At 67.1% G+C, this 55,976-nt stretch carries 55 protein-coding genes and 1 tRNA gene (1 of these 56 running past the window's edge); 35 read left to right on the top strand and 21 right to left on the bottom strand.

The features are described from left to right. The 4 genes from ACFRAU_RS22180 to ACFRAU_RS22165 all read left to right on the top strand — a co-directional run. On the top strand, positions 1–626 hold the 3' portion of the coding sequence (locus ACFRAU_RS22180) for an exodeoxyribonuclease III (protein ID WP_378001497.1). Its footprint begins 208 nt before the window's first position; only the last 626 of its 834 coding nucleotides appear in the window; its start codon lies off the left edge, out of view; the stop codon is at positions 624–626. Positions 627–644: 18 nt separating this feature from the next. Beyond that, positions 645–1,730 carry a tryptophan--tRNA ligase gene (trpS, locus tag ACFRAU_RS22175; protein ID WP_378001496.1) on the top strand — a complete coding sequence of 362 codons (1,086 nt, stop codon included), beginning with the start codon at positions 645–647 and terminating at the stop codon, positions 1,728–1,730. A gap of 4 nt (positions 1,731–1,734) precedes the next feature. Next, positions 1,735–2,343 carry a 2'-5' RNA ligase family protein gene (locus ACFRAU_RS22170; protein ID WP_377996915.1) on the top strand — a complete coding sequence of 203 codons (609 nt, stop codon included), beginning with the start codon at positions 1,735–1,737 and terminating at the stop codon, positions 2,341–2,343. An 88-nt stretch (positions 2,344–2,431) separates the two neighbouring features. Further along, a complete protein-coding gene (locus tag ACFRAU_RS22165) occupies positions 2,432–3,445 on the top strand; it encodes a YihY/virulence factor BrkB family protein (protein WP_378001503.1) in 1,014 nt (337 codons plus the stop codon). Here ACFRAU_RS22165 and ACFRAU_RS22160 read toward each other — a convergent pair. The 5 genes from ACFRAU_RS22160 to sdhC all read right to left on the bottom strand — a co-directional run bounded on the left by ACFRAU_RS22160 (position 3,402) and on the right by sdhC (position 7,864). Next, positions 3,402–4,172: an alpha/beta hydrolase family protein gene (locus ACFRAU_RS22160; RefSeq protein ID WP_377996916.1), complete on the bottom strand. Its 771-nt coding sequence runs from the start codon at positions 4,170–4,172 to the stop codon at positions 3,402–3,404. The genes ACFRAU_RS22165 and ACFRAU_RS22160 overlap by 44 nt on opposite strands. A 124-nt stretch (positions 4,173–4,296) precedes the next feature. Further along, positions 4,297–5,079 carry a succinate dehydrogenase iron-sulfur subunit gene (locus tag ACFRAU_RS22155; RefSeq protein WP_306921628.1) on the bottom strand — a complete coding sequence of 261 codons (783 nt, stop codon included), beginning with the start codon at positions 5,077–5,079 and terminating at the stop codon, positions 4,297–4,299. A gap of 1 nt (position 5,080) precedes the next feature. Beyond that, positions 5,081–6,883 carry a succinate dehydrogenase flavoprotein subunit gene (sdhA, locus tag ACFRAU_RS22150; protein ID WP_377996917.1) on the bottom strand — a complete coding sequence of 601 codons (1,803 nt, stop codon included), beginning with the start codon at positions 6,881–6,883 and terminating at the stop codon, positions 5,081–5,083. Between the two features lie 105 nt (positions 6,884–6,988). Then, positions 6,989–7,480: a succinate dehydrogenase hydrophobic membrane anchor subunit gene (locus ACFRAU_RS22145; RefSeq protein ID WP_377996918.1), complete on the bottom strand. Its 492-nt coding sequence runs from the start codon at positions 7,478–7,480 to the stop codon at positions 6,989–6,991. 3 nt (positions 7,481–7,483) lie between these two features. Then, positions 7,484–7,864, bottom strand: a complete 381-nt coding sequence (gene sdhC / locus ACFRAU_RS22140; RefSeq protein ID WP_076798412.1) for a succinate dehydrogenase, cytochrome b556 subunit — start codon at positions 7,862–7,864, stop codon at positions 7,484–7,486. A gap of 257 nt (positions 7,865–8,121) precedes the next feature. Between sdhC and ACFRAU_RS22135 the strand changes: the two genes are divergently transcribed. The 20 genes from ACFRAU_RS22135 to ACFRAU_RS22040 all read left to right on the top strand — a co-directional run bounded on the left by ACFRAU_RS22135 (position 8,122) and on the right by ACFRAU_RS22040 (position 27,557). After that, complete coding sequence (locus ACFRAU_RS22135) at positions 8,122–9,255, top strand: mannose-1-phosphate guanylyltransferase (RefSeq protein WP_378001495.1); 1,134 nt, start codon at positions 8,122–8,124, stop codon at positions 9,253–9,255. A 76-nt stretch (positions 9,256–9,331) separates the two neighbouring features. Continuing rightward, entirely contained in the window at positions 9,332–10,531 is a 1,200-nt protein-coding gene (locus ACFRAU_RS22130) for an amidohydrolase (protein ID WP_377996920.1), read from the top strand. 152 nt (positions 10,532–10,683) lie between these two features. After that, positions 10,684–11,118 carry a MarR family winged helix-turn-helix transcriptional regulator gene (locus ACFRAU_RS22125; protein ID WP_377996965.1) on the top strand — a complete coding sequence of 145 codons (435 nt, stop codon included), beginning with the start codon at positions 10,684–10,686 and terminating at the stop codon, positions 11,116–11,118. Positions 11,119–11,179: 61 nt separating this feature from the next. Then, positions 11,180–11,611: an organic hydroperoxide resistance protein gene (locus ACFRAU_RS22120; protein ID WP_378001494.1), complete on the top strand. Its 432-nt coding sequence runs from the start codon at positions 11,180–11,182 to the stop codon at positions 11,609–11,611. Further along, entirely contained in the window at positions 11,608–12,645 is a 1,038-nt protein-coding gene (locus ACFRAU_RS22115) for an NADP-dependent oxidoreductase (RefSeq protein WP_378001493.1), read from the top strand. The genes ACFRAU_RS22120 and ACFRAU_RS22115 overlap by 4 nt, the downstream gene beginning before the upstream one ends. A 222-nt stretch (positions 12,646–12,867) precedes the next feature. Beyond that, complete coding sequence (locus ACFRAU_RS22110; RefSeq protein ID WP_378001502.1) at positions 12,868–13,269, top strand: cytidine deaminase; 402 nt, start codon at positions 12,868–12,870, stop codon at positions 13,267–13,269. Continuing rightward, positions 13,266–14,579: a thymidine phosphorylase gene (locus ACFRAU_RS22105; protein ID WP_378001492.1), complete on the top strand. Its 1,314-nt coding sequence runs from the start codon at positions 13,266–13,268 to the stop codon at positions 14,577–14,579. Before ACFRAU_RS22110 ends, ACFRAU_RS22105 begins: the two co-directional genes overlap by 4 nt. 2 nt (positions 14,580–14,581) lie before the next feature. Beyond that, positions 14,582–15,199 (top strand): DedA family protein, encoded by a 618-nt coding sequence (locus ACFRAU_RS22100; protein WP_378001491.1) that lies wholly within the window; start codon positions 14,582–14,584, stop codon positions 15,197–15,199. 101 nt (positions 15,200–15,300) lie between these two features. Beyond that, entirely contained in the window at positions 15,301–15,987 is a 687-nt protein-coding gene (locus ACFRAU_RS22095; protein ID WP_378001490.1) for a DedA family protein, read from the top strand. An 87-nt stretch (positions 15,988–16,074) separates the two neighbouring features. After that, on the top strand, positions 16,075–17,220 hold the full coding sequence (locus tag ACFRAU_RS22090) for an adenosine deaminase (RefSeq protein ID WP_378001489.1): 1,146 nt from the start codon (positions 16,075–16,077) through the stop codon (positions 17,218–17,220). Positions 17,221–17,302: 82 nt separating this feature from the next. Further along, entirely contained in the window at positions 17,303–17,932 is a 630-nt protein-coding gene (locus tag ACFRAU_RS22085; RefSeq protein WP_378001501.1) for a MazG nucleotide pyrophosphohydrolase domain-containing protein, read from the top strand. A 121-nt stretch (positions 17,933–18,053) separates the two neighbouring features. Beyond that, the gene (gene eno, locus ACFRAU_RS22080; RefSeq protein ID WP_378001488.1) at positions 18,054–19,334 is read left to right on the top strand and encodes a phosphopyruvate hydratase; all 1,281 of its coding nucleotides are present in this window, start codon (positions 18,054–18,056) and stop codon (positions 19,332–19,334) included. A gap of 87 nt (positions 19,335–19,421) precedes the next feature. Further along, positions 19,422–20,213, top strand: coding sequence for a septum formation initiator family protein (locus ACFRAU_RS22075; protein ID WP_378001487.1), 792 nt, complete (start codon positions 19,422–19,424; stop codon positions 20,211–20,213). Positions 20,214–20,288: 75 nt separating this feature from the next. After that, on the top strand, positions 20,289–20,990 hold the full coding sequence (locus tag ACFRAU_RS22070; RefSeq protein WP_378001486.1) for a DUF501 domain-containing protein: 702 nt from the start codon (positions 20,289–20,291) through the stop codon (positions 20,988–20,990). After that, positions 20,987–21,943: an exopolyphosphatase gene (locus ACFRAU_RS22065; RefSeq protein WP_378001485.1), complete on the top strand. Its 957-nt coding sequence runs from the start codon at positions 20,987–20,989 to the stop codon at positions 21,941–21,943. The genes ACFRAU_RS22070 and ACFRAU_RS22065 overlap by 4 nt, the downstream gene beginning before the upstream one ends. An 18-nt stretch (positions 21,944–21,961) precedes the next feature. Further along, positions 21,962–23,359, top strand: coding sequence for a S8 family serine peptidase (locus ACFRAU_RS22060; RefSeq protein ID WP_377996976.1), 1,398 nt, complete (start codon positions 21,962–21,964; stop codon positions 23,357–23,359). 34 nt (positions 23,360–23,393) lie between these two features. After that, positions 23,394–24,863 carry an NAD(P)/FAD-dependent oxidoreductase gene (locus ACFRAU_RS22055; protein ID WP_377996977.1) on the top strand — a complete coding sequence of 490 codons (1,470 nt, stop codon included), beginning with the start codon at positions 23,394–23,396 and terminating at the stop codon, positions 24,861–24,863. 128 nt (positions 24,864–24,991) lie between these two features. Next, complete coding sequence (locus ACFRAU_RS22050) at positions 24,992–25,942, top strand: N-acetyltransferase (RefSeq protein ID WP_378001484.1); 951 nt, start codon at positions 24,992–24,994, stop codon at positions 25,940–25,942. 20 nt (positions 25,943–25,962) lie between these two features. Then, positions 25,963–26,036, top strand: a tRNA-Leu gene (locus ACFRAU_RS22045). Between the two features lie 171 nt (positions 26,037–26,207). Then, positions 26,208–27,557, top strand: coding sequence for an ABC transporter substrate-binding protein (locus ACFRAU_RS22040; protein WP_377996979.1), 1,350 nt, complete (start codon positions 26,208–26,210; stop codon positions 27,555–27,557). Positions 27,558–27,633: 76 nt separating this feature from the next. On the opposite strand, the gene ACFRAU_RS22035 is transcribed toward ACFRAU_RS22040, so the two are convergent. Genes ACFRAU_RS22035 through ACFRAU_RS22020 form a run of 4 tightly spaced genes read right to left on the bottom strand, consistent with a single transcriptional unit; the run spans position 27,634 to position 31,717 of the window. Then, on the bottom strand, positions 27,634–28,404 hold the full coding sequence (locus ACFRAU_RS22035) for an ABC transporter ATP-binding protein (protein ID WP_377996980.1): 771 nt from the start codon (positions 28,402–28,404) through the stop codon (positions 27,634–27,636). After that, positions 28,401–29,447 carry an ABC transporter ATP-binding protein gene (locus tag ACFRAU_RS22030; protein WP_378001483.1) on the bottom strand — a complete coding sequence of 349 codons (1,047 nt, stop codon included), beginning with the start codon at positions 29,445–29,447 and terminating at the stop codon, positions 28,401–28,403. The genes ACFRAU_RS22035 and ACFRAU_RS22030 overlap by 4 nt, the downstream gene beginning before the upstream one ends. Further along, a complete protein-coding gene (locus ACFRAU_RS22025) occupies positions 29,444–30,412 on the bottom strand; it encodes a branched-chain amino acid ABC transporter permease (RefSeq protein WP_377996982.1) in 969 nt (322 codons plus the stop codon). The genes ACFRAU_RS22030 and ACFRAU_RS22025 overlap by 4 nt, the downstream gene beginning before the upstream one ends. 9 nt (positions 30,413–30,421) lie before the next feature. After that, positions 30,422–31,717, bottom strand: a complete 1,296-nt coding sequence (locus ACFRAU_RS22020; RefSeq protein ID WP_377997003.1) for a branched-chain amino acid ABC transporter permease — start codon at positions 31,715–31,717, stop codon at positions 30,422–30,424. 348 nt (positions 31,718–32,065) lie between these two features. Here ACFRAU_RS22020 and ACFRAU_RS22015 point away from each other — a divergent pair, with 348 nt between their 5' ends. Continuing rightward, complete coding sequence (locus tag ACFRAU_RS22015; protein ID WP_377996983.1) at positions 32,066–32,953, top strand: Bax inhibitor-1/YccA family protein; 888 nt, start codon at positions 32,066–32,068, stop codon at positions 32,951–32,953. Between the two features lie 167 nt (positions 32,954–33,120). Here the strand turns inward: ACFRAU_RS22015 and ACFRAU_RS22010 are convergent, their stop codons facing one another. From ACFRAU_RS22010 to ACFRAU_RS21995, 4 genes are read right to left on the bottom strand one after another with little or no spacing between them, the layout of a single operon-like run. Then, positions 33,121–34,359, bottom strand: coding sequence for an acetyl-CoA C-acetyltransferase (locus ACFRAU_RS22010; protein ID WP_378001482.1), 1,239 nt, complete (start codon positions 34,357–34,359; stop codon positions 33,121–33,123). A gap of 37 nt (positions 34,360–34,396) precedes the next feature. Further along, entirely contained in the window at positions 34,397–35,554 is a 1,158-nt protein-coding gene (gene galK / locus ACFRAU_RS22005) for a galactokinase (RefSeq protein ID WP_378001481.1), read from the bottom strand. Further along, positions 35,551–36,729: a galactose-1-phosphate uridylyltransferase gene (gene galT / locus ACFRAU_RS22000; RefSeq protein WP_378001480.1), complete on the bottom strand. Its 1,179-nt coding sequence runs from the start codon at positions 36,727–36,729 to the stop codon at positions 35,551–35,553. Before galT ends, galK begins: the two co-directional genes overlap by 4 nt. Beyond that, complete coding sequence (locus tag ACFRAU_RS21995; protein ID WP_378001479.1) at positions 36,726–37,685, bottom strand: DeoR/GlpR family DNA-binding transcription regulator; 960 nt, start codon at positions 37,683–37,685, stop codon at positions 36,726–36,728. The genes galT and ACFRAU_RS21995 overlap by 4 nt, the downstream gene beginning before the upstream one ends. A gap of 210 nt (positions 37,686–37,895) precedes the next feature. Here ACFRAU_RS21995 and ACFRAU_RS21990 point away from each other — a divergent pair, with 210 nt between their 5' ends. From ACFRAU_RS21990 to ACFRAU_RS21975, 4 genes are all read left to right on the top strand, one after another. Next, positions 37,896–38,855: an aldose 1-epimerase family protein gene (locus tag ACFRAU_RS21990; RefSeq protein WP_378001478.1), complete on the top strand. Its 960-nt coding sequence runs from the start codon at positions 37,896–37,898 to the stop codon at positions 38,853–38,855. An 81-nt stretch (positions 38,856–38,936) separates the two neighbouring features. Beyond that, the gene (locus ACFRAU_RS21985) at positions 38,937–40,331 is read left to right on the top strand and encodes an AI-2E family transporter (RefSeq protein ID WP_378001477.1); all 1,395 of its coding nucleotides are present in this window, start codon (positions 38,937–38,939) and stop codon (positions 40,329–40,331) included. A 3-nt stretch (positions 40,332–40,334) separates the two neighbouring features. Then, positions 40,335–41,573, top strand: coding sequence for a threonine ammonia-lyase (gene ilvA / locus ACFRAU_RS21980; RefSeq protein WP_377996990.1), 1,239 nt, complete (start codon positions 40,335–40,337; stop codon positions 41,571–41,573). Between the two features lie 8 nt (positions 41,574–41,581). Further along, positions 41,582–42,211, top strand: coding sequence for a rhomboid family intramembrane serine protease (locus ACFRAU_RS21975; RefSeq protein ID WP_378001476.1), 630 nt, complete (start codon positions 41,582–41,584; stop codon positions 42,209–42,211). Between the two features lie 89 nt (positions 42,212–42,300). Here ACFRAU_RS21975 and greA read toward each other — a convergent pair whose 3' ends face one another. Further along, complete coding sequence (greA, locus tag ACFRAU_RS21970) at positions 42,301–42,795, bottom strand: transcription elongation factor GreA (protein WP_236807671.1); 495 nt, start codon at positions 42,793–42,795, stop codon at positions 42,301–42,303. A 204-nt stretch (positions 42,796–42,999) separates the two neighbouring features. Then, entirely contained in the window at positions 43,000–43,479 is a 480-nt protein-coding gene (locus ACFRAU_RS21965) for a DUF4307 domain-containing protein (protein ID WP_378001475.1), read from the bottom strand. Positions 43,480–43,563: 84 nt separating this feature from the next. On the opposite strand from ACFRAU_RS21965, the gene mca reads away from it, so the two are divergent. The 3 genes from mca to ACFRAU_RS21950 all read left to right on the top strand — a co-directional run bounded on the left by mca (position 43,564) and on the right by ACFRAU_RS21950 (position 47,110). Next, the gene (gene mca / locus ACFRAU_RS21960; protein WP_378001474.1) at positions 43,564–44,469 is read left to right on the top strand and encodes a mycothiol conjugate amidase Mca; all 906 of its coding nucleotides are present in this window, start codon (positions 43,564–43,566) and stop codon (positions 44,467–44,469) included. Between the two features lie 186 nt (positions 44,470–44,655). Next, complete coding sequence (locus tag ACFRAU_RS21955; protein ID WP_377996994.1) at positions 44,656–44,934, top strand: hypothetical protein; 279 nt, start codon at positions 44,656–44,658, stop codon at positions 44,932–44,934. Beyond that, positions 44,912–47,110 carry a thioredoxin domain-containing protein gene (locus ACFRAU_RS21950; protein WP_378001473.1) on the top strand — a complete coding sequence of 733 codons (2,199 nt, stop codon included), beginning with the start codon at positions 44,912–44,914 and terminating at the stop codon, positions 47,108–47,110. The genes ACFRAU_RS21955 and ACFRAU_RS21950 overlap by 23 nt, the downstream gene beginning before the upstream one ends. Here ACFRAU_RS21950 and ACFRAU_RS21945 read toward each other — a convergent pair. Then, positions 47,091–47,732, bottom strand: a complete 642-nt coding sequence (locus ACFRAU_RS21945) for a hemolysin III family protein (protein ID WP_378001500.1) — start codon at positions 47,730–47,732, stop codon at positions 47,091–47,093. The genes ACFRAU_RS21950 and ACFRAU_RS21945 overlap by 20 nt on opposite strands. Before the next feature lie 255 nt (positions 47,733–47,987). Here ACFRAU_RS21945 and ACFRAU_RS21940 point away from each other — a divergent pair, with 255 nt between their 5' ends. Together ACFRAU_RS21940 and ACFRAU_RS21935 are read left to right on the top strand one after the other, a co-directional pair. After that, on the top strand, positions 47,988–48,749 hold the full coding sequence (locus ACFRAU_RS21940; protein WP_306926727.1) for an isoprenyl transferase: 762 nt from the start codon (positions 47,988–47,990) through the stop codon (positions 48,747–48,749). 270 nt (positions 48,750–49,019) lie between these two features. Next, complete coding sequence (locus tag ACFRAU_RS21935; protein WP_377996996.1) at positions 49,020–50,456, top strand: PhoH family protein; 1,437 nt, start codon at positions 49,020–49,022, stop codon at positions 50,454–50,456. An 89-nt stretch (positions 50,457–50,545) separates the two neighbouring features. On the opposite strand, the gene ACFRAU_RS21930 is transcribed toward ACFRAU_RS21935, so the two are convergent. From ACFRAU_RS21930 to ACFRAU_RS21920, 3 genes are all read right to left on the bottom strand, one after another. Beyond that, complete coding sequence (locus tag ACFRAU_RS21930) at positions 50,546–51,199, bottom strand: GNAT family N-acetyltransferase (protein WP_378001472.1); 654 nt, start codon at positions 51,197–51,199, stop codon at positions 50,546–50,548. A gap of 76 nt (positions 51,200–51,275) precedes the next feature. Beyond that, positions 51,276–51,821, bottom strand: coding sequence for a hypothetical protein (locus tag ACFRAU_RS21925; protein WP_378001471.1), 546 nt, complete (start codon positions 51,819–51,821; stop codon positions 51,276–51,278). Between the two features lie 107 nt (positions 51,822–51,928). Beyond that, positions 51,929–52,726: a hypothetical protein gene (locus tag ACFRAU_RS21920; RefSeq protein WP_378001470.1), complete on the bottom strand. Its 798-nt coding sequence runs from the start codon at positions 52,724–52,726 to the stop codon at positions 51,929–51,931. A 58-nt stretch (positions 52,727–52,784) separates the two neighbouring features. Here ACFRAU_RS21920 and ACFRAU_RS21915 point away from each other — a divergent pair, with 58 nt between their 5' ends. Then, entirely contained in the window at positions 52,785–53,336 is a 552-nt protein-coding gene (locus ACFRAU_RS21915; protein WP_377997000.1) for a prepilin peptidase, read from the top strand. A 71-nt stretch (positions 53,337–53,407) separates the two neighbouring features. On the opposite strand, the gene ACFRAU_RS21910 is transcribed toward ACFRAU_RS21915, so the two are convergent. Further along, complete coding sequence (locus ACFRAU_RS21910; RefSeq protein ID WP_378001469.1) at positions 53,408–55,108, bottom strand: MDR family MFS transporter; 1,701 nt, start codon at positions 55,106–55,108, stop codon at positions 53,408–53,410. Continuing rightward, positions 55,105–55,794, bottom strand: coding sequence for a TetR family transcriptional regulator (locus ACFRAU_RS21905; RefSeq protein ID WP_378001468.1), 690 nt, complete (start codon positions 55,792–55,794; stop codon positions 55,105–55,107). Before ACFRAU_RS21905 ends, ACFRAU_RS21910 begins: the two co-directional genes overlap by 4 nt. Between the last annotated feature and the right edge of the window lie 182 nt (positions 55,795–55,976).

Here is a 55,976-nt window from a genome sequence, read left to right as displayed (position 1 = left end):
AGGGCCGCGCCGGCGTGGCCATCGCCTCCCGCGAGGAGCCCCTCGTCACCCGCGACCACATTGGCGACGACTACTTCGCCACGGCCGGCCGTTGGGTGGAGGCGGATTTCCGGGTCCGCGACGCCGAAGGCAACGCGTCGCAGCTGACCGTCGTGAGCGCCTACGTGCACTCCGGCGAGGCCGGCACCCCCAAGCAGGAGGACAAGTACCGCTTCCTGGATGTCATGAGCACCCGTCTGCCCGAGCTCACCAAACACAGCGATCATGCCCTGGTCACCGGTGACCTGAACGTGGGCCACACCGAGCTGGACATCAAGAACTGGAAGGGCAACGTCAAGCGTGCCGGCTTCCTGCCGGAGGAGCGCGCCTACTTTGACCGCTTCTTCGGTGCGGAGATCGGCTGGAAGGATGTTCACAGGGGCCTGGCGGGCAGCGTCAACGGCCCCTACACCTGGTGGTCTCAGCGCGGCCAGGCCTTCGACAACGACACCGGCTGGCGCATCGACTACCACCTGGCCACCCCCGCCCTCGCGGCCGCCGCAGTGCAGGCCGTCGTGGACCGGGCGCCGTCGTGGGACACCCGCTTCTCTGACCATGCCCCGCTGGTAGTGGACTACCGGCTCTAGTTCCAAAGGCTCCGACGAATGACCTCCACTTCCACCGTGACCGACGCAGCTGCGCAGCCCGAAGCAGCCAACGGAACCCAGCCGGCCGCCGGTATCCGGCACCGCATCCTGTCCGGCATGCAGCCCTCCGCCGATTCCCTGCACCTTGGCAACTATCTCGGCGCCCTCGTGAACTGGGTGCGGATGCAGGATGAGTACGACGCAATCTTCTTTATCCCGGACCTGCACGCCATCACCGTTCCGCAGGACCCGGCCGAGCTGGCCCGGCGGACGCGGGTCACGGCGGCGCAGTACATCGCCGGGGGCGTGGACGTGGACAAGTGCACGCTGTTCGTCCAGTCCCAGGTGCCCGAACACGCCCAGCTGGCCTGGGTGCTGAACTGCATCACGGGCTTCGGCGAAGCGTCCCGCATGACGCAGTTCAAGGACAAGGCCCACAAACAGGGCTCCGAGCACGCCAGCGTGGGCCTGTTCACCTACCCGATCCTGCAGGCCGCGGACATCCTTCTCTACCAGCCGCACGGCGTCCCCGTCGGCGAGGACCAGCGCCAGCACGTCGAGCTCAGCCGCGACCTCGCTGCACGCTTCAACACCCGCTTCGGCGAGACCTTTACCGTGCCCAAGCCCTTCATCCAGAAGGAGTCGGCGAAGATCTATGACCTGCAGAACCCCACCGCCAAGATGTCCAAGTCCGCGGAATCACCCGCCGGCCTGATCAATCTGCTCGACGAGCCCAAGGTCACGGCCAAGCGGATCAAGTCGGCGGTCACGGACACTGAGACGGAGATCCGCTTCGACCGGGAAACCAAGCCCGGCGTGTCCAACCTGCTGACAATCTACTCGGCCATCACCGGGAAGTCTGTGGACGCCCTCGTTGGCGAATACCAGGGCAAGATGTACGGCCACCTCAAGGTGGACCTCGCCGAAGTGGTGACCGAGCGGCTGACGCCGATCCGGGACCGGGCCAACGAACTGCTGGCGGACCCGGCGGAGCTGGACCGGCTGCTGGCCCACGGCGCCGACAAGGCCCGCGCAATCGCCTCCGCCACCCTCCAGGACGTCTACGCCAAGACTGGCTTCCTGCCGTATGCCGGAGCCCGCTAGCGAAATGCCGGCCCCCAAGCCCGCCAACAGCGGAGTCAGCGACGGAATGAGCCTCGGGGTTATTCTGGGCTTTCCGCCTGAAATCGCCGAGGAACTCCAGCGGTGGCGGGCATCTTTCGGGGACCCCATGGCCACCGTCATTCCGGCTCACATCACCCTCGTCACCACCACGCCCACGCATGACTGGGAAGCTGCCCGCGACCACGTGCGCGAGGTGGCCCGGACGCAGGTCCCGTTCATGGTGACCATCTGCGGAACGGGGTCCTTCCGGCCCGTTTCCCCGGTGGTGTTCATCAACGTGGAGGACGGCTTCCAGGAATGCGTCGACCTGCACGAAAAGCTACAGACCGGACCGCTCGAACGTGAGCTGCCGTTTGCCTACCATCCCCATGTGACCATCGCCCACGACGTCGCACCGGAAAGCCTCGATGAGGCCGAAACGGTGCTGAAGGACTACAGGGCAACCTTCCCGGTGGTTAGCATGGGACTCTACGAGCACGACACCGATGGTATTTGGCAGCTACGGGAAGAGCTTGACTTTGGTACCGAACCAGACGATGAACGGGACGCCCTCCGAGCAACAAACGCCGACGGAGCCACCGCTCCCCACTGAGCGTGCGAAGTTGAAGCTTGAGGTCATCCGCAAGCAGGTGGTGTGGGGCAAGGCCCGCCGGTCCGGCCAGGGGGCGTTGCCCCAGGTCATGGCCCTGGTCCAGTGGCTGCAGGCCAGGCTGAACGCCTTCCGCCCGATGCGGGCGTGGCAGCACTACACACGCCAGCACGGCCCGCTGATGAGCGCGGGCACCGGCTTCAACATGTTCTTCTCCATCACCGGCCTGCTGACCACCGGCTTCTCCATCGCGGGGCTGGCGCTCCGCGGCCAGCCTGCACTCCTGGACCGGATCGTTGCCAGCGTGGCCGAAAGTGCCCCGGGCCTGTTAAAGGTCGACGGCGGTGACGGGCTGGTGGATCCGAAGGACCTCCTGAACCCCGACGGTCTCGGCTGGACGGCAGTCATTGCCGCCATCGTCACCGTCATCACGTCCCTGGGCTGGATCGCCGGCCTGCGGGAGGGGCTCCGGGGAGTCATGATGCTCGGCCCGCTCAAGCTCAATCCCGTGATCATGAAACTGCACGACGCCGGAACACTGCTGCTGCTCGGCACCGCCCTGGTCATCAGCTCGGGTGCGTCCCTCGTGTTCGGCACCGCCGCGGGCTGGGCGATGGAGCAGCTCCGCCTGGACCCCGCCGTGGCAGGGCCGCTGGCGGCCCTGATCAAGATCGCCGTGCCGCTGGTACTGAACTGGATCACCGCGCTCATCATGTTCCGCCTGGCCGGCGGGCTCAGGCTCTCCCGGCAGGCGCTGCTGGAAGGAACCATCCTCGCGGGGGTGGGCACCACAGTCCTGCAGGTCTTCAGCACCGAACTGCTGGCGGGCGCCGGACGCAACCCCATCCTGGCGCCCTTCGCCATCATCATCGGGCTGCTGATCTGGTTCAACCTGGTCAGCCAGGTCTATCTTGTTTCCGCGTCCTGGTCGGCCATCCGTGAGGAGGACCTGAAGGCCGCTCCGGCTGCCAAAACCGCCGGCTGGGGGTCACGCCAGGTGCAGCCCGGAAAGACGCCCGTGGAGCGGCACCACCCGGCGGAGCACCCGCGCCCCGTGGGCGTCAGCGTCCGGCGTCGAGGTACTGGTCGGCCCACGCCGCGATAATCTTCGCGGCCCGCGCCGCCTGCCCCTTGCCGGTCAGCAGGTGGTCGCTGCCCTCCAGCGAGACGAAGTTCCGCGGGTGGCGGGCGGTCTGGAAAATCGTGCTGGCGTTCTCGATGCCCACGGTGTTGTCCGTGGGGGAGTGCAGGACCATCAGGGGCTTGTGCAGCCGCCGGATGCAGTCCGTGAGGTCGGCGTTCTCGAGGTCCTCCACGAAGTGCCGGCGGATCTCCACCCGCTTGCCGCCGAGGTCCACCTCGGCGCTGCCCTCGCTCAGGATCTTGTCCAGGGCCGCGTCGAAGACGTGCGCGACATGTTTGGGGGAGAAGGGCGCACCCACCGTGGCGACGGCATCGACCTCAGCGATTTCGGACGCGGCCGCAAGAACGGCGGCGCCGCCGAAGGAATGCCCCACCAGCAGCGAGATGGCACGGCCCTCCGCCCGCATGTACTCCGCCGCCCGGACCGTGTCCGCCACCTTGTGGCTGAAGGAGCCCGCGGACCACTGCCCGGCGGAGCCGCCGAGGCCCACGTTGTCGAAGCGGAGCATGCCGATCCCGTTGTCCGCCAGCGCCTTGCACATCCGGGACGCCGCGGGGCTGTCCTTGCCCAGCGTGAAGCCGTGCGAAAAGACGCCCCAGCCCTTCACCGGGCCTTCCGGCACATCGAGGATGCCGGACAACAGTTCGCCGGTGGTGCCTTCGAACGAAACTTTTTCGGAGCGGTGCATCTGTTCATTCCCTGGTGGTTGATACGAACGGCTTGGTTGGAGAAACAACGACGGCGCCGCTCACCGTACGTTTCCGCATGTGGTGAGCGACGCCGTCGTACTCTTTTGTCCGCTTAGAGCGGGCTCAGATCTTGCGGGCCAGGATGGCCTGCTTGACCTCTGCAATGGCCTGCGTGACCTGGATGCCGCGGGGGCATGCCTCGGAGCAGTTGAAGGTGGTGCGGCAGCGCCACACGCCTTCCTTGTCGTTGAGGATCTCCAGGCGCATGTCGCCGGCGTCGTCACGGGAGTCGAAGATGAAGCGGTGGGCGTTCACGATCGCTGCCGGACCGAAGTACTGGCCGTCGGTCCAGAACACGGGGCAGGACGACGTGCACGCGGCGCACAGGATGCACTTGGTGGTGTCGTCGAAGCGCTCACGGTCCTCGGCGGACTGCAGGCGTTCCTTCGTGGGCTCGTGGCCCTTGTTGATGAGGAACGGCATGACTTCGCGGAAGGACTGGAAGAACGGCTCCATGTCCACGATCAGGTCCTTCTCCACCGGCAGGCCCTTGATGGGCTCAACGGTGATGGGCTTGGACGTGTCCAGGTCCTTCAGCAGGGTCTTGCAGGCGAGGCGGTTGCGGCCGTTGATGCGCATGGCATCGGAACCGCAGACGCCGTGGGCGCAGGAGCGGCGGAAGGAGACGCTGCCGTCCACTTCCCACTTGATCTTGTGCAGGGCGTCCAGCACGCGGTCCGTGCCGTACATGGTCAGCTTGAAGTCGTCCCAGCGGGCTTCGGCGGAAACCTCGGGGTCGTAGCGGCGGACGCGCAGGGTGATGTCGAACGTCGGGATTTCCCCGCCGCCGCCAACACCGGCGGGAAGTTCGATCTTGGAGGCTGGCTCAGCAAGTTCAGCGGACATATTAGTACTTCCTCACCATCGGCTCGTAGCGCGTAAAGACAACCGGCTTGGTGGCAAGCCGGACACCGGCGATTGCCTCCTCCGCGGAACCGTCGGCCGGTGCGTGGTCTTCTTTGTACGCCATGGAGTGCTTCATGAATTTTTCGTCGTCGCGGTCCGGGAAGTCCTCGCGGAAGTGGCCGCCGCGGGATTCCTCACGGTGCAGGGCCGCCACGGTCATGACCCGAGCGAGCTCCAGCAGGAAGCCGAGCTCCACGGCCTCGAGCAGGTCCAGGTTGAAGCGCTTGCCCTTGTCCTGGACGCTGATGCGCTGGTACCGCTCCTCGAAGGACTCGATGTCCTTCAGGACCTGGTTCAGCGTGTCTGCCGTGCGGAACACCTGCATGTTGGCGTCCATGGTGTCCTGCAGTTCCTTGCGGATCGCGGCGACCTTTTCGGTGCCGTTCGCGTTGCGGGCCACATCCAGCAGGCGGATGGTGAAGTCTTCCGGGTTCTCCGGCAGTTCCACGAAGTCAGCCGTCTTGGCGTACTCGGCGGCGGCAATGCCGGCGCGTTTGCCGAACACGTTGATGTCCAGCAGGGAATTGGTGCCCAGACGGTTGGAGCCGTGCACGGACACGCAGGCCACCTCGCCGGCGGCGTAGAGGCCCGGAACCACGGTGTCGTTGTCCTGGAGGACCTCGGTGGTGATGTTCGTCGGGATGCCGCCCATGGCGTAGTGCGCCGTCGGGAAGACCGGGACCGGCTCCGTGTAGGGCTCGACGCCGAGGTAGGTGCGGGCGAACTCGGTGATGTCCGGCAGCTTGGCGTCGATGTGGGCCGGTTCAAGGTGCGTCAGGTCAAGGAGCACGTAATCCTTGTTCGGTCCGCAGCCGCGGCCTTCGCGGACCTCGTTGGCCATGGAGCGGGCCACGATGTCACGCGGGGCGAGGTCCTTAATCGTCGGGGCGTAGCGCTCCATGAAGCGTTCACCCTCGGAGTTACGGAGGATGGCGCCTTCACCGCGGGCGGCCTCGGACAGGAGGATGCCGAGGCCGGCGAGGCCGGTCGGGTGGAACTGGAAGAACTCCATGTCCTCCAGGGGGATGCCGCGCCGGAACGCGATGCCCATGCCGTCACCGGTCAGGGTGTGGGCATTCGAGGTGGTCTTGAAGACCTTGCCGGCGCCGCCGGAGGCGAACACCACGGACTTGGCCTGGAAGACGTGCAGCTCGCCGGAGGCGAGGTCGTAGGACACGACGCCGGCAACGCGCTTCTGCTTGAACGGCGTGCCGTCCTCGCGCACGGCGTCTTCCTCGACCGTCAGGAGGTCCAGGACGTAGTACTCGTTGTAGAACTCAACGTTGTGCTTGACGCAGTTTTGGTACAGGGTCTGGAGGATCATGTGGCCCGTGCGGTCCGCGGCGTAGCAGGCGCGGCGCACCGGAGCCTTGCCGTGGTCACGGGTGTGGCCGCCGAAGCGGCGCTGGTCGATGCGGCCCTCGGGCGTGCGGTTGAACGGCAGGCCCATCTTTTCGAGGTCCAGCACCGCGTCGATGGCCTCCTTGGCCATGACCTCGGCGGCGTCCTGGTCAACCAGGTAGTCGCCGCCCTTGATGGTGTCGAAGGTGTGCCATTCCCAGTTGTCTTCCTCGACATTGGCCAGGGCTGCACACATGCCGCCCTGCGCCGCACCCGTGTGGGAGCGGGTGGGGTACAGCTTGGTCAGTACTGCTGTTCGCGCACGCTGACCGGACTCGATCGCGGCGCGCATCCCGGCGCCACCGGCACCGACGATGACGACGTCGTACTTATGGACCTGCATACCAGACGCTCTTTCTCTCAAAATTCGCAATAAAACAGCGGGCGGCCTGGGCCGTCTCCGCACAAAATTGCGGCCCGCCAATGGATGGCGGGCCGCCACGGGATGCTACGCGGGGCAGAAGCCGCCGGGCAGCTGGACGCCGTTGACAACCGGGCACGGGTTGAAGGTGAAGATCACCAGGGTGCCGAGGATGATGATGACGGCGGAGGCTGCGTAGAGGACCATCTTGAGCCAGAAGCGGGTGGAGTCCTTCTCGGCGTAGTCGTTGATGATGGTGCGGACACCGTTGGTGCCGTGCAGCATGGCGAGCCACAGCATGGCCAGGTCCCAGAACTGCCAGAACGGATCTGCCCACTTGCCGGCAACGAAGCCAAAGTCGATGGCGTGGATGCCTTCGCCCACCAGGAGATTGACGATGAGGTGGCCGAAGATCAGCACAACCAGGACCACGCCGGAGAGGCGCATGAACAGCCAGGCCAGCATTTCGAAGTTGCCGCGAGAGTTGCCGTTGCGGCGGTACTTCGGGGCGATCTTGCCGGACTCGGGCTTGCCGCCGATCTGTCCGCTGCGCGGGGACTGGATCTCAGTTGCAGACATGGCTTAGTGACCTCCGAGCGCGAGGGACAGGTGGCGGATGGCGAAGGCGACCATGGTGACGACCCACAGGCCCAGCACCACCCACAGCATCTGGCGCTGGTACTTGGCGCCCTTCTTCCAGAAGTCGACGGCGATGATCCGCAGGCCGTTGAAGGCGTGGAACACGATCGCTGCGACGAGGCCCGTTTCACCCAGGGCCATCAGCGGGTTCTTGTAGGCACCGATCACGGCGGTGTAGGCCTCAGGCGACACCCTCACCAGTGAGGTGTCCAGCACATGGACCAACAAGAAGAAAAAGATCACTACACCAGTAATGCGGTGTCCAACCCAAGACCACATGCCTTCACGGCCGCGGTACAAGGTGCCAGCTGGTTTCGTCGGCACTGAATAAACCTCCCTGAACACAGCGGCGCTGGCGCGGGATCCACGCCGGGGGGAACGCCTGCTGCGAGAGCACTCGTAGCTCAGGCCTAAATCTAGGCTTCGCTCACAGCTTATTCAATTCAGGCGTTCCTTGCCCGCCACGTACTGTACGGATTTTCGGTTATTTTGAGACAAACACCACATCTGTTGCCACAGTATCCGCATGCGGCCCGCCGGCGAAAGGCCGCCCTGAGGTGCGTCGGCTAAAGTAGGGCCTGATGAGTAACGACAAAGTGACAAGCCAGGATTCACCTCTCAGCCGTTTTATCGCTGTGATTCCTGCGGGCGGTGTGGGGACCCGCCTCTGGCCTCTGTCACGAGCAGCAGCTCCCAAATTCCTTCACGACCTGACCGGTTCGGGCAGCACGCTTCTGCGTGCCACCTACGACCGCCTTGAACCGCTGGCCGGCAACCGCGTCCTTGTTGTCACTGGCGTGGCGCACCGTGCCGCCGTCTGCCGCCAGCTGCCCGAGGTGCAGGACGGCGACCTCGTGCTCGAGAGCGAACCGAAGGACTCCGGCGCCGCGATCGGCCTGGCCGCAGCCATCCTGCACCAGCGCGATCCGGACGTCATCATGGGCTCCTTTGCCGCGGACCAGGTGATCAGCCCCGATGGTCTCTTCCAGGACGCCGTGCGGGAAGCCATCCACACCGCCGCGGCCGGCAAGATCGTGACCATCGGCATCAAGCCGACCCACCCGTCCACCGGTTTCGGCTACATCCGGTCCGGCAACTCGCTGCACATCCCCGGGGCGCCCAGCGCCCAGGCTGTGGTGGAGTTCGTGGAGAAACCGGACGAGGACGTCGCCCAGCAGTACGTGGACAGCGGCGAGTACGTCTGGAACGCCGGCATGTTCGTGGCGCCCGTTTCCCTCATGCTCAAGCACCTGGAAGCGAACCAGCCGGAGCTTTTCAACGGCCTGCAGGAAATCGCCCAGGCGTGGGACACGCCGCAGCGTGACGGAGTCACCGCGCGTGTCTGGCCCACCCTGCCCAAGATCGCTATCGACTATGCAGTCGCCGAGCCCGCAGCGGCAGCCGGGGACGTCGCCGTCGTACCCGGTTCCTTCCGTTGGGACGACGTCGGCGACTTCGCCTCCGTGGGGCGGCTGAACAGCGCCAAGGAAGTGGACGAGGTGACGGTCCTCGGCGAGGGCGCCCGCGTCTTCACCGAAAACGCCAGCGGCGTGGTGGTCTCGGACACCAAGCGTGTCATCGCCCTGATCGGCATCAAGGACGTCGTCATCGTGGATACGCCGGATGCGCTCCTGGTGACCACCAAGCAGCACTCGCAGCGGGTGAAGCAGGCGGTCGACGCCCTGAAGGCCAGCGGCGACACCGACGTCCTCTAGTTCTCGGGAAAGCAAACAGGCCGTAACGCGGAGAAGGCGATGCAGCTAATCTTTCCGGCCTCGCTACAGTTGAGGTGTGCGCAATTACACTACTGAAGCTGAGCCCACCGCCCTGGTGGGGCCGTGGCTGGAGCCCCTGCTGCCGGAACTGATCGATTTTCGCCGTGACCTGCATGCGCACCCCGAACTGTCTTTCAGGGAATTCCGGACGACGGACAAGCTGGCCGAGCGGCTCGAGGCTGCAGGCCTCGAGCCCCGCCGGCTCGAGGGCACCGGCCTGACCGTTGACATCGGCGAGGGCCCGATCGCCACCGCGCTGCGCGGTGACATCGATGCCCTCCCGATCATCGAGGAAACGGGACTCCCGTTCGCCTCGAAGAACCACGGCGTCACGCACGCCTGCGGCCACGACGTGCACACCACCACCATGCTGGGCATCGCCCTGGTGCTGCACCGGATGCATCAGGAATCCCCGCTGGGCGGGACGGTGCGCATCATCTTCCAGCCCGCCGAGGAAACCATGCCCGGCGGAGCGCACTCCTGCATCGAGCAGGGCGTGCTGGAAGGTGTTCCCCGCATCCTGGCGCTGCACTGCGACCCGCGCATCGAAGTGGGCAAGATCGGCACCCGCATCGGCGCCATCACCTCGGCATCAGACACCATCCGGATTGAACTGTCCGGCCGCGGCGGGCACACCTCGCGCCCGCACCTGACCGAGGAGCTTGTTTTCGCGCTGGCGCAGATTGCCGTGAACGTGCCGGCCGTCCTGTCCCGCCGGGTGGACGTCCGCAGCGGCGTCTCGGTGGTGTGGGGGCACATCTCCGCCGGGTCGGCGCCCAACGCGATCCCCGGCACCGGGTACATGGCCGGAACCATGCGCTGCCTGGACCGCGATGCCTGGCACAGCGCCGGCGAACTGCTGGACGAAGTGGTGCACCAGGTGGCTGCGCCCTACGGCGTGGACGTGCGGCTGGAGCATACCCGGGGCGTTCCTCCCGTGGTCAACTCCGAACATGAGACGGCGCTGATCGAGGCTGCTGCGCGTGCCGAGATCGGCGAGGGCGCAGTGGTGCTGACGCCGCAGTCCATGGGCGGGGAGGACTTCGCCTGGTTCCTGGCCGAACTGCCCGGGGCCATGATGCGTCTCGGTACCAAGACCCCCGGCGGCGAGGAGTACGACCTGCACCGCGGCGACTACATCCTGGACGAGCGGGCCCTCGGCCTCGGCATCCAGGTCCTCACCGCCGCAGCGCTCCGCACCATCCGCGACCTCTAGCCCGCACAGCAAGCGCGAACGAACACTTAAGCCCCGCCCCCTCAGCGCGAACGCACACTTAAGCCCCGGACTCCGGGGCTTAAGTGTGCGTTCGCGCTCTCCTTTACGGAAGTAAGTTGTGCACAATTGAATTGCGCGCTACCGTTAAGGTCATGCCCGATGCTCCCCGTCTCGACCGCCAGGTGTGCTTTGCCCTCTACTCCGCCTCGCGGGCTGCCACGGCCGTCTACCGCCCGCTCCTTGAAGAGCTCGGCCTGACCTACCCCCAGTACCTCGTCATGCTGGTGCTCTGGGAGAACGAACCCCGCGGCGTGCGCGAACTGGGGGAGGAACTTGGCCTCGACTCCGGGACGCTCTCGCCCCTCCTGAAGCGCCTCGAAACGCTGGGCTTCGTGGAGCGGCGCCGGTCGGCCGAGGATGAGCGCAGGGTTGCCGTGCACCTGACCGGTGCCGGCAGAGCCTTGAGCAGCAAGGCCTCCGGCGTGCCGCAGCACCTCGCTGCCGCAGCGGGCCTGAGCCCCACGGAACTTGATCAGCTGCGCGCAACCCTCGGCAAGCTCACGGCAGCCCTGCACGGTTCGCTCTAGGCAGCCCCCGGCAAATGCCACCCCCCCAAACCACCTGACCTCCCAACCGGAAGGAAACACATTGAAGACCCTCTACACAGCCGAGGCCCTCGCCTCCGGCGAAGGCCGCGACGGATCTGCGCGGACCAGGGACGGCAAACTCGACGTCGACCTCGCCAGCCCGGTGGAGCTGGGCGGGAACGGCGAGGGCACCAACCCGGAGCAGCTGTTCGCCGCCGGGTATGCGGCGTGCTTCCACTCCGCCCTCCGCATGGTCGGCCGGCAGGCCCGGGCAGACCTCACGGACTCCGCCGTCGCAGCCAAGATCCACTTCGGTGCCCTCGAGGACCGCGAGGGCTACGGCCTGGCCGCCGAGCTGGAAATCGCCCTCCCCGCACTGGACCGCACCACCGCCGAGGCGCTCATGGCCAAGGCGCACAGCATCTGCCCGTACTCCAACGTGACGCGCGGCAACATGGACGTCGCACTGACGCTCGTGGAGTTCGCAGCGTGAGCGCCGGGGCAGCAGGGTCCGAAACGGCGTTGCCGGTGACCAGCCGCGAGATCCAGCTGGCCTCCCGGCCGGACGGGCGGCCCGTCCCGGAAAACTTCAGGCTCGCCGAAACGGCAGTCCCGGCCCTCACAGAGGGCCAGGTCCTGGTCCGGAACCTCTTCATCTCGGTGGACCCCTACATGCGCGGCCGCATGAACGACGCCAAATCCTATTCAGCGCCGTTTGCGCTGGACACAGCGCTCGACGGCGGTGCGGTGGGTGAGGTGATCGCGTCCCGGTCCGATGAGCGCAAGGTGGGGGACGTCGTCGTACATCAGCGCGGCTGGCGGGAGCATGCGGTGGTGGACGCGGAGCGGACAACTCCCGTGGATACAGAGCTCGCGCCGGCCTCGGCGTTCCTTGGTGCGCTGGGCATGACCGGACTCACCGCGTATGCAGGCCTGCTGAAGGTCGCGGAGTTCAAGCCCGGCGACGCCGTGTTCGTCTCGGGTGCCGCCGGAGCAGTGGGCTCGCTCGTGGGGCAGATCGCCAAGGCGATGGGGGCCTCAAAGGTGATTGGCAGCGCGGGCACACCGGAGAAGGTTGCCCGTCTGCTGGACCTGGGCTTCGACTCGGCGTTCAACTACCGCGATGCCCCCGTCCTGGACCAGCTGAAGGCAGCCGCGGGCAGTGAGGGAATCGACGTGTACTTCGACAACGTCGGCGGGGACCACCTCGAAGCCGCGCTGTCAGTCCTCAACGTCGGCGGCCGCGTGGCCATGTGCGGTGCGATCGCCCAGTACAACTCGACGGAGCCGCCGGCCGCGCCGCGCAACCTCGCCGTCGCGATCGGCAAGCAGCTCACGCTGCGCGGATTCCTCGTGGGCGGCCAGCGGCAGCATGCCGTCGAGTTCGCCGGGCGAATGGCCGGCTGGCTAGCCGACGGGACCGTCCGCTACGACGAGACTGTGGTCGACGGCCTGGAGAACGCGCCCCGGGCCTTCATGGACATGCTCGACGGCGGAAACACCGGGAAGATGCTCGTCCGCCTCTAGCCAGCACAACAGTCCCGGTGCCCGAACGGACTCTGCCCCGAGGGCGAACGCGCACTTAAGACCCGACACGCGGGGCTTAAGTGTGCGTTCGCGCCGGGCGTGTTAGCCGGACACGGAGCAGGACACTAAAGTGGCTCATGAGTGCGCTTCAGCGCACCCGGGTGCCGGCCAGCGGCATCCGTACGCCAAGGGGTGACGGCCGTGCAGAACGACGCCAACGCAATGGGCGCCATTATCGACTGGGCGGCCCTTGAAGGTGCCGCGCTCGAAGCCATGAAGAACGCCTACGCGCCCTACTCCAACTTTCCGGTGGGGGCCGCGGCCTTCACGGCGGACGGCCGGATTGTGAGCGGCTGCAATGTGGAGAATGCCAGCTACGGCCTGACGTTGTGCGCCGAGTGCGTCCTCGTGGGGAACCTGCAGATGACCGGCGGCGGCCTCCTGCGGGCCTTCTACTGCGTGGACGGCAGCGGCAACGTGCTCATGCCCTGCGGACGCTGCCGGCAGCTGCTCTACGAGTTCCGCGCACCTGGTATGGAGCTCATGACCACGCAGGGGATCAGGACCATGGACCAGGTGCTGCCCGACGCATTTGGCCCCGAACACCTGGAGGGAACCCGGTGACCCAAAGGACCGAGCCGTTCGACGCCGTCGACATCATCCGGACCAAGCGCGACAAGGGCGCGCTCAGCCCTGGGCAGATCGACTGGACCATCGACGCGTACACCCGCGGTGTCATCGCGGAGGAGCAGATGGCGGCCCTGAACATGGCCATCCTGCTTAACGGCATGGACCGTGCCGAGATCTCCCAATGGACCGCGGCAATGATCGCCTCGGGGGAGCGGATGAACTTCTCCGGCCTGCGGCGGCCCGACGGCGGCGTGAAAGTAACCACGGACAAGCACTCCACTGGCGGGGTGGGGGACAAGATCACCCTGCCGCTGGCGCCCCTCGTCGCGGTGTTCGGAGTGGCGGTGCCGCAGTTGTCCGGGCGCGGACTGGGCTTCACAGGCGGCACGCTGGACAAACTCGAGTCGATTCCGGGCTGGCGCGCGGCCCTGGGCAACGATGAAATCCTGGCCCAGCTCCAGGAGGTGGGCGCGGTGATCTGCGCCGCCGGTGCAGGGCTCGCCCCCGCGGACCGGAAGCTCTACGCGCTGCGCGACGTCACGGGCACCGTCGAGTCCATCCCGCTGCTTGCCTCGTCGATCATGAGCAAGAAGATCGCCGAGGGCACGGGCTCGCTCGTGCTGGACGTCAAGGTGGGCAGCGGGGCGTTCATGAAGGACGAGGCGGGCGCACGCGAACTGGCCGAGACCATGGTGGCCCTCGGCAAGGACGCCGGGGTGGAAACCGTGGCCCTGCTGACCAACATGGGCACCCCGCTGGGGCTCACCGCGGGCAACGCCATCGAGGTCGAGGAATCCGTCGAGGTCCTCGCCGGCGGCGGCCCGGAAGACGTCGTCGAACTGACCGTGAGGCTCGCGGCGGAGATGCTGCAGTGTGCCGGTGTTTCCGACGCCGATCCCGCCGCCGCGCTCCGGGACGGCAGGGCCATGGACATCTGGAACCGGATGATCGAGGCGCAGGGCGGCGACCCGCGCGCGAAGCTGCCGGTGGCCAAGGAGGCGGAAACCATCTACGCGCCCGCCGACGGTGTTCTTGTGGAGCTCGACGCCTTCGCCGTGGGCGTGGCCGCGTGGCGCCTCGGTGCCGGCCGGGCCCGCAAGGAAGACGCTGTCCAGGCAGCTGCGGGAGTCCGCCTGCACGCCAAGCCGGGCGCCGCCGTGCGCGCCGGTGAGCCGCTGATGACCCTGCTGACGGACACCCCGGAGAAGTTTGACCGGGCCAAGGAGGCACTCGAACACGCCGTCACCATCGCGCCGGAAGGCTCAAGGCCCGCCCAGCAGCTCATCATCGACCGCATTGCCTGACCGTGCAGGCCATCAATGACTTCATCCTCGCGGCCGCCGGGCAGCCCTGGGTTCTGTTCGTAGTCCTTGCCTGCTGCATCATCGACGGCTTCTTCCCGCCCATTCCCAGCGAATCGGTGGTGGTGGGACTCGCCGCTGTCGCCGCCACGGCGCACGTTCCCAACCCGTGGCTTCTTGCTGCGGTGGCGGGACTGGGCGCCTTCACGGGTGACAACGCCGCCTACCTCATCGGCCGCGGCGTGGGCACGCAGCGCTGGGGCTGGATGCGCGGGCCGCGGATGCAGCGGGCGTTCCGGTGGGCCGGGCGGGAGCTGCGCAAGCGGCCGGCGTCGCTGATCCTCGTGGCGCGGTTCGTCCCCATCGGCAGGGTGGCCGTCAACCTGACCGCGGGAGCCACCCACTATTCCCACGCGCGCTTCATCGGGCTGACTGTCCTTTCCGCCACCCTGTGGGCCTCGTATTCCGTGGCCATCGGGCTGTTCTTCGGCCAGTGGTTCGAGCAGAACCATCTGCTGGGGGCCGCGATTGCCATCGTTTGCGCCATTGTGCTGGGCATCCTGGTGGATCTCGGCATCAACCGGTTGCGGGGCCGTCTTCCGGACCCGTTCCAGGAAGGTTGACTTTCCAAGCAGGGCGTAGCGGACTATCCTCCCGCCATGCGACACTAAAGAGCGATTTGCGTCACTTCCCGTCTTGTTATAGTCCCTAGGAGCAGCACCGCGTGGAGTTTATTAATGATGCCGTGCTCCATGCAGCGGGTCAGTGGTGGATTTACCCCATCTTGCTCGTGTTTTTCTTCGTGGACGGGTTCGCCATGGTGGTCCCCAGCGAGACGCTTATCGTGGCGCTGGCGGCCTTTTCCCGCCACAGCGGTGAGCCCAACCTGTGGATCCTTGGCCTGACCGCCCTGACCGGCGCGATGGCCGGTGACAACATGGCCTACATGCTGGGCCGAAAGATCGGCCTGGAGCGCTGGAAATGGATGCGCCGGCCCAGGGTGCAGAAGGTATTCGGCTGGGCGCGCTATGAGCTGGAGAAGCGCGGCGCCGTACTGATCTTCACGGCCCGCTACATCCCGTGGGGGCGCGTCGCCGTGAACTACGTCGCCGGCACCACCGGCTATCCGCACCGCAGGTTTTTCCTGCTGGATGCCTTCGCCTGCTTCACCTGGGTGGGCTATTCGATAGGCATCGGCCTCGTGGCCAGCTCATTCCCGTGGCTGCACTCCAACCCGCTGCTGGGCGCCGGCATCGCCGTCGTGTTCGCCATCATCCTGGGCATCATCATCGACCATGCCCTCCGCTGGTGGCACAAACGGCTCGGCCGCAACGACGCCGCCGAAGCTCCAGCGGAGAGCACCGTGCCGGAAAAGGGCAACATCCCGGAAGAGCGCAGTCGCGTGGCTTAGCGGTGCCGCTGGGCAGCCGTCCCCACCGCCCGCCGTTACGCAATGGATGCGTTGGCATTGCCGCCGGTCCAACCCTAGAGTTGGTACGTGACTGAGCCAATCGTTGACGCCGCCCCTGCCCTTGACTTCGACCTGAAGAGCCTGCCCAAGGTATCCCTTCACGACCACCTGGACGGCGGCCTGCGCCCTGCCACCATTATTGAGCTGGCCGGGGCGGTGGGGCACACCCTCCCGTCCACCGACCCCACCGCGCTGGGCGAATGGTTCCGGGAATCCGCCAACTCCGGCTCGCTGGTCCGCTACCTTGAGACCTTCGACCACACTGTTGCCGTCATGCAGACGAAGGAAGGCCTGTTCCGCGTCGCCAAGGAGTTCGTCGAGGATCTGGCGGACGACGGCGTGGTGTACGGCGAAGTGCGCTGGGCGCCTGAGCAGCACCTCCAGAAGGGACTGACGCTGGACGAGGTGGTCGAAGCGGTCCAGGAAGGCCTCGAAGCCGGCGTGGACGCCGTAGCCGAGACCGGCCGCGAGATCCAGGTGGGCCAGCTGATCACGGCCATGCGCCATGCTGACCGCGGCCAGGAGATCGCGGAACTCGCCGTCCGGCACCGCGACAAGGGCGCCGTCGGGTTCGACATCGCCGGCGCCGAAGACGGCTTCCTGCCCTCGCGCTTCCGGGAGGCATTCACCTACCTGGCCGAAAACAACTTCCCTGCAACCGTGCACGCCGGCGAAGCCGCCGGACTGGACAGCATCCAGTCCGCCCTCGTTGACGGCCGCGCGCTTCGCCTGGGCCACGGGGTCCGCATCGCCGAGGACATCATGGTGGAGTTCGACGAGGACGACGCCGACGACGAGGACAGCGACAACATCGGCCTGGTCACCCTGGGCAACCTGTCCAGCTGGGTCCGTGACCGCGGCATCGCCCTGGAAATCTGCCCGTCCTCCAACCTGCAGACCGGCGCCATTGCCGGCTTCGGCGAGGGCATCGAAAGCCACCCGCTGGACATGCTGTACCAGCTGGGCTTCAACGTCACCATCAACACGGACAACCGGCTCATGAGCGGCGTGACGCTCACCGACGAGTTCGAACTGCTGGTGGAGACCTTCGACTACGACCTCGACGACCTGCTGGAGCTGACGCTGAACGCCGCCGAGGCATCCTTCCTGCCCCTGGAGGAAAAAGAAGCCCTCGTGGAGTACATCAACGACGCGTACGGCGACCTTGGCTGAAACTGTCCGGCAGCCTGAATCCGCCGACGAGGTGGGGGAACTGCTGGGGGTCATTGCCGCCCTGCGAGAGCACTGCCCCTGGATGGGCGCCCTCACCCACGAGTCGCTAGTGGAGTACCTGCTGGAGGAGGCCTATGAGGTGGCCGAGTCCATCGAGACCGGTGCGGATGAGGCTGAGCTGAAGGGTGAGCTGGGCGATGTGCTGCTCCAGGTGGTGCTGCACGCCCGGCTCGCCGAGGAGCGCGGCGTGTTCGGTTTCGGCGACGTCGCGCGCGGCCTCACCGGAAAGATGATCCGACGCAACCCGCATGTGTTTCGTCCGGACGGATCCCTCCAGGACTCCTTCCCCGCCACGGTGGAGGAGATCGTGCTCAAGTGGGATGCGGTGAAAAAGGCCGAAAGCCCGCAGCGCAGCACACCGTTCGACGGCATCCCGGCAGCTCTCCCCGCACTGGCCCAGGCCCAGAAAACCCTGGACCGGGCAGAACGGGCCGGGCTGCCGCCGCTGGTTGAGCCTGCCGAAACCCGGACTGTCGAAACCCCGGTGGTTGAGCTCACCGAAACAATGGAAACCGAAGCCGAGCTCGGCGAGCTGCTGCTCGCCGTCGTCCGTTCCGCCCGGAACAGGGGGTTCGACGCCGAGCGCGCCCTCCGCGGGGCCGTGCGGCGGTACCAGAACCGCTACCCGGAGACGACAGAACCCGGATCATGACGTCCGGGTTCTGGATAGGTTTCCGTAACGTGCACCACTCTCGACTACGCTAGTCCCTGACGAGGACGTCGAGATTTTTTCCGCAAGAACCCCCGTAATATCGCCCACAAGGAGCAAATCCATGGCGCTTATCGATGCCATCCACGCCCGCGAGATCCTCGATTCCCGTGGCAACCCCACCGTCGAAGTTGAAGTTCTCCTCTCCGACGGCCAGATCGGCCGCGCTGCCGTTCCGTCCGGCGCGTCCACCGGCGAGCACGAAGCCGTTGAACTGCGCGACGGCGACAAGGGCCGCTACCTCGGCAAGGGTGTCCAGAAGGCCGTTGACGCCGTCATCGACCAGATCGCCCCGGCCCTGACCGGCTTTGACGCCACCGACCAGCGCAGCATCGACCAGGCCATGATCGACCTGGACGGCACCGCCAACAAGGGCAAGCTGGGCGCGAACGCCATCCTGGGCGTTTCCCTGGCCGTCGCCAACGCCGCAGCAGCCTCCGCTGACCTGCCGCTGTACAAGTACCTGGGCGGCCCGAACGCCCACGTCCTGCCCGTTCCGCTGATGAACATCCTCAACGGCGGCTCGCACGCGGATTCCGACGTGGACATCCAGGAATTCATGATCGCCCCCATCGGCGCGGAGACCTTCTCCGAGGGCCTGCGCTGGGGCGTTGAGGTCTACCACAACCTCAAGTCCGTGCTGCAGCAGAAGGGCCTCTCCACCGGCCTTGGCGACGAGGGCGGCTTCGCCCCGAACCTGCCGTCCAACCGCGCCGCCCTGGACCTGATCCAGGAAGCCATCAAGAACGCCGGCTACACCCCGGGCACCGACATTGCCCTGGCCCTGGACGTCGCATCCTCGGAATTCTTCCAGGACGGCGCCTACCAGTTCGAGGGCAAGGCCCTGAGCGCCGCCGAGATGAGCGCCTACTACGCCGAGCTCGTTGCCGACTACCCGCTGGTTTCCATCGAGGACCCGCTGGACGAGAACGACTGGGATGGCTGGAAGATCCTCACCGACACCATCGGTGACAAGGTCCAGCTGGTGGGCGACGACCTGTTCGTCACCAACCCCGAGCGCCTGCAGCAGGGCATCGACGCCGCCACGGCCAACTCCCTGCTGGTCAAGGTCAACCAGATCGGTTCGCTGACCGAAACCCTGGATGCCGTTTCCCTGGCCCAGCGCTCCGGTTACACCACCATCACGTCGCACCGCTCCGGCGAAACCGAAGACACCACGATCGCCGACATCGCCGTTGCCACCAACGCCGGGCAGATCAAGACCGGTGCCCCGGCCCGCTCCGAGCGTGTTGCCAAGTACAACCAGCTGCTGCGCATCGAAGAGGAACTCGACGACGCCGCACGCTACGCCGGCCGCAGCGCGTTCCCGCGTTTCAAGGGCTAGTAGCCAAGCAAACAGCTGACCGGTGGCTATGGTGGAAAGACCATAGCCACCGGTTTTGTTTTTGGCGCCACACGTTACAGGAGTGTCATGGCTACCCGCCGTCCCAAAGTTCCCAGGGTGACCCCACCAGCACAGCAGTCCTCCACCGGATCAGCCGGGGGAGACGTCATCCAGGCGGACTTCGGCGGCCCGCGTTCGGATCCGGCCACCCATGGCGCCGGAACAGGCACCGGACACGGACACGCGGGCACGGGGGCGAAAGCAGCGGGCAGTGGGCCCGGTGCGAAGACTGGCCCTGGCGCCCAGGGCGGCACGGGTAGCAGGACCGGTACTGGCACCACCAACTCCAGGTCCACGGCTGCGGGCACAAAGGCCGGCGCGGGTACGAAGGCCGGTCCGGCCACAAAGACCGGCCCCGGAAAGGCAGGCGGCGGCCGCGGGAAGTCCGGCTCATCCGGCGTTGCGGCCGGGGAAGAGAACCTCGATCCCGTTCCTGCCAAGGCGTTTTCCGGCCGCATGCTGGCCCTGGCCGTGGTGATGGTAGCCATCACCATCATGCTGGCCCCCACTGTGAAGATCTTCATCGACAAGCGGGCTGAAATCGCTGCGCTGGAGTCGGACATCGCGGACAGCAAGACGGACCAGGACAATCTCAAACGGCAGGTCTCGCGCTGGCAGGATCCCAACTATGTCAAGCAGCAGGCGCGGGACCGCATTAACATGGTTATGCCGGGTGAGACGGGCTACTGGGTATTCGGCAGCGATCTGCCGGCCGGCGCAGCAGGCAGCCAGCCCAGTGCAGCAGAAACACAAGACCCTGCCGACGTGGCCTGGGTGGATTCCCTGTGGGAGTCCATCAGGCGCTCGGCAACAGACTAGGAGCGGCGCCCGCCGCGGGACTGTCCACCGGAAATTCGGGACAGCCAGATCCGGGCAGGAAGGACGGCCACGCCAGTGGACCACAACTCGGCAACCGCCCCCGGGGACTCCAGGCAGCCATCACCGGAGGACCTCGACGTGCTCAGCCGCCAGTTGGGAAGGCCGGTGCGCGACGTTGTGGAAATTCCGGCGCGCTGCATTTGCGGGAATCCGCTGGTGGCGGCAACATCACCGCGCCTCAGCAACGGAACCCCTTTCCCCACCACGTTCTACCTGACCCACCCGGTCATCACGTCGGCGGTTTCCCGTCTTGAAGCGGCCGGCCTTATGAACGACATGAATGACCGGCTTGCCGCCGACGAGTCCCTGGCGGCCTCCTACCGGGCAGCCCACGATGCGTATCTGGCAGCCCGCGCGGACATCGGAGCACGCTCCGGGATCGGCGGCGTCCCGGAGATCGACGGTGTCTCCGCCGGCGGCATGCCCACCCGCGTCAAGTGCCTGCACGTCCTGGTGGGACACTCGCTGGCCGCCGGGCCGGGCGTGAACCCGCTGGGCGACGAAGCCATCGCGGCCATCAGCGAATGGTGGACCGCAGACCGCTGCTACTGCGACGGCGCCTGGGACACGGCCGGCGAGGCGCCGTCCCGGGACCTCAGCCGCCACGGCCCGCAGGGCCTGCCGGACATCGTCGGCCGGCCGGCGCCCGTCCGCAAATCAAAGACTGACGGAGCCACAGAGACAGCCGACGTAGCCGCAACGGAGGCAGACGCATGACCCGGGTCGCCGCTATCGACTGCGGAACCAACTCCATCCGCCTGCTCATCGCCGACATTGACCGCGGCAACGGCGCCACGAAGCTCACCGACGTCGTGCGTGAAATGCGTGTGGTGCGGCTCGGCCAGGGCGTTGACGCCACCGGCGAACTGGCGCCCGAGGCGCTGGAACGCACCTTCGCAGCCACAGCCGACTATGCCGCGATGATCCGCCAGTACCAGGTCCGGAAGGTCCGCTTCGTGGCCACCTCGGCCAGCCGCGACGCCCGGAACCGCCAGGTCTTCGTGGACGGCGTCCGGAACCTCATCGGCGTGGAGCCCGAGGTGATCACCGGCCACGAGGAGGCCGCGCTGTCCTTCGACGGCGCCAGCAGCGTGCTGCCCTTTTCGGCAGAGGACAAGGTGCTGGTGGTGGACCTGGGCGGCGGCAGCACCGAGTTCGTGCTCGGCGACGCCAACGGCGTGATCGCCGCGAAGTCCGTGGACATCGGCTGTGTCCGGCTGACCGAACGCCACCTCAGGTCGGATCCGCCCACTGCCGAACAGATCGCCGCCGCGGAGGCCGACGTCGATGCCGCCATGACCGAAGCGGGACTGGACGTTCCGCTGGAACGCAGCACCGCCGTCGTCGGGGTTGCCGGCTCGATCACCACCATCACGGCGCATGCGCTCAAACTGCCCGAATACCTACCGGGATCCATCCACGGCGCCGAACTGTCCATCTCCGCCGTGCAGGCGGCGGCCACCGATCTGCTGCAGATGCCGCGGGCGCAGCGGGCGGAACTGCCCTACATGCACCCGGGCCGGGTGGACGTGATCGGCGCCGGCGCCCTGGTCTGGCGGCGCATCCTTACCCGCATGGGCGAGCTCAGCGGCGGCCGCATAATTACGGCCACGGCCAGCGAGCACGATATTCTGGACGGAATTGCCCTGAGTGCCGAGGCACCAAAGTAACCGAGTATTGGATCCTGAATGACCAGAGCAACAGCCCGGCTTAGCCGGACGGTCTCGGCTCTTCTGTCCGCGGTGCTTGCCGGTGGCATTGCCGCGTCGGCCGTCGCCACCGCCCCGGCCGCGCAGGCCGACTCCTGGCGGGACAAGGAGTACTGGCTCAAGGAAGCCGGCATCACCAAGGCCTGGGAAGTCTCCAAGGGCGCCAACGTGAAGGTCGCTGTTATTGACAGCGGCGTGGACGGCGGCCATCCCGACCTCAAGGGCGTGGTGGCCGGCGGCCATGACGTCTCCGGCGCCGGCGCCGCCGACGGCGAGAAGAGCATCGGCGCCAAGCCCGAGCACGGCACGCTCGTGGCCACCATGCTGGCGGGCCGCGGACACCAGCCGGCGAAGAAGGCCCCGGCCAGCGCCAAGCCTTCCCCGAGCGCCACCGCAACGGCCTCCAAAGCAATGCCGGACGGCATCATGGGCGTGGCACCAGAGGCGCAGATCCTCTCCGTTTCCACCTGGCTGGGATCGGCCAACCCCGGAGGCAAGAGCGACCAGGACCAGATCCCGGAAGCCGTGCGCTGGGCCGTGGACAACGGTGCCAAGGTCATCAACATTTCGCTGGGCAGCACGTCGCCTGAATGGCCGCAAAGCTGGGACGCCGCCTTCCTGTACGCCGAGCAGAAGGACGTGGTCATCGTGGCCGCGGCCGGAAACCGGGTGGGCGGCAACGTCCAGGTGGGGGCACCGGCAACCATCCCCGGCGTTCTGACCGTTGCGGGCCTGGACCGGAGCGGACAGGCGAGCACCGATTCCTCCTCCCAGGGAATCAGCATCGGTGTGGCAGCGCCTGCGGAGAAGCTTGCCGGCGGGCTGCCCGGCGGAAGCTACGCCGAATGGGCCGGCACGTCCGGCGCCACCCCCATCGTCTCCGGCGTTGCGGCGCTGATCCGCTCCAAGTGGCCCGAGATGAGCGCCAGGCAGGTCATCAACAGGATCGTCTCCACCGCCAAGGACGAGGGCGCGCCGGGCAAGGACCCGCTGTACGGCTTCGGCGTCCTCAACGCGGAGGCGGCCCTCAAGGACGATGTGGCGGAAACGAAGGCCAACCCGCTGGGCTCCATCGCCGACTGGATCCGCGTCCACCGACGCGGGAACCTCGCCACCCCCGCTCCCGAGCCGACGGCCCCTGCGCCCACCGCGCAAGCGACGCTGCCCAAGGCGACCGTGCCGGTTGCCGTGCCGCCGTCGCAGCTGGACAGTGCGCTGCCGGCGGCTGTGGTCATCGGGTTTGGCGGGCTTTTCCTAGCCATTATTGCGGCGGGCGCAGTGCAGCTGCGGCGGGCCTACCGGACCTCCGGCGGGGGAGCGGAGGAACCGGAAACCGGTGCCGTGACGAGGGTGGACCAGGCCGACCGGAGCAGTTAGTGAAGATTTTCACAAAGTACGGTACTCTGGAGTCATGGCAACCACCCCACAGCTCCAGGATCGTCCGCGTGTGCTCGTCGTCGGCGGCGGGTACGTCGGCCTCTACGTAGCCCTCAAACTGCAGAAGAAGATCGCGAACGCAGGCGGCATCGTCACCGTCGTTGATCCGCTGCCCTACATGACCTACCAGCCCTTCCTGCCGGAAGTTGCCGGTGGAAACATCGAGGCCCGCCACGCAGTGGTCTCGCACCGCCAGCACCTCAAGCAGAGCGAGCTCATCCAGGGCCGCGTGCTGTCCATCGACCACGCCAACCGCACGGCAGTGGTTGCCCCGGCTGACGGTGGCGACAACTTTGAGATTCCGTACTTCGACGTCGTGCTTTCCGCCGGCGCCATCACCCGCACGTTCCCCATCAAGGGCCTGGCGGACAAGGGCATCGGCCTGAAGACCATCGAGGAAGCCGTTGCGCTGCGCAACAAGGTCCTCGACCGCATCGAGCGCGGCTCCACCATGACCGACCCCGCCGAACGCGCCCGTGCGCTGACCTTCGTGGTGGTGGGTGGCGGCTTCGCCGGCATCGAGTGCATCACCGAAATGGAAGACCTCGCCCGCGCCGCGGTAAAGAACAACCCGCGCGTCAAGCAGGAGGAGATCCGCTTCGTCCTCGTCGAGGCCATGGGCCGCATCATGCCCGAGGTCACGGCACCGCAGGCCGAGTGGGTCGTGGAGCACCTCCGCAGCCGCGGCATCGAGGTCCTGCTGAACACCTCGCTGGACAACGCCGAGGGTTCCCTCAAGCTCATCAACCTGCCGGACAAGACGCCGGCGCAGGAATTCGAAACCGACACCCTCGTGTGGACTGCCGGTGTCCAGGCCAACCCCATGGTCCGCTCCACCGACTTCCCGCTGGAGCCCCGCGGCCGCGTCCGCGTCCTGCCGGACCTGCGCATCGGCGGCGACGAAGGCATCATCGACAACGCCTGGGCTGCCGGCGACATCGCCGCGGTTCCCGACCTCTCGGGCGGCGGCCTGCCGGACGGCACCTGCGTTCCCAACGCCCAGCACGCGCTGCGCCAGGCCAAGCGCCTCGCCAAGAACCTGTGGGCTTCCCGCTGGGACAAGCCGCTGGTGGACTACAAGCACAAGAACCTCGGTGCTGTGGCCGGCTTCGGCGAGTGGAAGGGTGTTGCCAACATCAACCTGCTCGGCCGCATCGGGCTCAAGGGCCCCCTCGCCTGGCTGGCACACCGCGGCTACCACGGCATGGCCATGCCGACGTTCGAGCGCAAGTTCCGCGTGGTCTTCAACTGGATCCTGAGCTTCTTCGCGGGCCGCGACACCACCCAGCTGCTGGACCTGGACAACCCGCGCGGTGCCTTCGTGGCCGCCGCCACCCCGGCGCCCAAGCCCGCTGCCGCTGCTCCGGCTGCGGCTCCGGCTGAGAAGGCCGCCGCGCCTGCCCAGGGCGGCGCCAAGGATGCTGTGACGGCCGAGGCCAAGTAGCAACAACGACGACGGCGGCCGTTCCCTTCCGGGGGAACGGCCGCTTTCGCGTTTCCCCGGGTGGGGGTAGGTCCTGCAGGTGCCGCGCAGTTCCCGGGATACCGCAGGGGCCCACATAGACTGGCTCCATGACGGGTGAAAAGAACCTTCAGACCCTCCTTGCCTCGATGCGTCCGGTGCTCCGGGAAGGGGAGTACGTCTATGTACTCTGGCCGCACGGCAGGCCGCTGGCCGGGCACATTGAAGCCGCCGTCCGGGAAGCCGAGGGTCTCACCGTGGTCCTGCCCCGGGCCGAAGCGGACGCGCTGGACCTGCCGTACGACTTCGTGGCCGCCTGGATCACCCTGGAGATCCACTCGGCCCTGGAAGCGGTGGGCCTGACCGCGGCCGTCAGCAGGGCACTGACCCAGGCACGGATCAGCTGCAATGTGCTGGCCGGCTTCCACCACGACCACCTGCTGGTGCCGGTGGCTGACTCGGCCCGGGCCCTGGAGGTCCTGACGGAGCTTTCGGCCGCCAGCGCACCCGGTCCGGAGCCGGTACGGGAAGTGGTGCTGCGGAGCGAACAGCCCGGGGACCGCGATGCCCTCCTTGCCCTGACCGCCGAGGCGTTCGCAGTTTCCCCGGTCACCGGATTGCCCGTGGAGGGGGAGCCCGTTGAGGTCAGAGTGCTCCGTGAGCTGTTCGTCGCCGAGGAGTACCTGCCGGAGTTCAGCATCGTCGCGGAACTCGACGGCGAAATCGTCGGCCACGTGATCAGCACCCGCGCCTGGGTGGCGGACCTTGAGCTGCTGGGCCTCGGGCCCATCAGTGTGACGCCCCGGCTGCAGCGCCACGGCATCGGTTCGGCACTGATGCGCGAATCCGTCGCCCGTGCCAACGCCGCGGGGGAGAAGGGCATCGCACTGCTCGGAAGCACCGTGTATTACCCGCGGTTCGGCTTCGTCCCGGCGTCCTCGCTGGGTGTCGAGGCGCCGGACAAGAACTGGGGCGACCATTTCCAGCTGCTGCCCCTCGCTCTGTGGCCCGGCGGGGTCCACGGCACATTCCGGTACGCGGGGCCCTTGGCCGCCGTCTGAGGCGATACGATTGACCGGGCGCCCCAGTAGCCCAATTGGCAGAGGCAGCGGACTTAAAATCCGCGTGTTGTGGGTTCGAGTCCCACCTGGGGTACTACTTTTCTCCGCCGCGTCGCCGGTGTTCCAATATGCAACGAGTGTTATGAGGATGTGACCTTAGTCACTTATGTTCCCGCTCGAATTGGATTAGCTTGAACTTAGCTCAGGAACCCCTGACCAAATCGCATCAAAGGCCGTTCGCACCTTTCGATCGAGGAGACTCTAAATGATTTCACTCCCCCAGACGGCGCCAAGGGTCGCTAAGCTTACAGTGCTTAGCATCGGCGTCGCCCTTCTGGCCACGGCTTGTGGTGGCGGCTCCACCCCGAGCGCGACCTCATCCTCCGCAGCGGCAGGCGGCGGCATCGCGTGCCCTGCTCCCAGTGCCACGGCCGGGGCAAGCAGCACCGCCACAGAGACCGGCAACGTGCCGGCCGCAACCACCATCACTCCCACACCGCTGAAACTTGGATCGCTCCTGCCGACGACGGGGTCGCTGGCGTTCCTTGGCCCGCCCGAAATCGCCGGTGTCAACCTCGGCATCAAGGAAGTCAACGATGCCGGCGGCGTGCTCGGCAAGCCGGTCCAGGTCATCCACCGCGACTCCGGCGACACCAAGACGGACATCGCCACGCAGTCCACCACAGCACTTCTCGGCCAGGGTGTCAGCGCCATCATCGGTGCCGCGTCCTCGGGTGTCTCCAAGACCGTGATCAACCAGATCACCGGCGCCGGCGTCATCCAGTTCTCGCCCGCGAACACGTCCCCGGACTTCACCACCTGGGACGACAAGGGCCTGTACTGGCGGACCGCTCCGTCGGACGTGCTGCAGGGCAAGGTGCTGGGCAACTACATGGCCACCTGTGGCGCCCAGACGGTGGGCATGATCGTCCTGAACGATGCCTACGGCACCGGACTGGCGAAGAACGTCAAGGCGGCCTTTGAAGCAGCCGGCGGCCAGGTTGTGGCCGAGGAACTCTTCAACGAGGGTGACTCGCAGTTCAGCAGCCAGGTGGACAAGGTCATCGCTGCCAAGCCGGACGCGATTGCCCTGATCACCTTCGACCAGGCCAAGAGCATCGTTCCGCTGATCACCGGCAAGGGCGTCAAGCCTACGCAGCTGTTCATGGTGGACGGCAATACATCCGATTACAGCAAGGACTTTAAGGCCGGCACGCTGAAGGGCGCACAGGGAACCATCCCCGGCACCTTCGCCAAGGATGACTTCAAAAAGAAGCTCCTCGCCATCGACCCGGCACTGAAGGACTACAGCTACGCCGGTGAGTCCTACGACGCAGTCAACCTGATTGCACTGGCAGCCGAGGCCGCCAAGAGCACCAAGGGCACGGACATCGCCAAGCAGCTGAAGGCAGTGTCTGAAGGTGGCGAGAAGTGCACCGACTTCCCATCCTGCGTCACGCTGCTGCGCAACGGCAAGGACATCGACTACGACGGCGAGTCCGGTCCGGTGACCTTCTCCGACGCCGGTGACCCGACGGAAGCCTCCATCGGGATCTACGAGTATCAGGACGACAACACGTACAAGCCGTCCCACGAAGAATCCGGCAAGCTGTAAGCCGCTTTCCCGCCACACACAAGAAGCCCCCGTCAAATCTGACGGGGGCTTCTTGCTGTGCTGGTTTGCTGCCGGCTTAGTCCTCGTCGGCCAGCGTGCCGAGGTACAGCTGGATGACCTTCGGGTCCTTCATGAGCTCACGGCCCGTGCCGGTGTACGCATCCCTGCCCTGGTCCAGGACGTAGCCGCGGTCACAGATCTGCAGGCAGCGGCGGGCGTTCTGTTCCACCATGATGACGGACACTCCGGCACGGTTGATCTCGTGCACCCGCAGGAACGTCTCGTCTTGCTTGACGGGGGAGAGGCCTGCCGAGGGTTCGTCCAGCAGCAGCACTGCCGGCTCCATCATCAGCGCCCGGCCCATCGCCACCATCTGCCGCTCGCCGCCGGACAGGGAGCCCGCGCGCTGCGCCCGGCGTTTTCCCAGCTCCGGGAACAGGCTGGTGACGAAGTCGAAGCGCTCGGCGAAGTCCTTGGGCCGCTGGAACATGCCCATCTGCATGTTTTCCTCGATGGTGAGTGTGGCAAACACGTTGTTGGTCTGCGGCACGAACCCGACGCCCTGGGTCACCAGCTTGTTGGCCTTCAGGCCCGTGAGGTCGCGGCCCCTGACCATCACGGATCCGGAGTGCACCTTCACCAGCCCGAACATGGCCTTCAGCAGCGTGGACTTGCCGGCCCCGTTCGGGCCGATGATGCCGATCAGCTCGCCCTTCCGGGCTTCGATGCTGCACCCGTTGAGGATGTTCACGCCGGGGAGGTAACCGGCCACCAGGTCGGTGACTTTGACGACGACGCCGTCCTCGGCTGCGCTGCTTGCGGCCGGGGCCGCGCTCGTGGCACTCATTCCTTGTCCCTGTCTGTATGTCCGGCATCTGTGCGTCCGGTCTCCGGGCCGGCTTCGCTGATGGTGGGCGCCGCAACGTCCACCGCGATCATGCCTGCATTCTCCGTGCCAACGATCGATTCCTCATCCGCCGCGAGTTCCTGCTCCAGCTCCCTGATGCCCTCGGTGTCGCCGAGATCGACGTCGTGGTGGGCGCCCAGGTAGGCGTCAATGACGGCGGGGTCCTTCATGACCTCGCCCGGCGGTCCCTCGGCCACGATCTTTCCTTCGGCCATGACCACCACCCAGTCCGCGATGTGCCGGACCATGTGCATGTCGTGTTCCACGAAGAGGACGGTCATGCCCTCGGACTTGAGGTTCTTGATGTGGTCCAGCAGCGACTGCGTCAGCGCCGGGTTCACCCCTGCCATCGGTTCGTCCAGCATCACCAGTTTGGGCCGGACCATCAGGGAGCGGGCCATTTCCAGCAGCTTGCGCTGGCCGCCGGACAGGGAGGCCGCGTAGTCGTCCTTCTTGGTATCGAGCTTGAACTTCTCCAGCAGGACGTTGGCGTGCTCGGTGATTTCCTTTTCGCGGCCGCCCCAGATGTTCTTGAACAGGGCCTTCGACAGCCTCTCGCCGGGCTGGTTGGACGCGCCAAGCCGCATGTTTTCCATGACCGTCAGCTTGCCCATGACCTTGGTCAGCTGGAACGTGCGCACCATGCCCATCCGCGCAACCTTGTAGGAGGACACTCCGGCGATGCTGTGGCCCTCGAACTGCCACTTGCCCGAGTTCGGCGTGTCAAAGCCGGTGAGCAGATTGAACAGGGTGGTCTTGCCGGCCCCGTTGGGGCCGATCAGGGCGGTGATCTTGTGCCGCGGGATCTCCAGGTAATCGACGTCGACGGCGTTGATGCCGCCAAAGCTGCGGGTGACGTTTTCGGCGACGACGATGGGATCCCGCTTCTTGCAGCCGGGGGTGTTGTCCCCGACGGCGATCGGCCGGGCGTCCGTCATGTAGTCGACGCCCTCTTCCATGGATTCTTCGCTGTGCTTGCTCATGCGAACGCCAGCTCCTTCTTGTTGCCAAAGACGCCCTGCGGCCGGAAGATCATCAGCAGCATCAGAGCGATGCCCACCAGGATGTAGCGCAGCTGCCCGGCCTGGACCGTGGTCAGCCAGGTCACCGCACCGGATTCGATGAGGCCGTACAGGACGCCCTGTGTGAGGGACAGGACCACCCAAAAGATCATGGCGCCGATCACCGGACCCAGGACCGTGGCCATGCCGCCCAGCAGCAGGCAGGTCCAGAGGAAGAACGTCAGTTCGGTGCCGTAGTTGGCGGGCTGCACGGCGCCGCGGGGGAGCGTGAAGATCATTCCGGCCAGGGCGCCGAAGGTTCCGCCGATCACCAGTGACTGCATCTTGTGGGCGTAAACGTTCTTGCCGAGCGACCGCACCGCGTTCTCGTCTTCGCGGATGCCCTTCAGCACGCGGCCCCAGGGGCTGCGCATCAGGAGCCAGACGAGGACGCAGCCGATGGCCACGAGTCCCCAGCCCACCACGCGGATGAAGAAGTCGCGGTTGTTCATGCCGAAGTAGGCGCCCTCCGGGAACGGGTTCATCGAATAGAACCCGCCCTCGAAGGCGGCGAGACCGTTGGCGGACCCGGTCACGGAGGTGAGCTGGTTGGTGGTGACGACGTAGCGCACGATTTCCGCCGCCGCGATGGTGACGATGGCCAGGTAGTCCGCCCGCAGCCGGAGGGTTGGAATGCCCAGGACCAGTGCAAAGAGCACTGAGCAGACGACGGCGATGATCAGGCCCACGAAGAACGGCACCCGGAACGTGAGCGTCGAGATGGCGAAGCCGTAGGCCCCGACGGCCATGAAGCCGGCCTGGCCGAAGTTCAGCAGGCCCGAGTAGCCGAAGTGAACGGCGAGGCCGAGCGCCGCGAGGGCGTAGGCCGCCGTCGTCGGGCTGAAAAGTTCGCCAGCCGCGCTGGAAAGGATAAATCCGAAGTCCATGCCTGTCTCCTAACCCACGCGCTCGCGACGGCCCAGGATGCCCTGGGGCCGGAACAAGAGGACAACGATCATGATGAAAAGTGCACCCACGTATTTGAGGTCGGCCGCGAGGCCGAACACGGTGGTCAGCTCGACGAAAATCCCGACGATGACCGAGCCGACGAGGGCGCCGAATACTGTGCCGAGGCCGCCGAGGGTCACCCCGGCGAAGATGAGCAGCAGGATCTGCGAGCCCATGTCGAAGGTGACGCCGGGGCGGTAGTAGGCCCAGAGGATGCCTCCCAGCGAAGCCAGCACACCGCCGACGATCCAGACCAGGCGGATGACGCCGTCGACGTCGATTCCGGAGGCGGCGGCCAGGGCGGGGTTGTCTGCCACCGCGCGGGTGGCCTTGCCCAACCTGGTTTTCAGCAGCACGACGCCGATGAGGGCGATCACAACCGCGCTGATGACCAGGGACCACAGGTTGTTGGGGGAGATGGAGACCGGGCCGATCTGGATTTCGTCGCTCTGCGCAAACGGCAGCTGCTGCGTGGCGCCACCGAAGTAGAACTGGATGATGTAGCGGATGGCCAGGGCAAGGCCGATGCTGACGATCATCATCGGAACCAGGCCGGTGCCGCGGCGGCGCAGGGGCCGCCAAAGCCCGGCGTCCTGCGCATAACCAAAGAGTCCGCCGCCGACCAATGCCAGGATGATGGCCAGCCAGAAGGGCAGGTTCATGGCGCTGAACGCGAAAACCAGGACAGCGCCGAGGGTCACCATCTCGCCGTGCGCGAAGTTGGTGAGCCCGGTGGTGCCGAAGATCAGGGACAGGCCCACCGAGGCGAGTGCCAGCAGCAGGCCGAAGCTGAGCCCGGCCACGAGCCTGTTAAGCAGGTTCTGGCCGAAGTCCTGCTGCTGCACCACGATGCCCTTGCCGAAGGCGAAGATGACCGAGAGGTTTGACGTCTGGCTGAAGGTGACTGTCCGGGGATTCGACTGGCCTTCGGCGAGCTTGATCCCTTCCGGAAGCGTGGATTCGTCGAGCTGGATCTCGTAGGTGCCCTGCTGGGGGACACCAATGCGCCAGGACCCGTTGGCGCCCGATTTTGCCTCTCCCGTGAATGTCCCGCTCTTGGCGGTGATCTTGACGCCTTCGATGGGGCGCCGGGAGTCGTCGCGGAGGAAGCCGCTGATGGTGTCCTGGAACTGCTGGTTCGACGGGGGTGGTGTCGGAGCTGGAGTGGCCGCCTGCGATGCCGGTGCTGCCACCAGCAAAAGTGCCACGACGGCGGAGGCAATGGCCCCCCAAACCTTCAGCAGCCCGGCCGGCCGCCGGATAGGCAGCCCTCTCGGTGTGCGTCTCAAAATTCAAAACCTCCACGTGGGGGTGGTTGCGGCTGCCTCATTGCAGCCGCTGCGAACGGAGGGCGGCGGATATCCTTGCTGGTGGAGCGGGTATTGACTAGCTGTGATATCCGTCACCCTGACCCGCTTATCGTACAGCGCAAGCAGTACAAACCGCGTGGGGTGGGCTGACCATCAGATAGCGATCCGGTAACAACTGAATTGCCCCGCCACCAGCAGGAACTTTCCACGCCGCTGGTCCGTGGAAATTGGTAGCGTGACCAGTAGATTCATCACTCAACCCATACATGGAGGACACCCGCAATGGCACTTGGCGGAAACCCGATCTTCAACGGAAAGAATTTCCGTGGAGCCACCCAGGCACCGCCTGTCCCGCAGGCGTACGGCCAGAACAGCTACGGTCAGGGCCGCGCTCCCGGCCAGGTCATGGACGCACAGTCCGGCTGGATGTCGCAGCAGCAGAACATGACCAATGACCAGCTGCAGCAGATGTACAACCGGCCTGCGGCCGGCCCCGCCGAAACCGGGCGGATGACCTTTGACGACGTCATCATCAAGACGGCGGTCTGCCTCGGCGCCGTGGTTGTCGGTGCCGCGGTCACCCTGTCGGTGGCCCTGGGCCTGGCATCCATGCTCATGATCGTCGGCGCACTCGGCGGATTTGTGCTGGCCCTCGTCAACACCTTCAAGAAGCAGCCGTCACCGGCACTGATCCTGGCCTACGCCGCGCTGGAGGGCCTGTTCCTCGGCGGACTGACCCGTGTCCTGGACACCATGTACCCCGGAGTCGGCCTGCAGGCCGTGGTGGGCACGCTGTCCGTGTTTGCCGTGACGCTGCTGCTGTTCAAGAGCGGCAAGGTCCGGGCCACGCCCAAGGCCATGAAGTTCTTCATGATCGCCATCGTCGGGTACGCGCTGTTCTCCGTGGTGAACATGGTCATGATGCTGACAGGGCTGACAACTGAACCGTTCGGCCTGCGCAGCGGCTTCATCGGCGTCGCTATCGGCGTTCTGGCCATCGGCCTGGCCGCGTTCTCCCTGGTCATGGACTTCACCAACATCGAAGAAGGCGTCCGCAACGGGGCCCCGGAGCGCTTCTCCTGGACCGCCGCCTTCGGCCTCACCGTCACGCTCGTGTGGCTGTATGTGGAAATCATCCGCCTGCTGGCCATCCTCCGCGGCGACGACTAAACGCGACAGACAAAGCCGGCACCCCGCCGTCGTACGTCCTTAAATAGAGTGGGTCCCGCCAACCGGCGGGGCCCACTCCTGCGTTATGGCGGGAGTTTTTGTCCACTTATTGGGACTTCCGGGGCCGTTTGGGGCCATTATGTGGACAAAAACTCCAATGTGACGGGCTAAGTGAGGCGCTCCAGCACCACGGCCATGCCCTGTCCGCCGCCGACGCACAGGGTGGCGAGACCCAGCGTTCCATCCTTCTCGCGCAGGCCGTTGAGCAGCGTGGTGGTCATCCGGGCGCCGGTCATGCCGAAGGGGTGGCCCAGGGCGATGGCGCCGCCGTGCACATTGAGCTTCGCGGCGTCGATTTTCAGTTCGCGGGCGCTGGCCACCACCTGCACGGCGAAGGCCTCGTTGAGCTCTACGAGGTCGATGTCATGCATGTCCAGGCGGGCGCGGGCCAGCGCCTGCCGGGAGGCCTCCACGGGTCCCATCCCCATCAGCTCGGGGGACAGTGCGGTGGCCGCAGTGGAGACGATCCTGGCCAGCGGCTCCAGCCCGAGGTCCCGGGCCAGGTCGTAGCTCATGACGACGAGGGCGGCAGCGCCGTCGTTGAGCGGGCACGCATTGCCTGCCGTCACTGTGCCCTCCCGGCGGAAAACCGGCTGCAGGGCGCTGACGGCGTCGAGGGTCACGCCCGGCCGCGGCGAGTCGTCCCGGTCCACCACGGTGCCGTCGCGCCGCTTGTACGGCGTGATTTCGCGGGCGTAGAAGCCGGAGGCGATCGCGGCCTCGGCCCGGTTCTGGCTCAGCACGGCCCATTCATCCTGGTCCGCGCGGCTGACCCCGTAGGACGTCGCCACGTTCTCCGCCGTCTGGCCCATGGCGATGTAGATATCCGGCATCCGGCCGCCCAGCCGCGGATCCGTCCAGGGCGTGTTCGACTCGGCGCGGGCGGCAGTGCGCTGGCGCGCCGGCTCGAACAGGGGGTTGTGGTTCCGGGCCCCGGTCTCGCCCGCGCCGGCCCAGTCCTGGTAGCGCGAAACGGCTTCGACGCCGGCAGCCACGAACGCCTGGCCCTCGCCCGCGCGGATGGCATGGAAGGCCATCCGCAGGGTCTGCAGGCTGGAGGCGCAGAACCTGTTGACGGTGGCGGCGGGCACGTTGTCCAGCCCGGTGAGGATGGTCACGACGCGGGCCATGTTGGAGCCCGCCTCGCCGCTGGGTTCGGCGCAGCCGAGGTACAGGTCGTCCAGGCCCGGCCCGGTGTCCCCGGAGGGGTCGAACGCCGGCAATTTGGCCAGCGCCGCCCGGACCATGGCCGCCGCCAGATCGTCCGGCCGCTCATCCTTCAGTGAGCCCTTGAAGGCGCGGCCGATCGGGCTCCGGGCGGTTGAAACAATGACTGCTTCAGGCATGCGACCAGCCTACGCCCGGAGCGGTGTGTGTTAACAGCTACGCCAGCCGCATTGCCCCGGCCGCCGGGGTGACCGTAAAGATGTCCGGTGCCGTGAACCCCGCCTCCGCGAAGGCGCGTACGACGGCGGTGCGCACCTGCTGCTCCTCGCTCACCGGAGTCAGGGCGATGGCGGCGCCGCCAAAACCTCCGCCGGTCATCCGGGCGCCGATGGCGCCGTTTGCCCGGGAGGCCTCGACGGCGAGATCCAGTTCGGCGCAGGAGATCTCAAAGTCGTCGCGCATGGATGCATGGCTGGCGTCGAGCAGGGCGCCGATGGCCGAGGGTCCCTGCTGCCCCAAGGCTTCCACGGTCTGCAGCACCCGGTCGTTCTCGGTGACGATATGCCTGACGCGGCGGAACGTGACCTCGTCCAGCAGTCCGCTGGCCTCTTCCAGATCGCCCGGCGTGACGTCCCGGAGCGCCTTGACGCCCAGCACTTCGGCGCCGAGCTCGCAGGAGGCCCGGCGGGAGGCATAGCCGCCGTCGGCATGGGAGTGGGAAACCTTGGTGTCGATGACCAGCAGGACCAGGCCTGCCGCCTCGGCTTCGAAGGGGACCAGCTGCACGCTCTGGTCGCGGCAGTCCAGGAACACAGCGTGGCCCTTCGAGCCGCGCAGCGAGGCGGACTGGTCCATGATGCCCGTGGGGGCGCCGACGAAGTCGTTCTCCGCGCGCTGGGTGGCCAGCACCATGTCCTCCGGGCCGAGGCCTGCCCCGGTGAGGTCGTTGAGTGCCGAGATCACGGCGCATTCGATGGCGTGCGAGGAGGACAGCCCGGCGCCGAGCGGGACATCGGAATCCAGCAGCAGGTCCAGGCCGGGGACCCCGATGCCCCGCTGCTGCAGGGACCAGATGACGCCCAGCGGGTACTTGGTCCAGCCCTTCGCCGTCCCCACCTCCACCGAAGCGGTGTCCGCCGTCGTGACTCCCTGGTCGCCGTAGGTTGAGAGCAGCCGGATCGTTGAGTCCGGACGGACCCCCACGGCCACGCGGGCGGTCCTGTCGATGGCGAACGGCAGCACGAAGCCCTCGTTGTAGTCTGTGTGTTCGCCGATCAGGTTGACCCGGCCGGGAGCCTGCCAGACGCCGTCGGGCTGGCGGCCGAATGCGGCGTGGAACCGGGCTTCGAGGTCGGTCGTGGCGGGGGCGGTCATGCGTGGGCTCCTTCGATGAGGCCTTGTTCGACCAGGCCGGGGGCGGCCGGAGCGAGCACCTCGGCCGGGGATGCCGGAACGGTCACCGACCGGAGCCGCTCCGCCACCTGTTCGGGGGTGGTGTCGTTGATGAAGGCGCCCATGGCCGCCTCCGAGCCGGCCAGGAACTTGAGCTTGTCCGCCGCGCGGCGCGGGGAGGTCAGCTGCAGGTGCAGGTAGCTGGCGGGGCGCAGCAGATCATCGACCGGGGCCTGGTGCCAGGCCGAAATGTAGGGCGTCGGAGTGGGATAGAGGGCATCGAGGCGCTTGAGCAGGTCCAGGTAGACGTGGGCCAGCTCGTCCTTCTCCTCCCCGGTCAGCCCGGCAAGGTCCGGGACCTGGCGGTGCGGAACGAGGTGGATCTCCAGCGGCCACCGGGCAGCGAAGGGAACGTACGCGCTGAAACTGTCGCTTTCCAGCACCATCCGGCTGCCATCCTCGCGTTCGGCACGCAGCAGCGAGCCGGTCAGCGTCTGCTGCCCGCCGGCGTCGTCATAAAACTTGCGCGCCGCGGCGCCCATGACGGCGGCACGCGGGGTGACGTAGGGGTAGGCGTAGATCTGGCCGTGCGGGTGGTGCAGGGTGACGCCGATGTCCGCGCCGCGGTTCTCGAAAGGGAAAACCTGCTTGATGCCGGGCAGTGCGCTGAGGGCGGCCGTCCGGTGCGCCCACGCCTCCACCACGGTGCGGGCGCGGGTTTCGCTGAGACCGCTGAAGGATCCCGTGTGCTCCGGGGTGAAGGTGACAACCTCGCACCGTCCGTAGGCGGGGCCGGTGGTGCCCCAGCCCGGGTTGGCCGGGACGGGTCCCAGGGCCGGGCCGAGGGAGGGAAAGCGGTTCTCGAACACCACGACGTCGTAGTCCGGCGCCGGGATCTCCGACGGGTTGGCGTCTGTGGTGGGGCAGATGGGGCACTGGTCCGCGGGCGGCAGGTGGGTGCGCGTCTGCCGGTGCGCGGCCACGGCCACCCATTCGCCGGTCAGTGCGTCGTACCGGACTTCGCCGGGCTCCCCACGGGGCGGGAGGTCACGGTGGTCCTGCGCCTCTTCAACGGCCCGCGCACGGGCTGAGCCGGCATCGTCGAAGTAGAGCAATTCGCGGCCGTCGGCGAGCTGGGTGCTGGTGATATGGGTCATGCGTCGTGTCCTTTGAACGCGGAAGCGGGCGGCATTTGGCCGTCCGGGAGGCTGGTGGGGCGGGAAGGAAAGGGGTCGGCGACCCAACTGGGTAGCAGATCAGGGCGTTCCCAGCGCTGGGAAGCCCCTGAGCTGCTACCCAGTTGGGAGGCTGGAGGTGCGAAGGCCGGGGTTAGAGGGGTGATCCGCAGCTCGCCGACGGACTGCCGGAGCAGACTTTCGGCCGCCGGTCCGGCGGAGCCTGTGCTGATCCTGGCGTCCGTGATAAGGGTGCCGACCGCGGACAGCGGGGCGATCCCGGCGAGGCCCACGGTGCCGTACTTGGTGGCGTCAGCGAGCACGGCCAGCGTGTCCGACGCCGCGATCATGGCGGCGTTGACCTCGGACTCGAGGAGATTCGGCGAGGTGATGCCGGCCTTCGGGTCGAAGCCGTGCACACCCATGAAGCACAGGTCGGCGTGCAGGCCGTCCAGGGCGTGCACCGTCACCGGACCCACAAGGGCCTCGGACGGCGTGCGCTGGCCGCCCAGCACCACCGTGCGGATGCCGCCGTCGCCCGCCGCCAGCGCGTTGGCCACCATGAGGGAGTTGGTGACCACCGTCAGCCCGAGATCCCGGGGGAGCAGGCGCGCGAGTTCGTGGGTGGTGGTGCCGCCGGAAACCAGCAGGGTCACGCCGGGGCGGAGCAGCGAGAGCGCCTCGGCGGCGATGGCCCGTTTCGCGTCCGCTTCGCGGGCCGACTTCGCGCCGAACCCCGGTTCGAGGGCGCTGAAGGCGCCAGCGCGGGTGGCGCCGCCGTGAACCCGGAGCAGGAGGCCCTCGGCGTCGAGTGCGTCGATGTCGCGCCGGACAGTCATCTCGGAGACGCGGAGCAGGTCCGCGAGTGCTGCGACGCGGACGGTCCCCTCGGCGTCGAGTTCCTGGAGGATGAGGTGCTGCCGCTGTGTTGCGAGCACGGTTGCACCTCCTTCCTGTTGACTCAGCCGTCGTCGATGGGCTCAGCTGTGTGCGGGCTCGGTTGTTCTTTGTGGGGCCGGTCACTATTTGCGGCTGTTCCCATTGTGGCACAAACCGATCAAAAACAAATACTTTCTAACAAAAGACAACAAAGAGTTGTCCTGGCAGGCCACTCATGCGTTGTGCTGCGTGCGTTGTACGGTAGGTCCATGACTTCCGGCGCGACTTCCGAAACCAGCGATTCCCTCACGACTCAGCGGCGCTACGCCACGGGCAGGCAGTACGAGCTCAGGCGGGGCGACGCGCTCGCCGTGGTCACCGAGCTTGCTGCCGGGCTGCGGTGGTACAGCCGCGGGGATGTCCAGCTGACGGAGTCCTACGGGGATTCCGACATCCCGCCCGGCGCTACTGGCATCACCCTGGCGCCCTGGGCGAACAGGGTAGAGGACGGCGTCTGGCACCTGAACGGCAAAAAGCAGCAGCTGGACATCACCGAGGTTTCCAAGAACAACGCAAGCCACGGGCTCCTGCGCAATGCGCCGTATTCCCTCGTCGCCGAGTCCGAGTTTGCGGTGACCCTCGAGGCGCCGGTATTCCCCCAGCACGGGTACCCGTTCCTGGTGCGGCACCGCGTGGAGTACTCCCTGGCCGAGGACCTGGGCCTGGAGGTGCGGCAAACGCTGGTCAACGATTCCGAGGCCGAGGCGCCATTTGTGCTCGGCGCGCACCCATACCTCCGGATCGGCGATGTTCCCTCCGAAGAGCTCACCCTGACCGTGGCTGCCGCAACGCGACTGGTGGCGGACGAGCGGCTCATCCCGCGCAGCTCCGAACCCGTATCCGGCGACAGCGACCTGCGGCGGGGAAAGACGGTGGGGGACCTGGATCTCGACGCCGCCCTGACGGATCTGAGGTTCGACGGCGGGATCGCCCGCCACACGCTGACCGCACCGGACGGCCGCAGCGTCAGCCTGTGGCAGGACGAGACCTGCCCGTTCGTCCACGTGTTTGTCAGCCGCACCTATCCTGGCCGGCCAGCGGCTGTGGCACTGGAACCGATGACAGGGCCGGCGAACGCCTTCAACTCCGGGGACAGCCTTCGCTGGCTGGCGCCCGGGGACTCATTCACCATCACCTGGGGCATCCGCGCTGACCTGGCCGGTGCCTGACCTGAGTGCCCCGTGACCAAAGCGGCGCAGTCGGGCCGTGGCGCGTTTCCAATAGCCGGACTGCTAGGGAAGTATTGGGCTATGACGCCAGCAAAGGACGCCACACCAGACGACGCAGCCAACACGATTGCCAGCGCGACAGGCGGTGCCGGCGCGACGGGCAGTGCCACAGGCAGGGCAAGCACAACAAACCCTGCCCGGCCCTTCGGCCGTCTCGAGCCGCGGCGCATCCGGACCGACCGTGACCTTGAAGAGGACATTCCCTACGGTGTGCGTATCGCGGCCGCATGGGCCTGGCGGCTGGGGCTGATCCTGCTGATCACCGGCGCCCTGGTCTGGCTGCTGGCCAAGGTCAGCTTCCTCATCATTCCCGTGATGGTGGCGGCGCTGCTGGCCGGCCTGCTGAGTCCCCTGGTGCGGTGGCTGCGGAAGTCGCACATCCCCAACGGGGCCGCCGTCGCCATCACGGTCCTGGGTTTCATCGGGCTCATCGCCGGTGCCCTGGCCCTGGTGGGGCGGCAGCTTGCCCTCGGTTTCCAGGAGCTGTGGGGCGAGGCGCTGGCCGGCGTCCAGCAGGTGCAGAACTGGCTGGCCGAGGGCCCGCTGCACCTGACGGCCACCCAGATCGACCAGTACGTCCAGGACGCCACGGCCGCGCTGCAGAACAACAGCAGCAGCATCCTCAGCGGCGCCCTGTCCTTCGGAAGCACCGCCGGCCACTTCGCGGCGGGACTGGTCCTGGCGCTCTTCATCCTGATCTTCTTCCTTCTGGAAGGCAGCCGCATCTGGTCCTTCCTGGTCCGGCTCCTGCCACGGCAGGCGCGGATCCCCGCCGACGGCGCCGGCCGGCGCGGGTGGACCTCCATGGTCAGCTATGCGCGGATCCAGCTGTTCGTGGCCTTCGTGGATGCCGTCGGCATCGGCGTCGGTGCCGCGATCATCAATGTCCCGCTGGCACTGCCGCTGGGCGTGCTGGTGTTCATCGGTTCCTTCATCCCCGTGGTGGGTGCGCTCGTGACGGGCGTCATCGCGGTGCTGCTCGCCCTGGTGGCCAATGGTCCGGTCAACGCGCTGATCATGCTGGGCATCGTGCTGCTGGTGCAGCAGTTGGAAAGCCACATCCTGCAGCCACTGGTCATGGGCAAGGCCGTCGCCCTGCATCCGGTGGCCGTGATCCTGTCCGTCGCCGCCGGCTCCTACCTCGCGGGCATCCCCGGGGCGCTGTTCTCGGTGCCCATCCTGGCCGTAGCAAATTCGGCGATTCGGTATATTGCTGCCAGAACGTGGGAACATGAACTTGTGCCGGCTGCCGCGGGTACCGCAGACCTGGCCTCTGCCGATGAGGACAATACCTTCAGGGAAGTCCGGCTGCCGGGCTCGCATTCCAGCCACGGCAACCCTGCCGGCACTGCACACGGCGCCCCGGGCGGCAACGCCGCCCCCGGTGCCGACGTCGATTCACCCAAAGGAGAATAGTTCGTGAACACCCCCGAAAGCCTTCCCGTCACGCTGGACGATGTCCTTGAGGCGCAGAAGCTGCTGGACGGGATTATTGCGCGGACCCCGGTGGAGTCCTCCCGGGCCCTGGGCAGCATGGTGGGCGGTGAGGTCTACTTCAAGTGCGAGAACCTGCAGCGCGCCGGCTCCTTCAAGGTGCGCGGCGCCTACGTGCGGATGGCGCGGCTCTCCGAATCGGACAAGAAGCGCGGCGTGGTGGCGGCCTCCGCCGGCAACCACGCCCAGGGCGTCGCCGTCGCCGCCAAGAGCCTGGGCATCACGGCCCGGATCTACATGCCCCTCGGCGTGGCACTGCCCAAACTCGCCGCGACCCGCAGCCACGGCGCCGAGGTGGTGCTGCACGGGCACAACGTGGATGAGGCCCTGGCCGAAGCCCAGCGGTATGCCGACGACACCGGAGCCGTCTTTGTCCACCCCTTCGACAACGTGGACGTCGTGGCCGGCCAGGGCACCCTGGGCCTGGAGATCCTCGAACAGGTGCCCAACGTCGACACCATCCTGATGGGCGTCGGCGGCGGCGGGCTGCTGGCCGGCGTCGCTGTGGCCGTCAAGGCCCGCGCCAAGGAACTCGGCCGCGAAATCCGCATCATCGGCGTGCAGGCGGAAAACGCGGCCGCCTACCCGCCCTCGCTGGCGGCGGACGCCCTGGTGCCGCTCAAGAAGGTGTCCACCATGGCCGACGGCATCGCCGTGGGCCGCCCCGGGCAGCTGCCCTTCAGCATCATCCGCGAACTCGTTGACGATGTGGTCACCGTCAGCGAAGACTCCCTGGCGCGGGCCCTGATCTTCCTGCTGGAACGCGCCAAGATGGTGGTGGAACCCGCCGGTGCGGTGGGGGTGGCTGCCCTCATGGACGGCAAGATCGAGAACCCGGGGACCACCGCCGTCGTCCTGTCCGGCGGCAACATCGACCCCATGCTGATGCTCAAAGTGATCCAGCGCGGCCTCTCCGCCGCCGGCCGCTACATGACCGTGCGGATGATGCTCGATGACCGCCCGGGTTCGCTGGCCACCATCGCGCGCATCATTGCCGAGAACGACGCCAACGTGACCGGCCTCGACCACACCCGCGTGGGCGGCTCCATCAGCATGGGCGACGTCTCCATCACAGTGAACCTTGAAACCAAGGGCCACGAGCACGGCGAACAGGTCCTCGGCGCCCTGCGCGCGGAGGGTTTCCAGCCGATCGTGGTGCACTAGGAGCCGTCATGCTGGACAGCCAGGGCGAGGCGCCCGCCACCAGGGAAACGGCCGCAGCCCGCGCCAAGCGCGGACTGCTGGTGGTGGGATCCTTCGTGGCGCTCCTGTTCGCCATCGAGCTGCTCAACACGGTGCTGCTCCACTCGCTGAACGGCGTCTTCGGGCTCCGGCCCAGAAGCGCCGACGGCATCCTGGACGTGTTCACCTTCCCGCTGCTGCACGCCAACCTCAACCACGTGCTGTCCAACGCGCTGCCGCTGATCATCTTCGGGTTCCTGGTATTTCTATCCGGGATCCGGGTCTTCCTCACGGCCGTCGCCTGCAGCTGGCTGGGCTCCGGGCTGGCCGTCTGGCTGTTTGGCGCCGGCGGAGTCACCGTGGGCTCGTCCGGGCTGGTCTTCGGCCTGTTCGCGTTCCTCCTGGTGCGCGGGTTCTTCAACCGCAGCTGGTGGCAGATCCTGCTGTCGGTGGTGCTGTTCCTTGCCTACGGTTCCATCCTTTTCGGGATCATTCCGAACGTGGCAGGCTACGTGTCCTGGCAGGCGCACCTCGGCGGCGCCGCAGGCGGCGTCCTGGCCGCCGTCGTGCTGCGGGCACGGGCCTCCCGCCGCCAACCTGCGTTTGGCGGCGAAGGATAACTAAGGCGGTTTAAAGCACGACGCCGGCCGTCCCCGGAAGTGGGGAGGCCGGCGTCGTGCGTTTGCTGGGACCGCGGACGGATGCGGTATTAGCCCGAGTAGGGCTTGGCGGAAATGATCTCCACCGAGATGTCCTTGCCGTTGGGGGCGGTGTAGCTGAGCTTGTCGCCCTCCTTGTGGCCCATGATCGCGGCACCGAGCGGGGACTTGTCACTGAAGACGTCCAGATCGGAGTCGCCGGCGATTTCGCGGGAGCCGAGCAGGAAGGTTTCCTCGTCGCCGGCGATGCGGGCGACGACGATCATGCCGGGCTCAACGATTCCGTCGTCGGCCGGTGCCTCGCCGACGTGGGCGTCGCGCAACAGGACGGTCAGCTGGCGGATGCGGGCCTCGATCTTGCCCTGTTCTTCCTTCGCAGCGTGGTAACCGCCGTTCTCCTTGAGGTCTCCCTCCTGACGGGCAGCGTCGATCTTCTGGACGATTTCCGCACGGCCGGGGCCGGAAAGGTGGTCCAGCTCTGCCTTCAGGCGGTCAAAAGCTTCCTGGGTAAGCCAAGCTGCAGGCGCGCTGTTAGTGGTAGACACGGACTTCTCCTCTAGTGGGTGTACAAGCGGTCATACAAACAAAGACCCCGCCACGGTGGCCACCTGTGGAACTCAGTAACCATCTCAGCGGGGTAAAGGTATTGATCCATTGTAGTCAATCCTGTGGAGTAAACCCAACAACCAAGCGGCGTGGGTCACACGGCTTCTTCTGCTGCCGGTTTTCCTGCCGGCCCTGGGCCGGCCCTAGGAAACCGCGGGCTTCGGGATCCAGCAGTTGTCCACGACGCCCGAGACGGCCTGGGATTCGGTGCGCAGGACAACCCGCTGGGCGAACGTGCGCCCGCCGTCGGTGCTCTGGCCCTGCGCGTCCTGCGGCTCCTGCCCGACCGGCGGAATGTCGACCACTTTCCAGCCGACCACCGCGAACCTGGAATCGAGCGCCTTGATGGCGCACTTGACGGCCGTGCCGGGTTCCCTGGTCACCTGGAAGTCCACCACGGCCTGGGTGGCATCCGGAGTCCGGTAGCCGATGTCCTTGTATGTCACCGACGCCGTGGCGTTGGACGTGGAGACCCAGGCCAGGAAGCCCATGCCGATTGCCAGGGCCACGATAACCGCCCAGCGCCGGGCCTTTCGGGACAGCCTGCGCTTTGGACGGCCATAGCGATTGGCTAGGCTAATGTCTGCAGGCTGGGAAGTGCCCGACTTGTCCTCGGTAGTCACCCTTCCAGTTTAGGGGTGATCAACCGGGGAAATATCCGGCGTCAGCATTGCAGTCAGCCCCAGGAGAAAGAGGAGCAGTCCCAGATGACAGCGTCCACCAGCCAGTCGTCCACGCTTCGCCTGCTGGCAGTCCACGCCCACCCGGACGACGAATCCAGCAAGGGTGCAGCCACCATGGCGATGTACGCCGCGGCCGGTGTGGACGTCATGGTCGCGACCTGCACGGACGGCTCCCGCGGCGACATCCAGAATCCGGCCATGGAGCCCGAGCCCCATCCGAAGCGGGACATGGCCGGTGCCCGCCGCCTTGAAATGAACGAGGCCGCCCGGATCCTGGGCATCCGGCAGCGCTGGCTGGGCTTCGTGGACTCGGGCCTGCCCGAGGGCGATCCGCTCCCGGCGCTGCCGGCCGGGTGCTTCGCGCTGCAGCCCCTGGAGCGGGCGGCGGCGCCCCTCGTCCGGCTGGTCCGGGACTTCAAACCGCACGTGATGGTCAGCTATGACGAAAACGGCGGCTACCCGCACCCGGACCACATCATGGCGCACCGGGTTGCGGTGGAGGCCTTCGAAGCCGCCGGCGACCCCGCCCGGTATCCGGGCACCGGGGAGGCCTGGGAGCCCGGCAAGCTGTACTACGACCGCGCCTTCAGCCCCGAACGCTTCCGTGCCCTGCACTTCGCGCTGGAGGAGGCCGGACTCCAGTCGCCCTACGCCCAGCGCCTGGCCGCCTGGCTTGAGGCGGACGCCGAAGGGCACACGCCCCCGATGCCCATGCATGAGACCACCACCCAGGTGGACTGCGGCGACTTCTTCGAAGCCCGCGACGACGCCCTCCGCGCGCACCGGACCCAGGTGGACCCGCTGGGCTTCTTCTTCGCCGTGTCAGCGGAGATGCAGGCGCGCGTCTGGCCCTGGGAGGACTACACGCTGATCCAGTCGAAGGTGTCCTCTGAGCTGCCCGAAAAGGATCTGTTCGCGGGGCTAAGATAGAGACAAGAGACATTTTCTATCCCGTGTAGAACAACACAGTAGAAAAACTGCAGTAGAACAACCCAGTAGAAGACCCGCGTAGAAGTCCGTGTGGCGGCCGGAATGGCCGCGGCCGCGCGCGTACCAACGGGCCGGACGTTGGCCCACGGGGCTGACGGCGGCCCCAGCCTTGAGAAGGTTTGAACAGTGCACCATTTGCTCATCGCCCTGGCATCGTCCCCGGCACCCTCGCCGTCGTTGCGCCCCGGCCTGACTCCGGACCAGGTCACCCCCGGCCTGTTGGGCTTTCTGCTGACAGCCTTCATCGTGGTGCTCACCGCGCTGCTGATTGTGGACATGGTGCGCCGCATCCGCCGCGTGCGGTACCGCGCCCAGGTGGAGGAGGAACGCCAGGCTGCCGCCGAGGCGGCGGACATTGCCCGCGACGATGCCGCCAACGGCAATGCAGGCCGCGCCGACACCTGATCCCGGATCGGGGAAGCCTGCATCAGGGAAGCCCGGACCGGGGCAGCAGCCCGGACCGGGGGAGCAAAACGCCCTCGGCGCGGAACCCTCTGCCTACCTGCGCCAGCACGCCGGCAACCCGGTGCACTGGCAGCCGTTCGGGGACGCCGCCTTTGCGGGGGCCGCGGCCCGGAACGTGCCTGTGTTCCTGTCCATCGGCTACGCCGCCTGCCACTGGTGTCACGTCATGGCACGCGAGTCCTTCGAGGACCAGGCCACGGCTGACTACCTGAACAGCCATTTCGTTGCGGTCAAGGTGGACCGCGAGGAACGTCCGGACGTCGATTCCGTCTATATGGCCGCCACGCAGGCCATCAGCGGTGAGGGCGGCTGGCCCATGTCCGTCTTCCTGACCACCGGCGGCCTGGCCTTCCATGCCGGCACCTATTTCCCGCCCCATCCCATGCCGGGCCGTCCGTCCTTCCGCCAGGTCCTCGAGGCCGTGCACGAGGCGTGGACGGAACGCCGCGACGCCGTGGAGGGAAACGCCCGATCCCTCGCGCAGAACATGGGCCAGGTGCAGCTCGCCGCTGCCGTGGACGTGTCCCGTCCGCCGGAACTGCTCGACGCCGGGCTGTTGCCCGCCGCCGTCCGTTCCCTCGCAGATTCCGAAGACCCCGACGACGGCGGGTTCGGCACCGCCCCCAAGTTCCCGCCGTCGGCCGTCCTGGAATTCCTGGTCCGGCACGCCGCGGTGCCCTCGGACACCGCCGATGAGGCCAGGGAGATGGCCGGGCGCACCCTCGCGGCCATGGCCCGCTCGGCCCTCTTTGACCAGCTCGACGGCGGGTTCGCCCGGTATTCAGTGACCCGCGACTGGTCCGTTCCGCACTTTGAGAAGATGCTGTACGACAACGCCCAGCTGCTGCACGTCTACGTGCACTGGATCCGGCTGGGCGGAACGGCCGGGTTCCCGGCAGCCGAGGCGGCGGACGTCGCGTCGCGGACCGCCGACTGGATGCTCTCCGCGCTGGGGTTGCCGGGCGGGGGACTGGCGTCCTCGCTGGATGCAGACTCCGTGGTGGACGGGGAGCACCATGAAGGGGCCAGCTATCTTTGGACGTCCGGCGATCTGGGACGGGTGCTGGGCGCGGAGGATGCTGCGGCCGTCGCCTGGATGATGAACGTCGGCTCCCGGGGCACCGTGTCGGAGTTCGGCTCGCCGCTGCACCCGGGCCGGGCGCTGGACGGAGACGAGGCGCGGCTCTGGCAGGATGTGGGGCCCCGCCTTCAGGAAGCCCGGGCACGCCGCCCGCAGCCCGAGCGGGACGAGAAGGTGGTGGCGGGCTGGAACGGGCTCGCCGTGGCCGCGCTCGCGGACGCCGGTGCAGTCCTGGACAGGCCGGACCTCGTGGCGGCAGCCGTCCGGATCGCCGGCTATCTGGAACGGGTCCACTGGCGGGCGGCATCGGCCGGCCCGCAGCCGCCCGGGGAGCTCATCCGTGTGTCGCATGCCGGCGCGGCCCGCGGGATCGGCGGCCTGCTCGAGGACTATGCGTTCTGCGCGGGCGGCTTCCTGGCGCTGTACTCGGCGGCGGGCGATCCCCGCTGGTACATGTTCGCCGAGGCGCTGATCCGGACGGCCTGCACCCGGTTCGTCGACGGCGGAAGGCTTGCCGATTCCGCCGGGGAGTCGGCGCAGGTCGTCAGCGCCCAGGGCGGAAAGCCGGGCCTGGACCCCTTTGACAACGCCACGCCCAGTGGCGCGGCCGCCTTTGCCGGCGTCCTGCTGGGCTACGCCGCGCTGTCCGGCTCCGCGGAACACCGGATTATGGCCGGGAACATCCTGGCCCTCCTGCCCCCGCTCGCGGTGCGGGTACCGCGCGTGGCTGGCTGGCTCCTGGCCACAGCGCAGGCCGCGCTTGCAGGGCCGGTGGAGGCCGCCGTCGTCGGACCTGCCGGTCCCGAACGGGACGCGCTCCACCGTGCACTGCTGCTGTCCCCGAGCCCGGGGCTGGTGGTGGCGGCAGGGGAGGCGGACGACGGCGGGACGCCGGCCGAGGTGCCGCTGCTGCGGCAGAGGCCGGCCGGCCCCGGAGGTGCGCCGCTCGTCTATGTGTGCCGCGGCATGGTCTGCGACCGGCCGGTGGCGACCGCTGCGGAGGCGCTGGAACGCGTCAGCTCAGGACTGCAATGAGGATGGCCGAGAAGTGGGCGGCAAAGGCCAGCACCGTGAATGCGTGGAAAAGCTCGTGGAAGCCGAAGTGCCGGTAGCTGAAGTTGGGTTTCTTGAGGGCGTAGAACACAGCCCCGGCGATGTACAGGGCCCCGCCGACGCAGATGAGCAGGGCTGCCGGGACGCTCGCCGCGAAGAAGGCGGGAAGGTAGAACAGGGACCCGCAGCCGAGGCCGATGTAGATGGGCACGTACAGCCAGCGGGGCGCGTCGGTCCAGAGCAGCCGGAAGAGGACACCCAGGATCGCGGCGGACCAGATCAGCCAGAGCAGGAACTCCGCCGTCGGCCTGTCCAGCAGGCTCCACGCCAGCGGGGTGTAGCTGCCGGCGATCACCAGCATGATGTTGGTGTGGTCCAGCCGCTTGAGGACGCGTTTAACGCCGGGGGCCCAGTTGCCGCGGTGGTACACCGCGCTGACGCCGAAGAGCAGCACGCCGGTAAGGGCGTAGATGGCGGACGCAATCTTGCGCTCTGCGGTGGGAGCCACCGCAACCAGGATAATCCCGGCAGCCAGGGCGAACGGCGCGGTGACGGTGTGGATCCAGCCCCGCCACTTGGGTTTGATCGTCAGCAGTTCCGCGATGCGTTCCGCGGCGTGGTCCACGGCGGCGGGTTCAGCCTTCGACGGCTCCGGTCCGCCGTCCGGGGCATTGCTCTTCATGCCTTCCAGAATAACCTACGGTTCAGTAAGTTACTCCCTGGTAGCGTTTTGCCCGTCTGGTCCTTTCGGCCCGTTCGGCGGGGCACCGGACGGCAACCTGCGCGCGGCTGCCGCCTCCGGGCGGTAGCCTAGGACTTGCACAAAAGTCGTACAGCAGGAAGTCAGGTGAATCTCCGGATGGAATGGCCCGGGTTCCTCTATGGCTTCTATGAGCGCAAGCTTCTGCGCTCGCTGGAACCGGAACGGATCCCCAGGCACATCGGCGTCATGGTGGACGGCAACCGGCGCTGGGCCCGGCAGTTCAATGCCCCGACCAGCCAGGGCCATCAGGCCGGCGCGGACAAGATCCACGAGTTTCTCGGCTGGTGCCAGGAGCTGGGCGTCCGGGTGGTCACCCTGTACATGCTCTCCACGGACAACATGAGCCGTTCCGGCGAGGAGCTCGACCTCCTGATGGGCATCATCGCCAACACTCTTGACCGGCTGGACGAGGATGCCGACATTTCGGTTCATGCCATGGGCGCCCCGGAGCTGCTCCCGGACTACCTTGCGGAGCGCCTGACCAAGCTCACCGCCCGGACGCCGGTGCGCGAGAAACTGCACGTGAACGTGGCTGTCGGCTACGGCGGCCGGCGCGAGATCGTGGACGCGGTGCGCGAGCTGCTGCACGACGCCGTGGCGCACAAGGCGGATATCAGCGAACTCGCCGACTCCCTGAGTGTGGAGGACATCTCGCGCTTCCTCTATACGCGCGGCCAGCCGGATCCGGACCTGGTGATTCGGACCTCGGGCGAGCAAAGGCTCTCGGGCTTCCTGATGTGGCAAAGCGCGTACAGCGAGTTCTACTTCTGCGAGGCGCTCTGGCCCGCCTTCCGGAAAGTGGATTTCCTCCGCGCCCTGCGCGACTACGCCGGCCGTCAGCGCCGCTTCGGCTCCTAGCGTTTTCGTCGTCCGACGGCCGCCGTATGGGCCGCCGTCGTTCACTCCGAATTCACATGCCGGCAACAGGAATCGCCGGACGAAGACGTTGGAAATTAGTTCGGGGCGATTTACGTTAAACCCATCAGCAGGCAAACCGCCGGCTGATCGGGGAGGCCAGTACATGGAGCGATTCTTCGCACCGGTTGTATGGGAGGCCGGATCCGGCCTCGTGGCCGAGCCGCCTCACCAATAACAATTCCGGGCACGTGCCCCGGGGCTGGAGTCGATGTGGCTATTTCTGAACAACTGCCCGAAGTCATCACGGACAAGGGTGAGAAGGCTACCTCTCGCGCCAAGCGAGCCATTTCAAAGACCGGTGCGGACACGAAAGACGCCGCAGCCGGTCTTGCTGTTTCCGGCCCACAGACTGAAACCCAGCCATCAGTCTCCACCTTCGTCATCGACACCTCCGTGCTGCTCTCCGACCCCCGCGCGCTGCTGCGGTTCGCGGAGCACGAAGTGATTGTGCCGATCGTGGTGATCACCGAACTTGAAGGGAAGCGGCACGACCCCGAACTCGGCTACTTCGCACGGAAGGCGCTCCGGCTCCTTGATGACCTTCGCATCCAGCACGGCGGGCTCAACCGGCCCATCCCGCTGGGCGACGCGGGCGGCACGCTCATGATCGAGCTGAACCACATCTCTGCCGAAGTCCTGCCGGCCGGATTCCGCGGCGGGGACAACGACAGCCGCATCCTCGCCGTCGCCAAGAACCTCTCCAACGAGGGGCGCAACGTCACCGTGGTGTCCAAGGACCTGCCGATGCGGGTCAAGGCCTCGGCCATGGGCCTGCTGGCCGATGAATACCGCAACGAGCTCGTCAAGGATTCCGGCTGGACCGGCGTCGCCGAGATCGATGCGAGCGACGAGGAGATCTCCACGCTGTACGGCCACGAACCGGTCTTCATCCCGGCGGCAGCCGAGATGCCGGTCAACACCGGCCTTGTGGTGCTCTCCAGCCGTGGCTCCGCCCTGGGACGCGTGGGGGCCGACAAGCAGGTCCGCCTGGTCAAGGGGGACCGCGACGTTTTCGGCCTCCACGGGCGGTCCGCTGAGCAGCGGTTGGCCATCGACCTGCTGATGGACCCCGCGGTGGGCATCGTGTCCATGGGCGGCCGCGCGGGCACCGGCAAGTCGGCCCTTGCCCTGTGCGCCGGCCTCGAGGCGGTGCTGGAACGCCGCGAGCACCGCAAGGTGATCGTGTTCCGCCCGCTGTTCGCGGTGGGCGGCCAGGAGCTCGGCTACCTGCCGGGCTCGGAGGCGGAGAAGATGAACCCCTGGGCGCAGGCGGTTTTCGACACCCTGGGCGCTCTGGTGAGCCAGGAAGTCGTGGAGGAAGTCATGGACCGCGGCATGCTGGAGGTCATGCCGCTGACCCACATCCGCGGACGCTCCCTGCACGACGCCTTCGTGATCGTGGACGAGGCCCAGTCGCTCGAAAAGAACGTCCTGCTGACCGTCATGAGCCGGATCGGGCAGAACTCGAAGATCGTCCTCACCCACGACGTTGCCCAGCGCGACAACCTCCGGGTCGGACGGCACGACGGCATCGCAGCGGTCGTCGAGACCCTGAAGGGCCACCCGCTCTTCGGCCACATCACCCTCACCCGGTCCGAACGCTCGCCCATCGCGGCTCTCGTCACGGACCTGCTCGAAGGGGCGTAGCTCATACCTAAGAAGGGCCGCGGTCCGGGTCTCCGGGCCACGGCCCTTCTCTGTTGGCTGAGCTTGGGTCGGGCGGGGAGCGAAACCCCTCAGCCCGCGATCCCCAGGAGGAATTTTGCCGTGGGTTCGTGGCCTTCCACTTCTAGGTGCCAGTCGGGCCGGTTGAACGTTGCCGCCGTGAGGCGGACCCTCTGTACTGTTTCCTGTTTGCCGTCCCAGGACATGCGCGTGGCGCCGTTCGGTTCGTAGCCAAGCGACCGGGAGACTCCCAGGGATGCGGCGTTCCAGTGGGCGGCTTCGGATTCGCAGACTTCGGCGCCAAGCCAGTCAAAGGCGTAAAGCGCGACGGCGGCCCGCATCTCCCTGCCGAAGCCCCGGCCCTGCGCGCTTTTCCGCAGCCACGATCCGGTGGTGACCGTGCGCAGGACCCCAAAGTCCCGCGCGGCGATGTCCTGGCAGCCGAGGAAGGTTCCGTCGTGCCAGATGCCGAGCGTCAGCGTCCAGGACTCCGGCGTGGACGTGGCGCGGCACTGCCAGTACCAGCGGGCCATGTTGGGTCCCAGCTCGCCGGCGGGGACCGCGGTCCAGGGCGTGCTGAACGGATTGCGGCCCGGCTCGTGGATGCCGCTGGCCGCCGCTTCAACTGCCGCGGGGATGTGGCCGTCGCGCAGTGGCCGCAGGGTGAGCCGGGGAGTGCCCAGAGTGAGGGCGAACGGAGGCCACACGGAGATCAGCTCGGTCATGCCGGAAGTCTAATAGGTGGCTGGTCCTGTCAAGACGCCGGGGAATGCGGCCCGGCTTACACCGGCACCGCTGCCGTCAGCTGGTGTGGTGCGACAGGCCGAGGGACAGCCGGGTGTTGGCGGGCCCTTCCAGCACCAAGGCGACCGCCTGGTTGGGAAGCTCGAAGACCATGGTGGCGTCCAGGCTATCGCCCTGTTTGAGCAGCGTCTTCCCGGGTGACGTCCAGAGCGGATGAATGCTGTTGGCGCCCAGCCCTGTCACCGAGAACTGGGACGTGTCCACCGCGACGCCTTTACCTTCCAGGGCGGTGAACTGCACCAGTATCCGTACCCGGTGGGTTCCCGCGGACGGGCCCTCGTCCAGGACCTGGACGCGTTCCGGCGGAAGCCAGCCGTCCTTTTCCAGCGGGATGATGCCGTTGACCCGCGCCGTGCCGCCGGGGATCACCGCACTCGCGCCAAGCGGGGTGCTCGCCTCGGGCTTGGCCGTCAGGAAGAGGTATCCCAGCACGAGTCCCAGGGCGCAGAGCAGGGAGACCGGGATCAGCAGCAGCTTCCTTCGGCGCCGGGCGCCGGTCCTGCCGGTGCCGGCCGTGTCAGGTGTCGATACGTCTGGAGCCATGGTTGACATGGGACGAGTGTGAAGCCGCCAGGTTGGAAAAAACCTGCGCGGACCCCCGCATTCCGGGTGGCCCGTCAGGCGGGTGGCCTTTCAGTCGGGGTGGCCCGTCAGGCAGGATTGGGCCGCAGCGGCCACTGGATGTGCTCGCGCACATCAGTGAGGTTCATCGGCTGGGCCACGAAGAGATCGTCCAGCATGTACTCGTCCACGGCCAGGATCCGGATGCGGTGCCCGGAAAGCTGCCCCTCGCCGTCGAGCGGTTCTGCCGCGACGCAGACGCCGGTGCCGGCGTCGATGCGGATCCTGGTCCGGCCCGCGCCGCAGAGGGGTGCTGCCGCATCCAGCGGGCGGTACCCGGGGTTCGGGGACACCACAGTTTCCAGCGCCGCCCGGCCTTCGTGGGTCACCTCCCGAACGGGCTCCAGCACTTCGACGGCGTTGGCATTGGGGAACTCCAGCGGCACCGGGGCATTGCCCGCGAGCTCCACCGGATCCAGCGCAGCAGCGAACCGGCCGTTTCCGAACGAGGGTTCACCGTAGGCGGCCTCAGGGCGGCGCCGCACCAGCCCGCCGTCGTCGTAGACCGGGGTCACCAGGTGCGCAGGAAGCAGCCACGACTTCCGGGTGGCGCTGGTGTACAGGCCGTCACGCGAATCGTTGATGCCCGTGGTGCTGCCGAGCAGCGTGCCGTCGCAGGACTCCAGCCGGAGCGCACCGGGACGGCGCAGCCACGCGCGGACGGTGCCGCTGCCGGGACTGCCGGCGCCGGGAAACTCGGTGTATTCAAAGCGCAGGGACTGCCACTTCCACGGGGATGAGCGGCAAAGATTCCGGAACGAGGCAGCCGACGTAAGCGGAACACCACCGCCGTGTTCCTGCCGGTGCTTGGCGTCCCAGGTCCCCATATCCACAGTTTACGCGCGGCCCCCAGCGGCAGGTCCGGCAATCGAGTAGCATCCGAGGGTGATCCAACGACTGGGGGAACTCTGGGAAACCGCGCCAGCCGCATTCTGGCTGCTGCTGGCGTCGTGCGCGTATTTCGCCGTGATGGCGGTGCGGCTCACTGTGATCGACGTCCGCCACCACCTGCTGCCGAACCGGATCGTCTTCCCCTCCTATGCGGTGGCCGGGGTGCTGCTGCTGGGGGCGGTGCTGACCCTCGCCGTTGCGGATCCGTCGGGAGTGCCCGACGGCGGGGCCCGGCTTTTCGGCGTGCCGGCGCTGAGGATTGCGGCCGGGGGAGCGGTGCTGTGGCTGTTCTACTTCGTGCTGCGGCTGGTGTACCCGCCGGGCATGGGCTTCGGGGACGTGAAACTCGCCGGTGTCCTGGGGCTCTACCTGGGTTACCTCGGCTGGCCGCACGTTTTCGCGGGGACGTTCGCCGCTTTTCTGCTCGGCGGACTCTGGAGCATCGGCCTGCTGGTGCTGCGCCGCGGCACGCTCAAATCGGCCATCCCGTTCGGGCCCTTCATGCTGGCCGGAGCAGCAGCGGCCATGGTCCTGCTCCCCGCCTGACCGCAGCCCCCAAGCTAGCCCCGCGAACGACCAGCGCGAACGAACACTTAAGCCCGGTGCCCAGCGGCAGGTCAGCGGCGCTGGCCGGCCAGCTCGCCGTCGTCGTCCTTTACACCGTCAGCGTCACGCAACTCCGGGTCACCAACAGCCGGGTCACCAAGGGCGGCCCCGCGCAGGGCGGCTTCGAGAAGCTCCGCCTCCTCGCCGCCCACGGCCTCGCCGCGGGCCACCATGCCTGCGGTGTCCGAGAGCGGGATCTGCTTCAGGGTGATGGCCAGAAGCAGTGCGACGGCGATGAACGGGACGAGGTACCAGAACACCGGTGCCAAGGAATCAGCGTAGGCGTTGACGATCGCGTCGCGGAGCTGCTCCGGAAGCTGGCCGAGTGTCTGCGGATCCAGCGTCCTGGTGGACTGGGATGCCTGGCCGGCCGATGCCCCGGCGCCCGTGAACGCGTTGGTCAGGGACTCCGCCAGCCGGTTGGTGAAGATGGAGCCGAACACCGCCACGCCCAGCGCAGCCCCCACTTCGCGGAAGTAATTGTTGGTGCTGGTGGCGGTGCCGATCTGGTCCGCCGGAACGGAATTCTGCACCACGAGGACGATGACCTGCATGATCAGGCCGAGGCCGGAACCGAAAAGGAACAGCTGGACGCAGATGACCCAGATGGGCGTCTCGGCCGACAGTGTGGTGAACCACAGCATCGCGGCGATGGTCAGGCTGGCGCCGAGGACCGGGAACATCTTGTACTTGCCGGTCTTGGAAATGCGGATACCGGAGTAGATCGATGTTCCCATCAGGCCGGCCATCATCGGGAGCATGAGGAGCCCGGACTCGGCGGCGGAGGTGCCCGACGACATCTGCAGGAAGGTGGGCACAAAGGCGATGGCGGCGAACATGCCCAGGCCCAGGGTGAAGCCGATGGCGGTGGAGTTCACGAAGATCCGGTTCCGGAACAGGCTCAGCGGGATGATGGGGTCCTCGGCGCGGCGCTCCACCATGACGAAGGCCGCGGCGGCCAGGATCAGGCCGGCCCCGAAGGCCCAGGTGACGGGCGAGTCCCAGCCTTCGTCCTTCTTGCCCCCGAAGTCCGTGAAGAAGATCAGGCAGGTGGTGGCGACGGAGAGGAACAGGACGCCGAGGATGTCGATCCGCTTTTCGGCCTTCTTGTTGGGAAGCGTCAGGGTGAACCAGGCGATGGTGAAGGCGGCGATGCCGACGGGGATGTTGATGTAGAAAGCCCACTCCCAGGTGAGGTGGTCAACGAAGAACCCGCCCAGCAGCGGTCCGGCCACGGCGGAGAGGCCGAAGATGGCGCCGAGCGGGCCCATGTACTTGCCGCGCTCCTTGGCGGGAACGATGTCCGCGATGATGGCCTGCGAGAGGATCATCAGTCCGCCGCCGCCCAGGCCCTGGATGGCACGGAAGATGACGAAGCCCCAGAAGTCCGTGGCGAAGGCGCAGCCCACCGAGGCAAGTGTGAACAGTGCGATGGCCACGAGGAACAGGTTCCGGCGGCCCAGGATGTCGCCGAACTTGCCGTAGACCGGCATGACGATGGTGGTGGCGAGCAGGTACGCCGTGGTGATCCAGGCCTGGTGCTCGACGCCGCCGAGCTTGCCGACGATGGTGGGCATGGCCGTGGACACGATGGTCTGGTCCAGGCTGGAGAGCAGCATGCCGGCGATCAGCGCGGAGAAGATGATCCAGATGCGTTTCTGGGTCAGCAGCAGCGGTCCGGCTGCGGGTTTGGAACTGACGGCGGTGCTCATGGCTGTCCTTCTGCGGAGGGGGCTTCAGTGTGGGCGGGGGAAACGGGGCGGGAATACGGCTGGGAGAGCAGGAACCTGGCGGCTTCGAAGTTTTCGAGCAGCAGGTCACGGTACGTGCGGGCGTTGCCCTCGGAGAAGTAGGCGAGGCTGGTGTGCCGGGCGATGTTGCCCATCACCACCACGGCCATCCGCACCACAGGGTGGCTGGCCGGAAGGCCTTCCCGCTTGGCGAGGAGCTGGGCGAAATGGGCTTCCCGCTCCTCCGTGGCACCGATGATCTTGAGCATCAGCTGCGGTTCCTTCTTGATGACCCCGATCAGCTGGCGGGTTTCCTCCTCCGAGCTGCTCATCCGCTCGGACATGCTGAGCGACAGCTGGAGGAGGTCCTGGAGCAGGCTCGCCGAGATCTCGCCCTGCGGGGAACCCTGTCCGCCCCGGAGGAACTCGTCGAAAACGTCCTCGGGCAGCTCGTCGTCCACGTGCCCCAGGATGGCGTCTTCCTTGGTGGGGAAGTAGTTGAAGAAGGTCCGCCTGGAGATGCCTGCCTGTTCGCAGACGTCCTCCACTGTGTAGCCGCTAAGGCCGCGCTCGGAGGTCAGGGAACGGGCGACGGCGGTAATCGCCGCGCGTGTAGCGGCGCGCTTGCGCTCGCGCAGTCCGCCGCCAGTACTTGCACTTTCATTCACAAAGTAAAGTTTTGCACTCGATCAAAATTAGTGCAACTTTTGCTGTTGAGTTTTTGTCCAGATATCGCGAGTTGGAGTGCCCCCAACTCGCGATATCCCTCTGCGTCAGGCTGGTTGTGAGTCATTCATTTGTAGTGAAGGAGCAGCCGCGTGTCGTGGAGAAGCCAGGGTTTTACTCGTGA

The organism is Arthrobacter sp. NPDC056691, from assembly GCF_042791415.1.
Lineage (GTDB): Bacteria > Actinomycetota > Actinomycetes > Actinomycetales > Micrococcaceae > Arthrobacter.
This window is presented reverse-complemented; position numbering and strand designations above follow the sequence as displayed.

Excerpts from the sequence above, each read along its gene's own strand:
- trpS (WP_378001496.1), top strand. The coding sequence starts at position 645 with ATGACCTCCACTTCCACCGTGACCGACGCAGCTGCGCAGCCCGAAGCA.
- ACFRAU_RS22170 (WP_377996915.1), top strand. The coding sequence starts at position 1,735 with ATGCCGGCCCCCAAGCCCGCCAACAGCGGAGTCAGCGACGGAATGAGC.
- ACFRAU_RS22165 (WP_378001503.1), top strand. The coding sequence starts at position 2,432 with ATGGCCCTGGTCCAGTGGCTGCAGGCCAGGCTGAACGCCTTCCGCCCG.
- ACFRAU_RS22160 (WP_377996916.1), bottom strand. The coding sequence starts at position 4,172 with ATGCACCGCTCCGAAAAAGTTTCGTTCGAAGGCACCACCGGCGAACTG.
- ACFRAU_RS22155 (WP_306921628.1), bottom strand. The coding sequence starts at position 5,079 with ATGTCCGCTGAACTTGCTGAGCCAGCCTCCAAGATCGAACTTCCCGCC.
- sdhA (WP_377996917.1), bottom strand. The coding sequence starts at position 6,883 with ATGCAGGTCCATAAGTACGACGTCGTCATCGTCGGTGCCGGTGGCGCC.
- ACFRAU_RS22145 (WP_377996918.1), bottom strand. The coding sequence starts at position 7,480 with ATGTCTGCAACTGAGATCCAGTCCCCGCGCAGCGGACAGATCGGCGGC.
- ACFRAU_RS22135 (WP_378001495.1), top strand. The coding sequence starts at position 8,122 with ATGAGTAACGACAAAGTGACAAGCCAGGATTCACCTCTCAGCCGTTTT.
- ACFRAU_RS22125 (WP_377996965.1), top strand. The coding sequence starts at position 10,684 with ATGCCCGATGCTCCCCGTCTCGACCGCCAGGTGTGCTTTGCCCTCTAC.
- ACFRAU_RS22110 (WP_378001502.1), top strand. The coding sequence starts at position 12,868 with ATGGGCGCCATTATCGACTGGGCGGCCCTTGAAGGTGCCGCGCTCGAA.
- ACFRAU_RS22085 (WP_378001501.1), top strand. The coding sequence starts at position 17,303 with ATGGGCGCCCTCACCCACGAGTCGCTAGTGGAGTACCTGCTGGAGGAG.
- eno (WP_378001488.1), top strand. The coding sequence starts at position 18,054 with ATGGCGCTTATCGATGCCATCCACGCCCGCGAGATCCTCGATTCCCGT.
- ACFRAU_RS22075 (WP_378001487.1), top strand. The coding sequence starts at position 19,422 with ATGGCTACCCGCCGTCCCAAAGTTCCCAGGGTGACCCCACCAGCACAG.
- ACFRAU_RS22065 (WP_378001485.1), top strand. The coding sequence starts at position 20,987 with ATGACCCGGGTCGCCGCTATCGACTGCGGAACCAACTCCATCCGCCTG.
- ACFRAU_RS22060 (WP_377996976.1), top strand. The coding sequence starts at position 21,962 with ATGACCAGAGCAACAGCCCGGCTTAGCCGGACGGTCTCGGCTCTTCTG.
- ACFRAU_RS22055 (WP_377996977.1), top strand. The coding sequence starts at position 23,394 with ATGGCAACCACCCCACAGCTCCAGGATCGTCCGCGTGTGCTCGTCGTC.
- ACFRAU_RS22050 (WP_378001484.1), top strand. The coding sequence starts at position 24,992 with ATGACGGGTGAAAAGAACCTTCAGACCCTCCTTGCCTCGATGCGTCCG.
- ACFRAU_RS22040 (WP_377996979.1), top strand. The coding sequence starts at position 26,208 with ATGATTTCACTCCCCCAGACGGCGCCAAGGGTCGCTAAGCTTACAGTG.
- ACFRAU_RS22035 (WP_377996980.1), bottom strand. The coding sequence starts at position 28,404 with ATGAGTGCCACGAGCGCGGCCCCGGCCGCAAGCAGCGCAGCCGAGGAC.
- ACFRAU_RS22030 (WP_378001483.1), bottom strand. The coding sequence starts at position 29,447 with ATGAGCAAGCACAGCGAAGAATCCATGGAAGAGGGCGTCGACTACATG.
- ACFRAU_RS22025 (WP_377996982.1), bottom strand. The coding sequence starts at position 30,412 with ATGGACTTCGGATTTATCCTTTCCAGCGCGGCTGGCGAACTTTTCAGC.
- ACFRAU_RS22015 (WP_377996983.1), top strand. The coding sequence starts at position 32,066 with ATGGCACTTGGCGGAAACCCGATCTTCAACGGAAAGAATTTCCGTGGA.
- ACFRAU_RS22010 (WP_378001482.1), bottom strand. The coding sequence starts at position 34,359 with ATGCCTGAAGCAGTCATTGTTTCAACCGCCCGGAGCCCGATCGGCCGC.
- galK (WP_378001481.1), bottom strand. The coding sequence starts at position 35,554 with ATGACCGCCCCCGCCACGACCGACCTCGAAGCCCGGTTCCACGCCGCA.
- galT (WP_378001480.1), bottom strand. The coding sequence starts at position 36,729 with ATGACCCATATCACCAGCACCCAGCTCGCCGACGGCCGCGAATTGCTC.
- ACFRAU_RS21990 (WP_378001478.1), top strand. The coding sequence starts at position 37,896 with ATGACTTCCGGCGCGACTTCCGAAACCAGCGATTCCCTCACGACTCAG.
- ACFRAU_RS21985 (WP_378001477.1), top strand. The coding sequence starts at position 38,937 with ATGACGCCAGCAAAGGACGCCACACCAGACGACGCAGCCAACACGATT.
- ACFRAU_RS21975 (WP_378001476.1), top strand. The coding sequence starts at position 41,582 with ATGCTGGACAGCCAGGGCGAGGCGCCCGCCACCAGGGAAACGGCCGCA.
- mca (WP_378001474.1), top strand. The coding sequence starts at position 43,564 with ATGACAGCGTCCACCAGCCAGTCGTCCACGCTTCGCCTGCTGGCAGTC.
- ACFRAU_RS21950 (WP_378001473.1), top strand. The coding sequence starts at position 44,912 with ATGCAGGCCGCGCCGACACCTGATCCCGGATCGGGGAAGCCTGCATCA.
- ACFRAU_RS21940 (WP_306926727.1), top strand. The coding sequence starts at position 47,988 with ATGGAATGGCCCGGGTTCCTCTATGGCTTCTATGAGCGCAAGCTTCTG.
- ACFRAU_RS21930 (WP_378001472.1), bottom strand. The coding sequence starts at position 51,199 with ATGACCGAGCTGATCTCCGTGTGGCCTCCGTTCGCCCTCACTCTGGGC.
- ACFRAU_RS21925 (WP_378001471.1), bottom strand. The coding sequence starts at position 51,821 with ATGGCTCCAGACGTATCGACACCTGACACGGCCGGCACCGGCAGGACC.
- ACFRAU_RS21920 (WP_378001470.1), bottom strand. The coding sequence starts at position 52,726 with ATGGGGACCTGGGACGCCAAGCACCGGCAGGAACACGGCGGTGGTGTT.
- ACFRAU_RS21910 (WP_378001469.1), bottom strand. The coding sequence starts at position 55,108 with ATGAGCACCGCCGTCAGTTCCAAACCCGCAGCCGGACCGCTGCTGCTG.